General features: G+C 64.3%; 51 protein-coding genes, 2 tRNA genes, 2 rRNA genes and 1 riboswitch (2 of these 56 only partly in view). Of the genes, 32 read left to right on the top strand and 23 right to left on the bottom strand.

What is annotated here, in order from left to right; genetic code table 11:
- The 7 genes from C7G41_RS02255 to C7G41_RS02220 all read right to left on the bottom strand — a co-directional run.
- Positions 1-517 carry the 5' portion of a peptidyl-alpha-hydroxyglycine alpha-amidating lyase family protein gene (locus C7G41_RS02255; RefSeq protein WP_106941036.1) on the bottom strand. Its footprint begins 461 nt before the window's first position, so 517 of the gene's 978 nt are visible here — the first part of the coding sequence; it begins with the start codon at positions 515-517; the stop codon falls past the left edge of the window.
- A 131-nt stretch (positions 518-648) separates the two neighbouring features.
- Positions 649-2,424 carry an NAD(P)/FAD-dependent oxidoreductase gene (locus C7G41_RS02245; protein WP_106941034.1) on the bottom strand — a complete coding sequence of 592 codons (1,776 nt, stop codon included), beginning with the start codon at positions 2,422-2,424 and terminating at the stop codon, positions 649-651.
- Positions 2,425-2,660: 236 nt separating this feature from the next.
- Positions 2,661-3,290 carry a general stress protein gene (locus C7G41_RS02240; RefSeq protein ID WP_106941033.1) on the bottom strand — a complete coding sequence of 210 codons (630 nt, stop codon included), beginning with the start codon at positions 3,288-3,290 and terminating at the stop codon, positions 2,661-2,663.
- Between the two features lie 12 nt (positions 3,291-3,302).
- On the bottom strand, positions 3,303-3,623 hold the full coding sequence (locus C7G41_RS02235) for a PepSY domain-containing protein (RefSeq protein WP_106941032.1): 321 nt from the start codon (positions 3,621-3,623) through the stop codon (positions 3,303-3,305).
- Positions 3,624-3,801: 178 nt separating this feature from the next.
- Complete coding sequence (locus C7G41_RS02230) at positions 3,802-5,310, bottom strand: acyl-CoA synthetase (RefSeq protein WP_106941031.1); 1,509 nt, start codon at positions 5,308-5,310, stop codon at positions 3,802-3,804.
- A gap of 22 nt (positions 5,311-5,332) precedes the next feature.
- Entirely contained in the window at positions 5,333-6,517 is a 1,185-nt protein-coding gene (locus tag C7G41_RS02225; RefSeq protein ID WP_106941030.1) for an ABC transporter substrate-binding protein, read from the bottom strand.
- 33 nt (positions 6,518-6,550) lie between these two features.
- Positions 6,551-7,525 (bottom strand): nitronate monooxygenase family protein, encoded by a 975-nt coding sequence (locus tag C7G41_RS02220; protein WP_106941029.1) that lies wholly within the window; start codon positions 7,523-7,525, stop codon positions 6,551-6,553.
- Between the two features lie 177 nt (positions 7,526-7,702).
- Here C7G41_RS02220 and C7G41_RS02215 point away from each other — a divergent pair, with 177 nt between their 5' ends.
- A complete protein-coding gene (locus C7G41_RS02215; RefSeq protein ID WP_106941028.1) occupies positions 7,703-8,590 on the top strand; it encodes a LysR family transcriptional regulator in 888 nt (295 codons plus the stop codon).
- Here C7G41_RS02215 and C7G41_RS02210 read toward each other — a convergent pair.
- A complete protein-coding gene (locus C7G41_RS02210; RefSeq protein WP_106941027.1) occupies positions 8,587-9,240 on the bottom strand; it encodes a DNA-3-methyladenine glycosylase in 654 nt (217 codons plus the stop codon). The genes C7G41_RS02215 and C7G41_RS02210 overlap by 4 nt on opposite strands.
- Before the next feature lie 175 nt (positions 9,241-9,415).
- On the opposite strand from C7G41_RS02210, the gene gluQRS reads away from it, so the two are divergent.
- Together gluQRS and C7G41_RS02200 are read left to right on the top strand one after the other, a co-directional pair.
- A complete protein-coding gene (gluQRS, locus tag C7G41_RS02205) occupies positions 9,416-10,288 on the top strand; it encodes a tRNA glutamyl-Q(34) synthetase GluQRS (protein ID WP_106941463.1) in 873 nt (290 codons plus the stop codon).
- Positions 10,289-10,392: 104 nt separating this feature from the next.
- Positions 10,393-11,676, top strand: a complete 1,284-nt coding sequence (locus C7G41_RS02200; RefSeq protein WP_106941026.1) for an ATP-binding protein — start codon at positions 10,393-10,395, stop codon at positions 11,674-11,676.
- Here the strand turns inward: C7G41_RS02200 and C7G41_RS02195 are convergent.
- On the bottom strand, positions 11,603-12,496 hold the full coding sequence (locus C7G41_RS02195) for a YihY/virulence factor BrkB family protein (protein ID WP_106941025.1): 894 nt from the start codon (positions 12,494-12,496) through the stop codon (positions 11,603-11,605). The two genes, C7G41_RS02200 and C7G41_RS02195, sit on opposite strands and share 74 nt — an antisense overlap.
- A gap of 204 nt (positions 12,497-12,700) precedes the next feature.
- Here C7G41_RS02195 and C7G41_RS02190 point away from each other — a divergent pair, with 204 nt between their 5' ends.
- From C7G41_RS02190 to C7G41_RS02165, 6 genes are all read left to right on the top strand, one after another.
- Positions 12,701-12,895 carry a twin transmembrane helix small protein gene (locus C7G41_RS02190; RefSeq protein ID WP_106941024.1) on the top strand — a complete coding sequence of 65 codons (195 nt, stop codon included), beginning with the start codon at positions 12,701-12,703 and terminating at the stop codon, positions 12,893-12,895.
- Position 12,896: 1 nt separating this feature from the next.
- Positions 12,897-13,469 (top strand): cob(I)yrinic acid a,c-diamide adenosyltransferase, encoded by a 573-nt coding sequence (locus C7G41_RS02185; protein WP_106941023.1) that lies wholly within the window; start codon positions 12,897-12,899, stop codon positions 13,467-13,469.
- A gap of 125 nt (positions 13,470-13,594) precedes the next feature.
- Complete coding sequence (locus C7G41_RS02180; protein ID WP_106941022.1) at positions 13,595-14,344, top strand: electron transfer flavoprotein subunit beta/FixA family protein; 750 nt, start codon at positions 13,595-13,597, stop codon at positions 14,342-14,344.
- Positions 14,344-15,288 (top strand): electron transfer flavoprotein subunit alpha/FixB family protein, encoded by a 945-nt coding sequence (locus tag C7G41_RS02175; RefSeq protein ID WP_106941021.1) that lies wholly within the window; start codon positions 14,344-14,346, stop codon positions 15,286-15,288. The genes C7G41_RS02180 and C7G41_RS02175 overlap by 1 nt, the downstream gene beginning before the upstream one ends.
- A gap of 192 nt (positions 15,289-15,480) precedes the next feature.
- Positions 15,481-16,362, top strand: a complete 882-nt coding sequence (locus C7G41_RS02170) for a 3-hydroxybutyryl-CoA dehydrogenase (protein WP_106941020.1) — start codon at positions 15,481-15,483, stop codon at positions 16,360-16,362.
- A 213-nt stretch (positions 16,363-16,575) separates the two neighbouring features.
- Positions 16,576-16,770, top strand: coding sequence for a hypothetical protein (locus C7G41_RS02165; protein WP_007615312.1), 195 nt, complete (start codon positions 16,576-16,578; stop codon positions 16,768-16,770).
- An 11-nt stretch (positions 16,771-16,781) separates the two neighbouring features.
- Here the strand turns inward: C7G41_RS02165 and C7G41_RS02160 are convergent, their stop codons facing one another.
- Positions 16,782-17,471: a TlpA disulfide reductase family protein gene (locus C7G41_RS02160; protein ID WP_106941019.1), complete on the bottom strand. Its 690-nt coding sequence runs from the start codon at positions 17,469-17,471 to the stop codon at positions 16,782-16,784.
- Positions 17,472-17,577: 106 nt separating this feature from the next.
- Between C7G41_RS02160 and argH the strand changes: the two genes are divergently transcribed.
- The 3 genes from argH to lysA all read left to right on the top strand — a co-directional run bounded on the left by argH (position 17,578) and on the right by lysA (position 20,648).
- Positions 17,578-18,975, top strand: a complete 1,398-nt coding sequence (argH, locus tag C7G41_RS02155) for an argininosuccinate lyase (RefSeq protein ID WP_106941018.1) — start codon at positions 17,578-17,580, stop codon at positions 18,973-18,975.
- Between the two features lie 93 nt (positions 18,976-19,068).
- A complete protein-coding gene (locus C7G41_RS02150) occupies positions 19,069-19,359 on the top strand; it encodes a lipoprotein (RefSeq protein ID WP_106941017.1) in 291 nt (96 codons plus the stop codon).
- A gap of 23 nt (positions 19,360-19,382) precedes the next feature.
- On the top strand, positions 19,383-20,648 hold the full coding sequence (gene lysA, locus C7G41_RS02145) for a diaminopimelate decarboxylase (RefSeq protein ID WP_106941016.1): 1,266 nt from the start codon (positions 19,383-19,385) through the stop codon (positions 20,646-20,648).
- 57 nt (positions 20,649-20,705) lie between these two features.
- On the opposite strand, the gene C7G41_RS02140 is transcribed toward lysA, so the two are convergent.
- Positions 20,706-21,224 (bottom strand): SRPBCC family protein, encoded by a 519-nt coding sequence (locus C7G41_RS02140; RefSeq protein ID WP_106941462.1) that lies wholly within the window; start codon positions 21,222-21,224, stop codon positions 20,706-20,708.
- Between the two features lie 182 nt (positions 21,225-21,406).
- Between C7G41_RS02140 and C7G41_RS02135 the strand changes: the two genes are divergently transcribed.
- The 3 genes from C7G41_RS02135 (at position 21,407) to C7G41_RS02125 (ending at position 22,906) form a co-directional block, all read left to right on the top strand.
- Complete coding sequence (locus C7G41_RS02135) at positions 21,407-22,105, top strand: helix-turn-helix domain-containing protein (RefSeq protein WP_106941015.1); 699 nt, start codon at positions 21,407-21,409, stop codon at positions 22,103-22,105.
- 134 nt (positions 22,106-22,239) lie between these two features.
- A complete protein-coding gene (locus C7G41_RS02130) occupies positions 22,240-22,566 on the top strand; it encodes a DUF1330 domain-containing protein (RefSeq protein WP_106941014.1) in 327 nt (108 codons plus the stop codon).
- 64 nt (positions 22,567-22,630) lie between these two features.
- Positions 22,631-22,906, top strand: coding sequence for a hypothetical protein (locus tag C7G41_RS02125; protein ID WP_106941013.1), 276 nt, complete (start codon positions 22,631-22,633; stop codon positions 22,904-22,906).
- Positions 22,907-22,967: 61 nt separating this feature from the next.
- On the opposite strand, the gene C7G41_RS02120 is transcribed toward C7G41_RS02125, so the two are convergent.
- Both C7G41_RS02120 and C7G41_RS02115 read right to left on the bottom strand, forming a co-directional pair.
- Complete coding sequence (locus C7G41_RS02120; RefSeq protein ID WP_106941012.1) at positions 22,968-23,864, bottom strand: NAD(P)-dependent oxidoreductase; 897 nt, start codon at positions 23,862-23,864, stop codon at positions 22,968-22,970.
- Positions 23,865-24,084: 220 nt separating this feature from the next.
- A complete protein-coding gene (locus C7G41_RS02115; RefSeq protein WP_007597318.1) occupies positions 24,085-24,468 on the bottom strand; it encodes a carboxymuconolactone decarboxylase family protein in 384 nt (127 codons plus the stop codon).
- 166 nt (positions 24,469-24,634) lie between these two features.
- Here C7G41_RS02115 and C7G41_RS02110 point away from each other — a divergent pair, with 166 nt between their 5' ends.
- Both C7G41_RS02110 and C7G41_RS02105 read left to right on the top strand, forming a co-directional pair.
- Entirely contained in the window at positions 24,635-26,581 is a 1,947-nt protein-coding gene (locus tag C7G41_RS02110; protein WP_106941011.1) for a TIGR02302 family protein, read from the top strand.
- Entirely contained in the window at positions 26,569-27,729 is a 1,161-nt protein-coding gene (locus C7G41_RS02105; RefSeq protein WP_106941010.1) for a DUF4175 family protein, read from the top strand. The genes C7G41_RS02110 and C7G41_RS02105 overlap by 13 nt, the downstream gene beginning before the upstream one ends.
- Before the next feature lie 104 nt (positions 27,730-27,833).
- Here C7G41_RS02105 and C7G41_RS02100 read toward each other — a convergent pair whose 3' ends face one another.
- Positions 27,834-28,208 (bottom strand): response regulator, encoded by a 375-nt coding sequence (locus tag C7G41_RS02100; RefSeq protein WP_027565610.1) that lies wholly within the window; start codon positions 28,206-28,208, stop codon positions 27,834-27,836.
- A gap of 59 nt (positions 28,209-28,267) precedes the next feature.
- On the bottom strand, positions 28,268-29,146 hold the full coding sequence (locus C7G41_RS02095; protein WP_199198154.1) for an MJ0042-type zinc finger domain-containing protein: 879 nt from the start codon (positions 29,144-29,146) through the stop codon (positions 28,268-28,270).
- A gap of 191 nt (positions 29,147-29,337) precedes the next feature.
- On the opposite strand from C7G41_RS02095, the gene ftsE reads away from it, so the two are divergent.
- The 4 genes from ftsE (at position 29,338) to C7G41_RS02075 (ending at position 32,543) form a co-directional block, all read left to right on the top strand.
- Entirely contained in the window at positions 29,338-29,997 is a 660-nt protein-coding gene (gene ftsE, locus C7G41_RS02090) for a cell division ATP-binding protein FtsE (protein ID WP_008135325.1), read from the top strand.
- On the top strand, positions 29,990-30,958 hold the full coding sequence (locus C7G41_RS02085) for an ABC transporter permease (RefSeq protein ID WP_027514144.1): 969 nt from the start codon (positions 29,990-29,992) through the stop codon (positions 30,956-30,958). Before ftsE ends, C7G41_RS02085 begins: the two co-directional genes overlap by 8 nt.
- 73 nt (positions 30,959-31,031) lie before the next feature.
- Positions 31,032-31,736 (top strand): YdcF family protein, encoded by a 705-nt coding sequence (locus tag C7G41_RS02080; RefSeq protein WP_106941008.1) that lies wholly within the window; start codon positions 31,032-31,034, stop codon positions 31,734-31,736.
- 33 nt (positions 31,737-31,769) lie between these two features.
- Entirely contained in the window at positions 31,770-32,543 is a 774-nt protein-coding gene (locus tag C7G41_RS02075) for a 1-acyl-sn-glycerol-3-phosphate acyltransferase (protein ID WP_106941007.1), read from the top strand.
- Here the strand turns inward: C7G41_RS02075 and C7G41_RS02070 are convergent.
- A complete protein-coding gene (locus tag C7G41_RS02070; RefSeq protein ID WP_199198081.1) occupies positions 32,540-33,151 on the bottom strand; it encodes a gamma-glutamylcyclotransferase in 612 nt (203 codons plus the stop codon). The two genes, C7G41_RS02075 and C7G41_RS02070, sit on opposite strands and share 4 nt — an antisense overlap.
- Before the next feature lie 110 nt (positions 33,152-33,261).
- Here C7G41_RS02070 and C7G41_RS02065 point away from each other — a divergent pair, with 110 nt between their 5' ends.
- From C7G41_RS02065 to C7G41_RS02055, 3 genes are all read left to right on the top strand, one after another.
- Positions 33,262-34,446: a DUF2125 domain-containing protein gene (locus tag C7G41_RS02065; protein ID WP_106941005.1), complete on the top strand. Its 1,185-nt coding sequence runs from the start codon at positions 33,262-33,264 to the stop codon at positions 34,444-34,446.
- 239 nt (positions 34,447-34,685) lie between these two features.
- On the top strand, positions 34,686-36,029 hold the full coding sequence (locus C7G41_RS02060) for a GDSL-type esterase/lipase family protein (RefSeq protein WP_106941004.1): 1,344 nt from the start codon (positions 34,686-34,688) through the stop codon (positions 36,027-36,029).
- A gap of 190 nt (positions 36,030-36,219) precedes the next feature.
- Positions 36,220-36,447 (top strand): hypothetical protein, encoded by a 228-nt coding sequence (locus C7G41_RS02055; RefSeq protein ID WP_106941003.1) that lies wholly within the window; start codon positions 36,220-36,222, stop codon positions 36,445-36,447.
- Between the two features lie 248 nt (positions 36,448-36,695).
- Here the strand turns inward: C7G41_RS02055 and C7G41_RS02050 are convergent, their stop codons facing one another.
- From C7G41_RS02050 to C7G41_RS02040, 3 genes are read right to left on the bottom strand one after another with little or no spacing between them, the layout of a single operon-like run.
- Positions 36,696-37,634, bottom strand: coding sequence for a prephenate/arogenate dehydrogenase family protein (locus tag C7G41_RS02050; protein WP_106941002.1), 939 nt, complete (start codon positions 37,632-37,634; stop codon positions 36,696-36,698).
- A complete protein-coding gene (locus C7G41_RS02045) occupies positions 37,631-38,725 on the bottom strand; it encodes a histidinol-phosphate transaminase (RefSeq protein WP_106941461.1) in 1,095 nt (364 codons plus the stop codon). The genes C7G41_RS02050 and C7G41_RS02045 overlap by 4 nt, the downstream gene beginning before the upstream one ends.
- 34 nt (positions 38,726-38,759) lie before the next feature.
- Complete coding sequence (locus tag C7G41_RS02040; protein ID WP_106941001.1) at positions 38,760-39,608, bottom strand: chorismate mutase; 849 nt, start codon at positions 39,606-39,608, stop codon at positions 38,760-38,762.
- A gap of 204 nt (positions 39,609-39,812) precedes the next feature.
- Positions 39,813-39,892, top strand: a riboswitch (SAM riboswitch).
- A 90-nt stretch (positions 39,893-39,982) separates the two neighbouring features.
- Here C7G41_RS02040 and C7G41_RS02035 point away from each other — a divergent pair.
- The gene (locus C7G41_RS02035) at positions 39,983-41,185 is read left to right on the top strand and encodes a homoserine O-acetyltransferase (protein WP_106941000.1); all 1,203 of its coding nucleotides are present in this window, start codon (positions 39,983-39,985) and stop codon (positions 41,183-41,185) included.
- 12 nt (positions 41,186-41,197) lie between these two features.
- Positions 41,198-41,860: a methionine biosynthesis protein MetW gene (metW, locus tag C7G41_RS02030; RefSeq protein ID WP_007597293.1), complete on the top strand. Its 663-nt coding sequence runs from the start codon at positions 41,198-41,200 to the stop codon at positions 41,858-41,860.
- 43 nt (positions 41,861-41,903) lie between these two features.
- Here metW and C7G41_RS02025 read toward each other — a convergent pair whose 3' ends face one another.
- On the bottom strand, positions 41,904-42,767 hold the full coding sequence (locus C7G41_RS02025) for an alpha/beta fold hydrolase (protein WP_106940999.1): 864 nt from the start codon (positions 42,765-42,767) through the stop codon (positions 41,904-41,906).
- 199 nt (positions 42,768-42,966) lie between these two features.
- On the opposite strand from C7G41_RS02025, the gene C7G41_RS02020 reads away from it, so the two are divergent.
- Positions 42,967-43,770, top strand: coding sequence for a TIGR02594 family protein (locus C7G41_RS02020; RefSeq protein WP_106940998.1), 804 nt, complete (start codon positions 42,967-42,969; stop codon positions 43,768-43,770).
- A gap of 113 nt (positions 43,771-43,883) precedes the next feature.
- Here the strand turns inward: C7G41_RS02020 and C7G41_RS02010 are convergent, their stop codons facing one another.
- Positions 43,884-44,672 (bottom strand): MOSC domain-containing protein, encoded by a 789-nt coding sequence (locus C7G41_RS02010; RefSeq protein WP_106940996.1) that lies wholly within the window; start codon positions 44,670-44,672, stop codon positions 43,884-43,886.
- A gap of 257 nt (positions 44,673-44,929) precedes the next feature.
- Here C7G41_RS02010 and clpB point away from each other — a divergent pair, with 257 nt between their 5' ends.
- Positions 44,930-47,569: an ATP-dependent chaperone ClpB gene (gene clpB / locus C7G41_RS02005; protein ID WP_106940995.1), complete on the top strand. Its 2,640-nt coding sequence runs from the start codon at positions 44,930-44,932 to the stop codon at positions 47,567-47,569.
- A 63-nt stretch (positions 47,570-47,632) separates the two neighbouring features.
- On the opposite strand, the gene C7G41_RS02000 is transcribed toward clpB, so the two are convergent.
- Entirely contained in the window at positions 47,633-49,252 is a 1,620-nt protein-coding gene (locus C7G41_RS02000; protein ID WP_106940994.1) for a hypothetical protein, read from the bottom strand.
- Between the two features lie 156 nt (positions 49,253-49,408).
- Positions 49,409-51,472: a M23 family metallopeptidase gene (locus C7G41_RS01995; protein WP_106940993.1), complete on the bottom strand. Its 2,064-nt coding sequence runs from the start codon at positions 51,470-51,472 to the stop codon at positions 49,409-49,411.
- Positions 51,473-52,489: 1,017 nt separating this feature from the next.
- Here C7G41_RS01995 and C7G41_RS01990 point away from each other — a divergent pair.
- From C7G41_RS01990 to C7G41_RS01975, 4 genes are all read left to right on the top strand, one after another.
- Positions 52,490-53,978 (top strand): 16S ribosomal RNA (locus C7G41_RS01990).
- Positions 53,979-54,166: 188 nt separating this feature from the next.
- Positions 54,167-54,243 (top strand) — tRNA-Ile (locus C7G41_RS01985).
- 33 nt (positions 54,244-54,276) lie between these two features.
- Positions 54,277-54,352: transfer RNA gene (locus C7G41_RS01980), tRNA-Ala, on the top strand.
- 405 nt (positions 54,353-54,757) lie between these two features.
- A 23S ribosomal RNA gene (locus C7G41_RS01975) occupies positions 54,758-55,531 on the top strand (it continues 2,099 nt past the right edge of the window).
- The 16S and 23S rRNA genes sit together here with 2 tRNA genes alongside, the layout of an rRNA operon.

Here is a 55,531-nt window from a genome sequence, read left to right as displayed (position 1 = left end):
GCACGATGTTGAATTGGCCGGGATCGGTGCCGGGCTCGCCCCAACTCGTCATCAGTTTGCCATCGGGCGTGAATTTGTGCACGCGCGCATTGCCATAGCCGTCGGAGACGTAGATTTCGCCCTTCGGCGACAGCGCGGTGTGGGTGCAGCGGTGGAAGGGATCACCGCTCATGAACGGCGACGGCTTCTCGGGAATGCCGATCGTCAGCAGCACCTTGCCGTCGGTGGTGCACTTGCGCACGGTGTGGTCGCCGTCATCGGTGCAATAGAGATTGTCGTCGGCATCGATGTGCAGGCCGTGGGCGCGCGAGAACAGGCCTTCGCCCCAACTGCGGAGGAAATTACCCTCCCGGTCCAGCACGACCATTGGATGGGCCCCGCGGTTGAAGACGTAGACGCGGTCCCTGCTGTCGACCGCGACGGAGGCGACGTCGGTGAGCTGCCATCCGTCCGGCAGCTTTGCGAAGTTTTCAACGACGCGGTAGCGGTGCTCGCCGGTGCCGAGAATGGCTGGCATTGAATTCTCCTTTTATTCGTGTCGGCGATGCGCGATCGTCCCCACACTGTCATTGCGAGCGCAGCGAAGCAATCCAGACTGTCTCTGCGGAAAGATTCTGGATTGCTTCGCTGCGCTCGCAATGACGAGGCTTAAGCCGTGCCCGCCTCACGCCCCAGAATCCCTTCCTCGATCGCCTTGATCTGCAGCGCGAGATATTTCGAGTTGATCCGGCATTGCGCGAGGCTGCCGGCGATGAACCAGAGGCCGGGCTGCCTGGTGCGCGCATACATGTTGCGCAGCTCGAGGCCGTCGCCAAAACCCCAGATCGGGCCGACCCGGTCGGCGACGCCGTCGCCGAACAGTTTCCGCACCAGATATTCCTGCGTCTTGTAACCGGTCGACAGCACGACCAGGTCAGCCGGAAGGACCGTGCCGTCCTTCATCCGCGCGCCCTCGGTGACGAAGCCCTCGATGTCGGAAAACTGCCTGAGCTTGATCGCGCCCTCGACGAGGAGGTTGGAGCAGCCGACGTTGAAATAATAGCCGCCGCCGCGGGTGAGGTATTTGAACTGCCAACCGGTGCCGGCCTCGCCGAAGTCGAGCCTGAAGCCGACCCGCCGCAATCCGTCGAGCAGCTCCTTGTCGAGCTCCTTCGACTGCTCCGTCAGCATCATATGGGTTTTTTTAGCAAGCGGCGTCGGCATCGAGGTCGCGATCAGATCGTTGTCCTCGAGCGTGCCCTCATTGTAGGTCGCATATGCAAGTTGCGCCGACGGCTCGATATTGGTGACGAGCGTGGGTGAACGCTGCACCAGCGTCACTTCAGCGCCACTGGAGTGAAGATCCTGCGCGATGTCGTGGCCGCTATTGCCGGTGCCGATGACGATGGCGCGTTTGCCTGTCCAGGTCTCGCCGTCCTCGTAGCGGCTGGAATGCAGCAGCGTGCCCTTGAAGTGATCAAGGGTCGGAATAACGGGCACATTTGCGATGCCGCTGACGCCGGTTGCCATCACCACGTGGCGCGGGCGCATGGTGCGTTTGCCACCGTCGGCGCTTCGCAACGTGACGGTCCAATTGCCCTTGGCATCGTCGTAGGCGCCGCCCTCGAATTCGGTGCCGGTCCAGAAGTTCAGCTCCATCGCGTCGACGTAAGCTTCGAACCAGTTGGCGAGCTTGTCCTTGAGAATATAGGTCGGCCAGCTCGGCGGAAACGGCATGTAGGGCAAATGATTGACCTGCACCTGGTTGTGCAGGGTCAGCGCGTGGTAGCGCTTGCGCCAATTGTCCCCGATCCGTGCCTCGCGATCGACGATCAGGGTGTCGATGTTCAACTGCTTCAGCCGCGCGGCAATCGCGAGCCCGGCCTGGCCGCCGCCGACGACCAGCACGGCGGGATCGCGATCGGCGTAGTCGCGCGAGGCGTTGCGCAGGTCGAGCCAGTTCGGTCCACGGAAGTCGCGCGAATAGGCCTGGCCGCGCGGCCGCGAGGTGCCGAGCTGCTCCTCGAAGCCCTTGAGCTCGTCGAGCGCGGTGAGGAGCGTCCACGCTTTCAGGCGGTCGCCGTCGGCGGCGTCGGGCGCAAGCCTGACGATGCCGCTGCCGCGCCCCAGTGCGGTTTCGAAATTGAAGATCACCTCGATCGTGTTGGTGCCGGCACGCGTCACCCAGCGCGGTGGCGCTCGGTTCGGCGCGATCTTGAAATGGCTCGGCGCGACCTTTGCCGCGAGCGTTGTCAACTGCCCCTTGATCGAGTCGCCGCCGGCGATCGTTTGCAGGTTCCAGCTCAGCGCCAGCACATCGCGCCAATAGCTGTCGGCGAGGAAAAGACGATCCAGCCCAGCGCCATCGGGTGCGCCAAGCGTGCGCTCAAATTCGTCGAGCCAGGCCTGCGCGAATGCGGCAATATCCTTCGTCCGGTCCAGCATGCGCGGCCTCGTGCCGTCTTCGCGGCGTTTCCTTTGGGGTCGAAGGCTATACTGGAAGGAGGGGTATCGAAAGCGCTTTACCCGAGCCGTGAAAGCATGTGGCCCTGCTCAGGCGGAATACGCCCGCGAGCGCTGCGAGATGCCCGCCGCACGCTCGCGGAACGAGAGAGGTGTATGACGAAAAAGGCTCCACCTGAGTGGAGCCTCCTCGTGCTGTCGTTTTGGTTTGCGGACCCTTATCTGCCCCGCATCCCAGTGCCGTACAACTCGCGCTCACGGCCGACATCGTCAGGCGACAGCGGCGGGCTTGCGGCGTCGAAGCCGTTCCAGCCGGACTTTTGCCAGGCGGCGCTCCGTTCCTGCAGGTTCACGGCCTTCTCGTGCAGAAGGGCATCGAGACGCGCGCGGTCCTGGTCGGGGACCCGCGCCGATACCAGCGTTCCGCCGCGACGGACGCCCTCCGCGTAGCGCGACGCATCGTCCTTGGAGACGCCGGCTTCGGTCAGCGCGCCGACGATGCCGCCTGTCGCGGCGCCGGCTGCGGCACCAACTGCGGTCGAAGCCAGCCATCCGGCAGCAACGACCGGGCCAAGTCCCGGAATGGCCAGCAAGCCAAGTCCTGCAAGCAGGCCCGCCGCGGTTCCGAGGCCAGCGCCGATGCCGGCGCCGGTGCCGGCGCCTTCGGCGCGATCGTCGACGCCGTCGCGATCACGGTCGACCTTGCCGGTGGATGAGCCGTACCAGTTGTCGGAATTGTTCGCGACGATGCTGATGTCGGAGTGCGGCACGCCCGCGGCCTCCAGACGGCTGACCGCACGCTCCGCATCCGAATAGGTGTCATAGAGTCGAGAAATGGTGGTCGTCATGTTTCATCCTCCTTACTTGGCGGGGTTCACGTTGCCCTGGAAATCGACGCTCACGTCGGCTTTGGTCCCGGCCTTGTCGGCCTTGCCGCGCCAGACGCCGTTGTCGTCCTTTTGCAGCCCCGAAACATTGGAATAACCCGCGCCCTCGATCTTCGACTTCGCCTGGCCCTCGGTGAAGCTGTTGCGGCCTGCGACCGGTGCGTTGGAGTTGTTGTGATCAGAGCTGTTGACGGCGTTGTTGCCCGGGCCGCTTTGTGCAGGCTGTGACTGTGCGCTTACAGGCGCTGATCCGAGTAGCAGCAGAGCTGCGGCGAGTATGGTGAGACGAGACATTCTTTGTCCTCCGGCTGTTGATTGTGCCGGTCGACAACAGGCGAGATTCGAATTGGTTGCTCTTCCATTTGCGACGGAAGCGCGCGTTTTCAATCTGCTCGATATGGAAGAGGCATAGGAACGAATGCCACTCGTTCCCGTTTATGCGGTTTCGTACACTCGGACGCGTTGCCTGTTCTCACGTCGCCCAATAGGGCTCCCGCAGCTTGCGCTTGAAGATCTTTCCGGTCGCCTCGCGCGGCAGCGCGTCGCGGAATTCGACGTCCTTTGGCACCTTGAAATTGGCAAGCCGCTCGCGCAGGAACGATCGGACAGCGTCGGCCGAGAGCTCGGCATCCGATTCAGGCTCGACAAAGGCGCACAGCCGTTCGCCGAATTCCGCGTCGGGGATGCCGAACACGGCACAATCGCGCAAGCCGGGCATTCCGATCAGCACGTTCTCGATCTCGGCGGGATAGATGTTGACTCCGCCGGAGATCACCATGTCGCGCTTGCGGTCGCACAGGAACAGATAGCCGTCCTCGTCGAGGTAACCGACGTCGCCGACGCTGACGAGCCCGTCACGGCCGGCCTCGGCCCTTGCCTGCGACCTGCCGTGATAGTCGAAATCGGGCACCGCCGTCTGGCGCATATAGATTTCGCCGACTTCGTTGGCACCGCAGGAACTGCCATCGTCGCGGAAGATCCTGACGATGCCGCCTTCGATGGCGCGGCCGACCGTGCCGGGCTTCTTCATTGCTTCCTCGGCAGAGTGCCACACCGGGATTCCGGTCTCCGTGGAGCCGAAATACTCGTTGATGACCGGTCCCCACCAGTCGATCATGGCGCGCTTGACGTCCGGCGGGCAGGGGGCGGCGCCATGCACGACGAAACGCAACGACGACAGATCGTAACGCTGTCTGACCGCTTCGGGTAACCGCAGCAGCCGGACGAACATGGTCGGTACCATGTGAATGTGCGTGACGCGGTGGCGCTCGATCAGCGCCAGCAACTCCTCCGCATCGAACCGCGCCTGGAGAATGATGGTGCAGCCGCTGCGGAATGCCAGCATGCCGTAGGAATGCGGCGCCGAGTGATACATCGGCCCGTTGATCAGCACGATTTGGTCTTCCCGCGGCTTGATGCCATAGGCGATCGCGCCCACGCGTTCGGAGGCGGCCGCCTGTTCGGGCTGCATCGGCATGCGCCGCACGCCCTTCGGCATGCCCGTGGTGCCCGATGTATAGATCATCGCTGCGGCCCGCCGCGGCGGCTGCTGCGCTTGCGGATGGCTGTCGCGCCAGCGGTCCCAATCGGTCAGTCCCCCCGGGATCTCGGTCAGCTCCCGAGGGATCGAGAAGGTCGCTGCGAGTTCGGGCGGGGTCGCGACGACCAGGAAAAGCACATCCGCCGGTACGCCGTCGCGGATCTGCGGCAGCAAATCGGCATGGCAGACCAGGATCTTCGCTCCGCTGTCGGCCAGGATGTAACGGACCTCCTCGGCCTTCAGATGCCAATTGATCGGCACCACCGGACTGCCCAGCGCGGCCGAGGCCGCAACCACCTCGAACAGGGCGAAATCATTGCGCAGCATCATCGCGAGCGGCGCGGCCTCGGCAAGCCCCAGGGCGCGGAAGCCGCTCATCGCCCGCCTGATCCGGGCCCGGATCTCGTCATAGCTGATCTGGCGTTCGCCGCTGATGATCATGGCGTCTCCTCATCCCGCTCGTCTAGCGATCATCCAGCACGTCGCCGAAGCCGACCCAGCTCTTGCCGTTGAAGCGCCGGAGCTGAAGCTGCTGGAACGGCAGATAGTCGTCGGGGCCGGTCGTAACAGTCATTCCCGGCAGCAGCAGCGGCAGCTTCACATCTTTCAGCGAGGCCGCCTGGCGCATGATGTTGTCGCGGCTGACATCATCCCTGCACGCTTTCAGCACCGTCATCAGCAGCGTGGCATAGTGATAGCCCGCGGCGTAGTTGGAGTTGGAGAGGTCCGCGGTGGGCATGTAGCGCTTCATGAAGGCGAAGTATTCCTTCACGCCGGGATCGTCGGCCCATTGCGGGTCCATCGTGTCCTTCTGGTTGCTCGACGAGATCAGACCAACCGCGTTGTCGAGCCCTGCCGGTTCCAGGAAAGAGATCGACGAGGCGGAGGTCGGCACGAAAAACAGCTCCGGCTTCCAGCCGATCTCGGCCACGCCCTTGACCATCTGCGAGGTGAACTTGCCGAGCACGACGCCGAACAGCACGTTGGCGCCCGAGGCCTTCAAGGTCGAGAGCTGCGAGCTGATCGTCGGCGTGCTGGTCTCGTAGCTTGCTTCCGCGACGATCATGCCGGCCGCCTTGGTCCCGAGCGCGCGCTTGAACCCCGCGACATAGTCGCGGCCGAAATCGTCGTTCTGCGACAGGATCGCGATCCTGGCGTCGGGCTTGGTCTGCAAAATGTATTTGGCATAGACCACGCCCTCGGATTCGTAGGCCGCCATGCCCGGCATCGTCCACGGGTTCTTCTGTGGTTCGGCCCATTTGGTGGCGCCGGAGAGCACGAACAGCTGCGGCACTTTCTTGGCGTTGAGATAGCGCTGCACGGCGCTGTTGGTGGCGGTCCCGAGCGAGCCGAACATCATCAGCACCTCGTCCTGCTCTACCAGCTTGCGGGTCTGCTCGACGGTCTTGGGCGGTGAATAGGCGTCGTCCAGGGTGATGAACTTGACCTTGTGGCCGTTGATGCCGCCTTCGGCATTGACCTTCTCGAAGAACGCTTCCTGCGTCCGTCCGATCGCGCCGAAGCCGGAGGCGGGGCCGCTGTAGGGCAGGGTCTGCCCGATGCGGATTTCGTCGCTGCCTTCGGCATGGGCGCTGCCGCCAGCGAGCGTCAGCAACGACATGCCGATCAGTGCGGCTGCCAGCTTCATGGTGTCCTCCCGTTTTATTGTCGGTTCGAGCCGTCAGGCGCTGGCGCGAATCAGGAAATCCTGTCGGGCCTGGTCGAATTCCCGTTTCATCCGGTCGACGAGCTCGGCGACCGGCGGCGCGTCGGCGATCTGGCCGATACCCTGGCCCGAACCCCAGATGTCGCGCCACGCCTTGGACTTCATGTTGCCGCCGGAGCCGAAGTTCATCTTCGTCTTGTCGGCCGCCGGCAGATTGTCCGGATCGAGCCCGGCCGCGGCGATCGAAGGGCCGAGATAGTTGCCGTGCACGCCGGTGAAGAGGTTGGTGTAGACGATGTCGTGCGCGGCGTGCTGTGTCAGGGCGGATTTGTAGGCTTCGTCAGCGTTGGCTTCCTTCGTCGCGATGAAGCGCGTGCCCATATAGGCGAGGTCGGCGCCCAGCGTCAGCGCGGAGGCGATTGCGAAGCCGTCGCTGATGGCGCCCGACAGCAGGATCGCGCCGTCGAACCATTGCTTGACCTCGCGTACCAGTGCGAAAGGCGAGAGCGTTCCTGCATGTCCTCCAGCGCCGGCGCAGACCAGGATCAGGCCGTCGACGCCCTGCTCGGCGGCCTTGCGCGCGTGCTTGACGTTGATGACGTCGTGGAACACGAGACCGCCGTAGGAATGCGCGGCCTCGACGATCTCGGCGGGCGGCCGCAGCGAGGTGATGATGATGGGTGCCCTGTGCTTCACACAGGTCTCCATGTCCTTCATCAGCCGGTCGTTGGAAGCGTGGCAGATCTGGTTGACGGCGTAGGGCGCGACCTTCTTGCCGGGATTGCGTGACTTGTATTCGCCGAGTTCGTCCTCGATGCGGCTCAGCCACTCGTCGAGCTTCTCGACCGGACGGGCATTGAGCGCCGGAAACGAGCCGACGACACCGGCCTTGCACTGGGCGATCACCAGCTCAGGGCCGGAGACGAGGAAGAGCGGCGAGCCGACCACGGGCAGCTCGAGCGAATCCTTCAAGAGAGCGGGCAGCGCCATGATGTCCTCCCGAAAACGCAGCCCGCCGGCAGGCGGATGACGAGGCGTTTCCCTATTTGATTGTCGCGGGCGAGTTGCCGCCCAAGTTTCATTTCACGCCAGTATAGGGGTTGGAGTGCGGCCTCCCATCGTTCAATATTGAACGAACGACTATTCAGATTTGAACAGAGGCCGCTCATGGACTGGGACCTTTGCAAGACCTTCGTCGCGGTCGCCGATACCGGCAGCTTCACCGGCGCGGCGCGCCGGCTGCACAGCAGCCATCCCACCGTCAGCCGCAAGATTGCGGCGTTGGAAGCTCAGCTCGGCACCAGGCTGGTGGCGCGCGCCGCCGACGGCCTGGCGCTGACCGCGGATGGACGGACGCTGCGCGAGCACGCCGAGGCGATGGCGGCGGCCGCGCTGCGGGCGGAGACGGCAGTCTCGGCCGGAGGACATAAGGCGCGCGGTATCGTCAAGCTGTCGATCGGCGCGACGTTGGCCTCGCATTGGCTGATGCCGCGCCTGCCTGCTTTCCTGCACGCGCATGATCACGTCCAGCTCGAGATCATCACCCATCCGTTTCCCGCGAGCGTGCGCCGGCGCGAGGCGGACGTGGTGCTGCGGCCCTTCGACAGCGGGGAGGAAAATCTGGTCGGCCGCAAGATCGGCCGTCTCGGCACGGGATTCTACGCCTCGCGCGACTACGCCGGCGGGCGGTCCCTGCCGGAACGGCGCGGCGAGTGGAAGGGGCACAGCGTCATCGGTTTTGCCGACCAGACCTCGAATGCCCAGCTTGCGCGCTGGAGCGACGTCGTCACGCGTCAGGCCAGGGTGGTGATGCGCTGCTCGTCTCAGGGCGACATGCTGGCGGCGGTCCGCGCTGGACTCGGAATCTCCGCCCTGTCGTGCTTCGTCGCCGAGAGCTATCCCGATCTGGTGCGCGTCGCGCCGCAGAAGCTCGCCAGCGTGGCGGACCTGTGGCTACTGGCCCATCCCGACCTCGTCGAGCTCCCGGCAGTGCGCGCCGTCATCGACTTCGTCGCCGATTGCGCCCGGACCGATCGCGTCAGGCTGCGGGGCTAAGCTGATCCCGCGATGACGCCTTCGCGCTTTTTTACCGCGCGATAATAGCTCCACCACAGATGCGCCGCCGCACCGCGCAGGGGGCGCCAGGGTTCGGCGAGCGGCGCCATCTGCTTCTCCGTCGGCCGCGCCTGCAAGCCGAGCCCGGTGCGGATGCCTTCCTGCACGGCGAGGTCGCCGGCCGGCCAGGCGTCGCCGTGACCGAGGCAGAACAGCAGGTAGACGTCCGCCGTCCACGGTCCGATGCCGGGCAGTGCGATCAGCGTGTGATGCGCGGCATCGGCGTCTTCTTCGGCGAGCACGTCGAGGTTCAGCCGCTGTGCGATGATCTCGCGCGCGAGATGTTTCAGCGTCTTGATCTTGGCGGCGGACAGGCCGAGCCGCCCCAGCCGGTCGGTGCGGGCGCGGCGGACAGCCACGTGGTCGAACGGATCGAACGCGGTGGACAGCCGTCCCCAGATCGCCGCCGCGCTCGCTGTGGAGAGCTGCTGTCCGCAGACGATATGGGCAAGCCCCGCAAAGCCCGGCTCGCGCCGCCGCAATGCCGGCATGCCGGCAGTCGCCAGCACGGGCTTCAGGCGCGGATCGCACTTGACCAGCGCGTGGACGGCCTCTTCGAGATCGGATTGGGTTTCGAGGTGGATGGTCATTGCTTGCTCAACTCGTGATGCGCGGGCTTGACCGCGTACCGAATATCTTACTCCGTCATTCCGGGGCGGTGCGAAGCATCGAGCCCCGGAATCTCGAGATTCCGGGTTCGGTCCTGCGGACCGCCCCGTAATGACAACCGTGACGGTGAAGCCCGGCCATGACGAGTTCCGCAGCATGTCGCCACCCGTTTTCCGATTTGCCCCCAGTCCGAACGGCTACCTGCACCTCGGCCACGCCTATTCAGCGCTGTTGAATTCCGACCGCGCGCGCGAAACCGGCGGGCGGTTGCTGCTTCGCATTGAGGACATCGACGCGACGCGTTGCCGGCCGGAATATGAGACAGCGATCTACGATGACCTCGCCTGGCTCGGTATCGCCTGGGAGACGCCGGTGCGGCGGCAGTCGGAGCATCTCGATGCGTATCGCGCGGCGCTGGATAGACTCTCTGCGCTCGGCCTGGTCTATCCCGCCTTTGAAAGCCGCGCCGAGATCGCAAGGCTGGTTGCGGCGCGTGAAGCGGATGGGCCTTGGCCGCGCGATCCTGACGGCGCGCCGCTCTATCCCGGGGACGCCAGATCGCTGCCCGCCGACGAGCGCGACCGCCTCATCGACACCGGTGCGCCTTATGCGCTTCGGCTCGATATGGCGGCCGCCTGCCGCCGCGCGCTCGGCCTGACCTGGAACGAACTGGGCGAGGGGCCCGATGGTGAGCGCGGCATCGTCCCGGCGCGGCCAGGGGCCTGGGGCGACGTTATTCTAGCCCGCAAGGAGACGCCGACCAGCTACCATCTGTCCGTCGTTGTCGACGACGCGCTCCAGGACATCAGCGAGATCGTGCGGGGCCAGGACCTGTTTCACGCCACTTCGGTCCACCGTCTGCTCCAAGTTCTGCTCCGCCTGCCCGAACCCGTCTACCGCCACCATGGGCTTCTTCGTGACGAGGCCGGCCGGAAGCTGTCGAAATCAACCAGCTCGACCGGGCTTCGTGAACTGCGCGCTGCCGGCGCCACGCCGGCCGGTATCCGCCGGTTGGTGGGATTAGGTTAAGTTTCTCTGGGGGTTAGCCAAACGGCGCCGTGACTCCGGGTGATCCGCCGTGCCATGCTCGCCTGACAGCCGGGGGTTCGAAGGGGATACTTCGAAGGGGAGTTATGGCGGCGAAAACGCGCGCAGCGCGCACCACGCGGACGTCCAAGCGAGTGGCTCGGAAGCGCTCCGGGCCGACCGCCGGGTTGCGCGAGCGCAGCACCAAGCGGGTCGAGCCGGACGTCGTGCAGGCCGCGCTTGCCGCCTTTGCCCATGAGGTCCGCACCCCCCTGACTGGCATTCTCGCGATCAGCGACCTGCTTGCGACTTCGGATCTCGGTGAACGCGAAAGACGATGGGCCGACACGATCAAGGCCGGTGCCGAGCATCTGGCGAACCTTGCCACCCTGTTCGTCGATGCCGCCAGAACCGGCAAGGGGGCCGGGAAGGGGGCCGGGGGTGGAAGCATGCTACGGCAGGATTTGTTCGACCTGCGGACCCTCGCCCGCAACGCCGGCGATTCGCTGGCCGGTCGCGCCGCGGCCAAGGGTCTCCAGGCCGTGGTCGATATCTCCCAGAAGCTGCCGGGGCTGGTGGTCGGTGATCCCGTCCGCCTGCGCGCCGCGCTCGAGAACCTGATCGACAATGCCGTGAAATTCACCGAGCACGGCGGCGTGGCGCTCACGGTCGCGCCTTGGCGTTCCAGCAAGAGCAAAGGCAAAGCAAAGGCCAAAGGCCGGGTCGGGGTCGCCTTCGCGGTGTCCGACAGCGGCATCGGCCTCACCATGGCCGAGATCAAGCGACTGTTCCGGCCGTTTACCCAGGCCAATGTCACCATTGCCTCGCGCTTCGGCGGCGCTGGCCTCGGCCTGTCGTCGGTGAAGCAATTGGCGCGCGCGATGGGCGGCGACATCACGGTCGCGCCTCGACCCGGCGGCGGCGCCACCTTCACGTTGACGGTGTCGGTGGATGCCACGGGATCGGGCAAGTCCAGCAAGTCGAAGGGCGATGCCGGGATGGATGCGGTCCCGGCGCTGCGCTTGCTCAGCGTCGAGGACAATCCGTTCGGGCGCGTCGTGCTCAACACCATCCTCACCGAGCTCGGCCATCATGCCGAGTTCATCGGGCGCGGCGAGGACGCGGTGAACCGGCTCGCGCAGGGCGCCTTCGACGCGGTGCTGATGGATATGGTGCTGCCGGGCATCAATGGTGTCGAGGCGATCAGGCGGATCCGCACCATGGCGACGCCGCTGGCTCAGATCCCCATTATCGGGGTGTCCGGTCGCGGCGAGGACGAAGTCGCCTCACGCGAGGCCGGTGCCGACGCCTTTCTGGTCAAGCCTGTGTCTCCGCGGGCGCTAGCGACTGCGCTGCTTGCAGCGACACGCCGTGAGGAAGTCGCGACTTGATGATCGCGGCGTTGAGCTCGCCGCCGAAAACGAAGATCGCGGCGATGAAGTACAGGAACACCAGCGCGATGATCACCGAGGCGAGCCCCGCATACATCGTCACGTAATTGTTGGCGAAGCGCGCCAGATATTGCCCGAACACGATGCCTGATACCAGCGACGCCACGATGGTGAAGACGATGCCGGGCAGGATCTGGAGAAATCCACGCCGTCCCGCCGGCAACCAGGCATGCAGGATGATCAACGCCACCACCAGCGCGGCGACGGTGATGCCGTAGCGCAGCCAGGTGAGTATGCTCTCGTTGGATTCGACGAACAGCGGAATGTGGGCGCGCGCGGCCTCGATGAGCAGCGGTCCGAGCACGATCAGGAATGCCATGGCGAGCGCGGTGAAGGCCGCAATTAGTGTGTAGGCGATCGATTCCAGCCGTAGAAAGTACCAGGGCCGCATCTCCACAACCGCATAGGCGCGGTTGAGCGCGACCCGCAGCGCCTCGACGCCGTTGGAGGCGAAGTAGACCGACAGCACCGCACCGATGGTGAATAGGCCGGTGCGGGTCGTGGTCAGCACGTCGTGGACTTCCCCCGAGATCGAATCCGCGACCTGCTTGGGCCAGACCTGAAGCATCAGGCTGGCGGCCTGGTCCGCGAGTTCCTTGGAGCCGAAGAAGCCGGCGAGCGAGGTCAGCACGATCAGGAACGGGAACAGCGCCATCAACGTCGACAGCGCGATGTGGCTTGCGATCGCCCAGCCATCGTCGGCCAGGAATGTGTAGAACGCGTCCATCACGACGACGTAGATGGTGCGGATTGCCTTCACGCGGCACCCGCACTGCTGTTGCCGCTTCCGCTTCCCTCCAGCGGGGAGCGCATTTCGGCCTCTCCCCGCAGGCGGAGAGCGGTGAAGAGCATCGACAGTTCGCGCAAATCCAGATTCATCCAGCTAACTTCTGATATTATTGGCTTAAAAGCCAGATCGGGAACGCCATGGCGGACCGGCGCGGAGGGTGTTATTTACCCTCGAATGGCATCTCTCCTGAGTACTTTCATCCTGCCGATCGCGGTCGGCGCCGTGGCGTTGGTGCTGCTGCTCGGTCTCATCAACATGACGCGCGGCGGCTCGCCCAACACCTCGCAGAAGCTGATGCGTTGGCGCGTGCTGCTTCAGTTCGTGGCGATCGTCATCGCGATGCTCGCCGTGTGGGCGATGGGGCGTTAACATGGTCTTGCTCAACCGCATCTACACGAAAACCGGTGACGACGGCACGACAGCGCTCGGCTCGGGCGAGCGCCGGCCGAAATACGATCTGCGCATCGAGGCCTATGGCACGGTCGATGAGACCAATGCCGCGATCGGCGTGGTCCGTCTGTACACAAAGGATGCGCCGGAACTCGACGCAATGCTCGGGCGGATTCAGAACGATCTGTTCGACCTCGGCGCGGACCTTGCGGTGCCCGAACGTGAGGGTAAGGCGGAGCGGCTGCGAGTGGTCGCGAGCCAGGTCGAGCGGCTCGAGCGCGACATCGACGCGCTCAACGACAAGCTGGCACCCCTGACCTCCTTCGTGCTTCCGGGCGGAACGCCGGCCGCTGCCACCCTCCATGTCGCCCGTACGATTTGCCGCAGGGCGGAACGCGTGATGGTGGAACTGGCGGCCCGGCCGGAAGAGCCTGTTGGGGCCGCTGGCATCCAGTATATGAACCGCCTGTCAGACTTCCTGTTCGTGGCCAGCCGTGCTGCCAACGATGACGGAGCGGGCGACGTGCTCTGGGTTCCGGGCCAGAATCGCTGACCCATTAGGCCGCGCATTTCTGGACGCCAAAATTAGACCCCTTCGCGCGTTGACCGGGCCGGATCAGGCCTTTAGGTTCCGCGCCAGTTGATAACCCCCCTCCCAGATTGAGTGAAAGAGGATCGATGAAGGTCTTGGTGCCGGTAAAGCGGGTGGTCGATTACAACGTCAAGGTCCGCGTCAAGAGCGATGGATCGGGCGTTGAACTCGCCAACGTCAAAATGTCCATGAACCCGTTCGACGAAATTGCGGTCGAAGAAGCGCTGCGCCTGAAGGAAGCCGGCAAGGCGACCGAAGTCGTGGTGGTCTCGATCGGACCGGCGCAGGCGTCGGAAACGATCCGCACCGGTCTCGCCATGGGCGCCGATCGCGGCATCCTGGTGAAGGCCGAGGGCGCGGTAGAGCCGCTCGCGGTCGCCAAGATCCTGAAGAAGATCGCGGACGAAGAGCAGCCGGGCCTGATCATTCTCGGCAAGCAGGCGATCGACGACGACAGCAACCAAACCGGCCAGATGCTGGCGGCGCTGCTCGGCTGGTCGCAGGCGACCTTCGCCTCGAAGCTCGAGGTCGAAGGAAGCGACTTCAAGGTCACCCGCGAAGTCGATGGCGGCCTGCAGACCGTGAAGCTGAAGGGACCGGCGATCGTCACCACCGATCTCCGCCTCAACGAGCCGCGCTACGCCTCGCTGCCGAACATCATGAAGGCGAAGAAGAAGCCGATCGCGGACAAAACTGTGGCGGATTACGGCGTCGACGCCACCCCCCGTCTCGAGGTCCTCAAGACGACTGAGCCGGCGGGCCGTAAAGCGGGCGTCAAGGTCAAGGACGTCGCCGAGCTGGTGTCGAAACTCAAGAACGAAGCCGGGGTGCTCTGATGACGACGCTTCTGATTGCCGAACACGACAATGCGTCGCTCAAGGATGCGACCAACAAGGCCCTGACCGCCGCGGCCGCGCTCGGCGCGGACGTCGAGGTTCTGGTGGCCGGCGAGAACGCCAAGGCCGCGGCGGACGCCGCCGCAAAGCTTGCCGGTGTGAAGAAGGTGTTGCTCGCCGACGGCGCGCTTTACGCGCACGATCTGGCCGAACCGCTGGCCGCGCTGATCGTCTCGCTGGCGCCGTCCTATGACGCCATCGTCGCGCCCGCGACCTCGCGCTTCAAGAACGTGATGCCGCGCGTTGCAGCGTTGCTCGACGTCATGCAGGTCTCGGAAATCACCAAGGTGGTCGCCCCCGACACCTATGAGCGTCCGATCTACGCCGGCAACGCCATCCAGACGGTGAAGTCGAAGGACTCCAAGAAGGTCATCACGGTACGCACCTCCACCTTTGCCGCAGCGGGTGAAGGCGGCAGCGCGTCGGTCGAGAGCGTCGCGGCGGCTGCCGATCCGGGCCTGTCGTCCTTTGTCGGCGAGGAAGTCGCGAAGAGCGACCGTCCCGAGCTGACCTCGGCCAAGATCATCGTCTCCGGTGGGCGCGCCATGCAGAGCCGCGAGAACTTCGCAAAGTACATCGAGCCGCTTGCCGACAAGCTCGGCGCTGGCGTCGGCGCTTCGCGTGCGGCGGTGGATGCGGGCTATGCGCCGAACGACTGGCAGGTCGGCCAGACCGGCAAGGTCGTGGCCCCCGAGCTCTATGTCGCGGTCGGCATCTCCGGCGCGATCCAGCATCTGGCCGGCATGAAGGACTCCAAGGTGATCGTCGCGATCAACAAGGACGAGGACGCGCCGATCTTCCAGGTTGCCGATTACGGCCTGGTCGCCGACCTCTACCAGGCGGTTCCGGAATTGACGGCCGAACTCGGCAAGCTCGGCAAGTAAACGCGCTAAAACACCGGCCGGAGCCATAAACTCCGGCCGGTGTTGCTTTTTGAGGCGTTTTCTTTGGCGTGGGACACGCCTTCGAAGCGATCCAATCTAGGTTTCGAGGCCGGGTTCTGATTAAATCGGACCTCCCGGCTCAGGGGGATAGGCAGGCGCGGTTGATAGCGCGCCGTTCCGGTGGATGACATTATGGCGGCAGTAATCAAGAAGGTCGGCGTGATCGGCGCGGGGCAGATGGGCAATGGCATCGCGCATGTCGCTGCGCTGGCCGGCTTCGACGTGGTGCTCAACGACATTTCGACCGACCGCCTCAAGTCAGGCATGGCCACGATCAACGGCAATTTGGCGCGCCAGGTCTCCAAGAAGGCCGTGAGCGAGGACGACAAAGCCAAGGCGATGGCGCGTATCGTGGCCGGCGAGAAGCTGGACGATCTCGCTGACTGCGACCTCGTGATCGAGACCGCGGTCGAGAAGGAAGAGGTCAAGCGCAAGATTTTCCACGAGCTCTGCGCCGTGTTGAAGCCGGAGGCGATCGTCGCCTCCGATACTTCCTCGATCTCGATCACGCGGCTCGCCGCCGCCACCGACCGGCCCGAACGCTTCATCGGCATTCACTTCATGAATCCGGTGCCGCTGATGGAGCTGGTGGAGCTGATCCGCGGCATCGCCACCGACGACCAGACCTTCGAGGCGTCAAAGGAATTCGTCGGCAAGCTCGGCAAGCAGGTCGCGGTCTCCGAGGATTTCCCGGCCTTCATCGTCAACCGCATCCTGCTGCCGATGATCAACGAGGCGATCTACACGCTGTACGAAGGCGTGGGCAACGTCGAGGCGATCGACGCGGCGATGAAGCTCGGGGCGCACCATCCGATGGGCCCGCTGGAGCTCGCCGATTTCATCGGCCTCGATACCTGCCTGTCGATCATGCAGGTGCTGCATGAGGGCCTCGCCGACTCCAAGTACCGCCCGTGCCCGCTGCTGGTGAAATACGTCGAGGCAGGCTGGCTCGGTCGCAAGACCCAGCGCGGTTTTTACGACTACCGCGGCGCCAAGCCGGTTCCGACGAGATAAAGCTGTCTCGTGCCCCGGACGCAGCGCGAAGCGCTGCAGAGCCGGGGCCCAGAGGCCGCGCGCACGCTGAAGCATGGTCCCGGCTCTGCGGTGCGTCACTTCGTGACACGCCGCGTCCGGGACACGGACGAAGCCTATCCTGCGGCGCTTCGTGGCAATTCATGTCCCGTTAACCGCTCGCGTCTAGGTTACGCGCGTACGAGGGTTTGCGTAATGGACATGATGGCGATGGTCAGCAGCATGCTGGCCTCTCAGCAAGGCGCGCTGCAGTCGAATATCTCGGCGACGCTGATGAAGCAGAACGCGGATGCGGAGAAATCCACCGTCCTGACGCTGCTCGGCGCCGGACAGCCCTCGCTCGCCAATGTCGGCGCCGGCGTCGGCAGCAACCTCAACGTTACCGCCTAAAACATCCTCGCTTAGAACGACGCGGCGGCTTTGCCTGTCGCAGCCCGGATCAGCTTGAGCGCATCCTCGCTCGCCCATTCCGCCGGCCCCGCGATCGTCGCGATCTCGCAGCCTTGGGGATCGACCAGCACCGAGGTGGGCATGCCCAAAGCCCTGCCTATCACCTTAAGATCCTGAAAAACCTTGGCTTTCTGATCATTGAAATAGCCGAGCCGGGTCAGATTGGCCTCTTTCAGAAACGTCTTGGGCTTCTCGGGGTCGCGGGTGTCGATATTGATCGCCACCACCTCGAAATTCGGGCCCGAAAGCTTGCCCTGGAGCTCGTCCAGTGCCGGCATCTCCTTGCGGCAGGGCACGCACCAGGTGGCCCAGAGGTTCACCAGCAGCGTCTTGCCGCGGAAATCCGACAGCTTCCTCGGCTTGCCGTCGGCGTCCTCGAAGGCCAGGTCCGGCAGCTTCAGCGGCGCGGTCGCCATGGTCAACGCCGCCACCTCGCCATGGGCGAGCGGGGCGATCTTCTGTGCGGTGTTCACCGCCGCCCGGCAGGCGGGATCGCCGGAGGGGGCCCGGCTCAGGCCCAGCCCGTACAGCGCGGCAAAGCCAGCCAGGCCCCCGACCACCACGGTGGCGATGACGACGGGGATCCGGCGCGTGGCCGACCGCGCTTTCCTTCGGTCGAGGCGATCGTTGGGGTCGAGCATATCGTTTGTCATCCGGTCGCAGATATGGCTATCAGAGGCCTCTTAATACGGCGAGCCGCAGCCAGCAAACATGCGGTGACGGCAAGCAAGGCGTGAGCAGGGGATCATGAGCAACAAGATGTGGGGCGGCCGGTTCTCGGAACGTCCCGACGAGATCATGGAAGAGATCAACGTCTCCATCGACGTCGATCGGCACCTCTTTGCCCAGGACATTGCCGCGTCCAAGGCCCACGCCGCGATGCTGGCCGCACAGGGCATCATCACGGCCTCTGATGCGAAAAATATCGGCAAGGGTCTAGACACGATTTTGTCAGAGATCGGCAAGGGCACCTTCGAATTCAAGCGCGCGCTCGAGGACATTCACATGAATGTCGAGAGCCGCCTGTCCGAGCTGATCGGCCCTGCCGCCGGCCGTTTGCACACCGCGCGCTCGCGCAACGACCAGGTCGCGACTGATTTCCGTCTCTATGTCCGCGATGTCCTCGATGAGACCGACGCCGCGCTCGCCGCGTTCCAGCAGGCGCTGGTGGAGCGCGCGCTCGAGCATGCCGGAACGGTCATGCCCGGCTTCACGCATCTGCAGACCGCGCAGCCGGTGACCTTCGGCCACCATCTGCTCGCCTATGTCGAGATGGCCGCGCGCGATCGCGGCCGTTTCCAGGACGCGCGCAAGCGGCTGAACGAATCCCCGCTCGGAGCTGCAGCGCTCGCCGGGACCTCGTTTCCGATCGACCGTCACGGCACGGCGAAGGCGCTGGGATTTGATCGTCCGATGGCGAACTCGCTCGATGCGGTCTCCGATCGCGACTTCGTGCTGGAGACGCTGTCGGCGGCCTCGATCTGCGCCGTGCACATGTCGCGCTTTGCCGAGGAGATCGTGATCTGGACCTCGCCGCTGGTCGCCATGATCCGCCTCAGCGACAAGTTCACCTCGGGATCCTCGATCATGCCGCAGAAGCGCAATCCCGACGCCGCCGAGCTGGTGCGCGCCAAGACCGGCCGCGTCATTGGCGCGCTCAACGGCCTGCTGATCGTGATGAAGGGCCTGCCGCTCGCCTATCAAAAGGACATGCAGGAGGACAAGCAGGGCGCCATGGAAGGCTTCGCCGCGCTGTCGCTCGCGATCCGCGCCATGACCGGCATGGTCCGGGATCTCGTGCCTGATCAAGCGAAGATGAAGCTTGCTGCCGGCGAGGGCTACGCCACCGCGACAGATCTTGCCGACTGGCTGGTGCGGACGCTGAAGATGCCGTTCCGCGAGGCCCATCACGTCACCGGCCGCATCGTCGCGAAAGCCGCCGAGAGCGGCGTGGCGCTGCACGAGCTCCCGCTCAAGGAGATGCAGGCGATCGAGCCGAAGGTCACGAAAGACGTGCTCGGCGTGCTCTCGGTCGAATCGTCGGTCAAGAGCCGGACCAGCTTCGGCGGCACCGCGCCGAAGAACGTGGCGGCGCAGGCCAAGGCCTGGTTGAGGCGGCTGGAAAAAGAGCGAAAATTGGGCTGAGGGCAAAATTTCGCTTATGTTTCATGGTCATCCGGGTCTCGCCAGAGCGCGCCAATCTCTGTATGGTGCGCCGCGCGTAGTGGGGATTTCGTCGTGACGTCAAAGTTTCGCCCGGCCGGCTCGGGGTGGGCCATCATTGTCTTGAGCCTGACGGCGCTCGCGCTTGCCGGCTGTGGCCGCAAGGGCCCGCTGGATCTGCCGCCGACCGCCTCGAGCGCGTCTACGGCCAATATCGCGCCGCCGACCGATACCGAGACCGAAGCCCAGAGGACGCCGAGCGTGTTCAATCCTACCTATGGTGCGGACGCCGCACCGGCGGCGGCCAAGGGCAAAAAGAGACCGTTCATCCTCGACCCGCTCCTGGACGAAAGACCCAGCCGATAGGCTGGGGCAACTGAGCCAACGCCATGAACCATTTTGACTATCGCAACGGCGTGCTGCACGCCGAGGCGGTGAACCTGTCCGAGCTGGCTGCAACCGTCGGCACGCCGTTCTATTGCTATTCGACCGCAACGCTCGAGCGGCACTATCGCGTTTTCACCGACGCCTTCGCCGGCGAGAAGGTGCTGGTCTGCTACGCCATGAAGGCGAATTCCAACCAGTCGGTGCTGCGCACGCTGGCCAGGCTCGGCGCCGGCGCGGACGTGGTCTCCGGCGGCGAATTGAAGCGCGCGCTGGCCGCCGGCATTCCCGCAAACAAGATCCTGTTCTCCGGCGTGGGCAAGACGGAAGCCGAGCTGCGCGCCGCGCTGGCCGCCGACATCCTCTGCCTCAACGTCGAATCCGAGCCCGAGCTCGAGCTGCTGTCGCGCCTTGCGAGCGAGACGGGCAAGACCGCGCGGATTTCGATCCGTGTCAATCCGGACGTCGATGCCGGCACGCACGCAAAGATCTCGACCGGCAAGTCCGAGAACAAGTTCGGCATCCCGATCGCGCATGCCCGCGAGGTCTATGCCCGCGCGGCGAAGCTGCCGGGCATCGAGGTCACAGGCACCGACGTGCATATCGGCAGCCAGATCACCGATCTCTCGAAGATGGAGATCGCGTTCCGCATCCTCTCCGAATTCGTGCAGATGCTGCGCGCCGACGGCCACAACATCTCGCATGTCGATTTCGGCGGCGGCCTCGGCATTCCCTATTACATGGACCGCGAGGCGCCGCCGGCGCCCGACGCCTATGCCGCCATGGTCAAGCGCGTCAGCCACAATCTCGGCTGCACGCTGATGTTCGAGCCCGGGCGCATGATCGTCGGCAATGCCGGCATCCTGGTCGCCAAGGTGATCTATGTGAAGCACGGCGACGGCAAGAATTTCGTCATCATCGACGCCGCCATGAACGATCTGATCCGTCCGACGCTGTATGAGGCTCATCACGACATTCTGCCGGTGACGCAGCCTGCGAAGGGGGTCGCGACCATCATGGCCGATGTCGTCGGCCCGGTCTGCGAGACCGGCGACTACCTCGCACTGGATCGCACGCTACCGACGCCAAAGCCCGGCGACCTCATCGCCATCATGACCGCCGGCGCCTATGGCGCAGTGCAGGCCGGCACCTACAATACGAGGCCGCTGGTGCCCGAGGTGCTGGTGAAGGGCGATCAGTACGCCGTCGTGCGTCCGCGCATCGAGGTCGAGCAACTGATCGCGATGGATACGCCCGCGCCCTGGCTGTGAGTGTGTGATCGTCCACGATGAGCGCAGCTACCGCTGCGCCCATCGTTGCATTGACTCCTACTTCTTGAACCGGTCCCTGATCGCGGCGAGGCCGGAATCATAGACGCCGCCGAGGGCATCGGCCGCTTCCTTCTCCCGCCCCGGGTCGGGCGTGTAGATGCCGGTCCATGTCACCACCGACGCGCCTTCACCCTTTGCCGTGACCTTGATGGTCGACTTGTACTGGCTCACCGGCAGTGGGCTCGACAGAAACGCGTAGGAATAGCTGTAGTCTTTGTCGCTCCGCGCAGTCTGCGTCTCCACGAACGAGGCCCTGCTGTCCCTGGTGACGAGCGTCCGGGTTGGCGGCGACTTGCCGTCCGCAATGCACTGTCCCACCGGCGGCAGCCAATCCTTGATCGCGCAGAACGGCCCGATGACGGACCACACCTCGGCCGCAGCACTGCTGACCTCGATGCTCCTCGTCAGATTGGCTGCGGACGCCGGCATGACGCCGACGCCCAGGCTGAGGGCGCAAATCGCGGCACTGCGAACCGAAACGAGCAATCTTGAAGCCGTTGAATCGTGTTTCTTCATGGTAATCTCCTGTGTCCGGCGGGCCGCGATTGAGGCGGCCGGCTTGCCAATGCCGGTCGAATAGACGCTCACCACGGTCCGCGGCCAGTTCAGAGAATGAATCGCTGCTGATACAGAAACTGAACTAGGAAGCCGCGCGCCGCGCGCCTAAGTTTGAGCCTTCCCTTGTCACGGAGGCCCGCATGACCATCGGCAGCTACAGGCAGTTTTGTCCGGTCGCGATGGCGGCCGAGATATTATGCACGCGCTGGACCGTCGTGCTCCTCCGCGAACTCATTGCCGGCTCGACGCGCTTCAACGAGCTGCGCCGCGGCGTTCCGCGGATGTCGCCTGCCTTGCTCTCGCAACGTCTCAAGGAGCTCGAAGCCGCCGGCATCGTAACGCGCCGGGCGTCGGCTTCCGAGCGCGGCATCACAGAATATCTGCTGACCACGGCCGGACGCGAACTCGGCCCAATCGTGGAGGCGTTCGGCATCTGGGGCCAGCGCCGCATCGAGTCGGATCTGTCGCTTCAGCATCTCGATGTCCAGCTGCTGATGTGGGACATGCGACGGAATTTGAACACGACGCCGATGCCGACCCGCCGCAGCGTGCTGCAGTTCGCGTATCCGGAATTACCTTCAACGCAGCGATTGTGGTGGCTGATCGTCGATCCCGACGACAGTGTCGACCTCTGCTCGATTGATCCCGGTTTCGACGTTGACCTTTACGTGTCGGTTGATCTGCGCTCCATGACAGCGATCTGGATGGGACTCGATACCGTGCGCGCGGCCGTCGCAAGCCGGCGGATGCTGCTCACGGGCGACCGGCAGCTTGCCGCGGCCATGCAAAGCTGGCTGGGCCTCAGCCCGTTCGCCAAGGAACGCAAGTTGGCGAGCTGATGCCAGGCGGCGCAATTCAGTATTTGTATCGCCCCGCTACAGTTCCCGTACTGGCGAGCCCGCGCCGTGTTCTGGCACCCAAGTGATGCCCGCCTGTATCAACGCGGAGCTGAACTCGAGCCAGGAGACACGACATGACAGCGTATCTGATCGCGGACATCAAAGTGACTGACGGAAAGTGGGTGCCGGACTACGCAGCGTCCGTCCACGAGCTGGTGCACAAGCATGGCGGCAAGTATCTTTCCCGCAGTGGCAATGTGAAAACCCTTGAAGGTGCCCCTCTCGACACATCGCTGATCGCGATCATGTCGTTTCCAACGGCGAAGGCAGCGGAGTCCTTCGTCACTGATCCCGCCTACGTCCGCTTCGCGGCAGCGCGCAGGGGCGGCAGCGAGAGCCGCTTCCAGTTGATCGACGATACCGACTTGGCCGGCACGATCCCCTATCTCGCCAAGGCTTGAACTGCGTCTTTGTCAAAAACTCGGCCGCAGGCGCAGACGTGCCCGGCCAACACAGGAGGTTGGAATGAACGATTCACTTGCCGGCGCTGGCCTGCTTCGCATGCTTTTCGTAGCTTGCAGCGTGGCCTTCCTGCTCGGACTTTCCGGCGCCGCGTCGGCCCGGGTCACGCGGTGCGACATTACGTGGGTCAGCTGCAACAACACCTCTGCGAAATGCTCGAGCGAGAGACGGTGCATGCGCAGGTGCGACGAGAAGTACATCAAATGCAGCGGGGGCTCGGCCTCCCTGCAACTGGAGCAGCCGATCGACCTTCTGGAACTTGGCAGACGCCGCTCGTAGCAGATCGATCCAAGAACGATAGCGCAGCGCCGGTCGTCGGCGCTGCGTCCTCGTGTTGGCGCTAGCTGGGTGGCCTGCCGCCCACCACAACGCCCGCCTTCTTTTCGATCGGCTTGATCGCCGCGGTGAAATCGGACTCGGCGCCTTCCGCGCTGATGACTGTCTCCCACAACCGGCCGACCGCATCCGCGACCTCCATCGACAGGCCGAGCTGCTTCATCTCCTCCAGCGCCAGCCGCACGTCCTTCACCATCAGTCCGGTGGCAAAGCCGAAGTCAAACGTCCGCGGCAGCACCGAGCGCGGAAACTTGTCGCGGCTCGCGGTGTTCATGCCGGAGCCGGCATTGATGACGTCGATCATCACGGCGGGATCGAGCCCGGCCTTGACGCCCATCACCACCGCTTCCGAGGTCGCCACGATCGCGGTGGCCGACAAGAAATTGTTGGCGAGCTTCATGGTCTGCGCCGCGCCGGGTTTCTCGCCGATGAAGAACACTTTTCCGATGACGTCGAGCGCGGGCTTGAGCAGCTCGAACTCGGTCTTCGGCCCCGAGACCATCACCGCCAGCGTGCCCTTCTCGGCGCCGCCGACGCCGCCGGAGACGGGGCAGTCGATCTGCACGATGTCATGCTCGGCGAGCAGGCCGTGAATCTTCACCGCCATCGCCGAGCCGACGGTGGAGAGATCGATGAAGCGTTTGACGCGGCTCCCCTCGATCACGCCGTTCGGCCCCGTCGCAACCGCGAGCGAAGCCTGCAGCGAGGGCAGGCTCGCCATGACGGTCTCGACCTGGTCGGCGACGTCCTTCGGCGACGTCGCCGCGGTGGCGCCGCGCGCCACCAGCTTGTCGACGACCTCCTGGCGCGTGTCGAACACGACGAGCCGGTTGCCGGCCTCGATCAGCCGCCGCGCCATCGGGAAACCCATGTTTCCGAGGCCGATGAATCCGATGTCCATGGTGTTTCCTTGTGTTGATTATAGGTTGTTGTTGATCGGCGCGGACCCACCGGTGTCGTCCTGGCGAAAGCCAGGACCCATTACCCCAGGGAGAGGTTGTGGCGCGAAGTGGCAACTCCGAGTCGCCGTAACCACAGCTGCCGGTGGCTATGGGTCCTGGCTTTCGCCAGGACGACGCGGGAGAGGGACGTGGCGTTCCCGTCCCTCACACCGGCGCGCCTCACGCCTTGCCGTCGATTTCCGCGAACACCTCGCGCGCGATCCGAAAACTGTCGACCGCAGCCGGCATGCCGCCATAGATTGCGACCTGCATCAGGATCTCGCGGATCTCGTCGCGGCTAACGCCATTGGTGAGTGCGCCTTTCAGATGCGCGCGGAATTCGTGCTGACGATTGAGGATCGCGATCATCGCGATGTTGAGCATGCTGCGGGTCTTGCGCGGCAGCTCCTCGCGGCCCCACACCGTGCCCCAGCAATATTCGTTGAGCATCTCCTGGAACGGACGGTTGAAGTCGTCGACGGTCTTCAGGGCGTTGTTGACATAGGCCTCGCCCAGCACCGCTTTGCGGACTTCCAGGCCCTTGTCGTGCATCTTCTTGTCCATGGCGTTTCCTTTGTTTCCCCAGGCTGTCGGCGCGGAAATTACGGGGTTGCGGCGGGCCAGTCACGTCCTCGTGTTATGCGGGAAAAGGGGTGTCTCCCGTACAGGAACGGATGCCTCAGTGCTGCCGTTGTGGTACGCTTCTCTACCGGGCAACCTGGAGAGTTGATTGAACGGCGTCACCCCCGACCCGTCAGACCCGATCCGCGATGGCGACGCTCTGTCGCGGCTGAAGCTGGCGCAAGCCCTGCAGCGGGCCACTTATGCCATCGCGTGGGAGCGTGCCTGGCCAAATTTGGCGCGGCTTCTAACCGTCGTCGGCCTGTTCCTGGTGGTGTCCTGGGCCGGCCTCTGGCTGGCGCTGCCGTCTATTGCCCGCGCCATCGGTCTCGTGGTTTTCGCTGGCGTTGCGATTGCCGTCCTGTTCCCATTGAGTCGCTTCCGCTGGCCGACCCGCGAGGAGGCGCTGGCCCGGCTCGACCGCGGCTCCGGCATCCGTCATCGGCCGGCCACCACGCTGACGGACACGCTGAGCTCGCAGGACCCGGTTGCGCAGGCCTTGTGGCGGGCGCAGCGCGAGCGCACGCTGGCTTCGATCAAGCGCATCCGCGCCGGTATGCCGAAGCCCCGGCTCGCTCTGCATGATCCCTGGGCGCTGCGCGCGCTGGTCATGGTGATGCTGGTTGCGACCTTCTTCGCCGCCGGCGACGAGCGTGCGATGCGGCTCGGGGCCGCCTTCCACTGGAACGGTGTCCTGGCCCCGACGAATGTTCGCGTCGATGCCTGGGTCACGCCGCCGCTCTACACCGGCAAACCGCCGGTCATACTGTCGGCCGCGAACAAGGAGGCCGCGGCGCTGCCGGCCAGCGGCCCGCTGGCGGTTCCCGCAGGCTCAACCCTGATCGTTCGCTCCTCCGGCGGCAGCCTTGATGTTGTCGTCTCCGGCGGCCTCAAGGAAGTCGCGCCCACCGAAGCCGCGCCCAAGGGCACCAACGAGAAGCATTTCGCCATCAGCGGCGACGGCACCGCGCATGTCCGCGCGCCCTCCGGCCAGCCGCAATGGTCGTTTGCGGCAACGCCAGACCGCGCGCCGACGATCGCGCTGGCCAAGGATCCCGAGCGCCAGGCCCGTGGCGGACTCCAGCTCACCTACAAGATCGAGGACGATTACGGCGTCACCGGCGCCGACGCGCAAATCGGCCTGCGCCCCGCCGATGCCAAGGATGGGGGCAAGGATGGCAGCAAGGAGGCCGACACCAAGGCCGCCGCGCGGCCGCTATTCCAGCCTCCGCAATTCCCGCTCGTGCTGCCGAATGCGCGCACCCGCAACGGCGTCGGCCAGACGGTGAAGGACCTCAGCGAGGATCCCTATGCCGGCGCCGACGTCACGCTGACCCTCACCGCCAAGGACGAGGCCGGCAACGAGGCCAGGAGCGAGCCCTTCAACATGCGCCTGCCCGAGCGGCTGTTCACCAACTCGCTCGCGCGCGCGCTGGTCGAACAGCGCCGCATCCTCGCGCTCGACGCCAACAAGAACTCGGATGTCTACGCCGCGCTCGACGCGCTGATGATCGCACCCGAATTGTTCACGCCGGATGCGGGCTGCTATCTCGGCCTGCGCAGCCTGGCGCTGCAGCTCGAAGCCGCCCGCACCGACGACGCGATGCGCGATGTGGTGAAAAGCATGTGGGCGTTCGCGGTCACCATCGAGGACGACGGTGTCGCCGGCAGCGTCAACGCCGCGCTGCGGTCGGCGCAGGATGCGCTCAAGCGGGCGCTGGAACGCGGCGCCAGCGAGGACGAGATCAAGGCGCTGACGCAAAAACTTCGCGAGGCGATGGCCGGCAAGGTGCGCGATCTCGCCCGGCGCGCCGAGCAGAATCCGCTTGGACCCCGCCAGCCATTCCCGGCAGAGGTTCAGCTCATCCTCGACAAGTCCGTCGAGCTGAAACAAAAGACCCAGAACGCCACGCCCGAGCAGCTCGAAGAGCTCGCGAAGCAGCAGGACGCGTTGCGCGAGCAGCTTCAGGCCTATCGCAAGTCGGCGAACAACCGGGCGAAGGCGGGCAACGACGGGGCCAACCAGTCGACGCGAGACCGTAAATGCGGAAGCTAGCACGCGTGCCAGTCTTGAAGGCGATCTCGATCGCCTGCCTCGCCTTCCTGTTGGGAGGCGTCTTGCCCGTGGCTGCCCAGCAGGATCAGGATGTCGATGCCCTGCTCGATGGCGCTGAAAAGGCGATGCAGGATTCCGGCGACAGCCTCAGGCAGAAGGAATCCGGCAAGAGCCTGAACAATCAATCCGATGCGATTCAGAAGCTCGAGGAGTACAAGCGGGCGACGGAAAAGAGCCAATCCTCCAATCGCGATCGTTCCGTCATCACGCAGCGCGACCTCGACGAATTGCTGAAGCAAATCGAGAAGGCGGCGCGCGAAGGCAATAAAGAAGCGGCCCAGCGCATGCTCGAGCAGCTCGCGCAGATCATGGAAAACCTCCAGATGGCGCAGCCCGGGCAATCCGGCGACAGCGACATGGAGCAGGCGCTCAACGAGCTCAGCGACATGATCCGCAAGCAGCAGCAATTGCGCGACAAGACTTTCAAGCAGGGGCAGGATTCCCGGCGTGAGCGCTCGCGCGGCAAGCAGCAGGGCGACCAGTCGATGTCGGACCTCCAGCAGGATCAGCAGTCGCTGCGGGATCGCCTGAAGAAGCTGCAGGACGAGCTCGCCAAGCGCGGCCTCGCGCAGAAGGGGCAAAAGGGCCAGAAGAGCCAGGGCCAGAAAGGGCAGAAGGGTCAGCAGGGCGAGCAGGGACAACCGGGCCAGGATGGCGATCAGGACGGTGACCAGGGCGATGACGACGGCAGTCTGGACGCCGCCGACGGGGCCATGGGCGATGCCGGCTCGCAGCTCGGCGAAGGCAATTCGGACGGCGCCGTGGACGCGCAGGGGAAAGCGCTCGAAGCCTTGCGCAAGGGCGCGCAGAAGATGGCCGAGGCGATGCAGCAGGGCGATGGCGACGGGCAGGGCGATGGTCCCGGCAACCGGCCCGGCCGCCAGCAGAGCGGCGGCAATCAGACCGACCCGCTCGGCCGCCCCCTTCACGGCCGCGATCTGAGCGACGACTACACGGTCAAGATCCCCGGCGAGATCGACGCCCAGCGCGTCCGCCGCATCCTCGAGGAGCTCCGTCGCCGCTTGGGGGATAGCTCGCGCCCGCAGATCGAGCTCGACTACATCGAGCGGCTGCTGAAGGATTTTTGAGGCTGTCGCAGCTCTCGTAGCCCGGATGAGCGAAGCGATATCCGGGGCCGCCGGTCCCGCATGTCGCTGCGCTCATGCGGGCTACAAGCTACGAACCCGATTCGCTACCCCTTCTTCGCCGCCAGCGCATCCGCCACCGCCGTGCGGATGTCGGCGACCGAGAACGGCTTGGTCACGACGTCATGCACCAGCGCATTGAGGTTCGAGGCGCGTTCGCGCTGGTCGGCAAAGCCGGTCATCAGCAGAATGGTCAAATCGGGGAAATCGCGTGCAACAGAAAGCGCCAGCGCGATGCCGTCCATCACCGGCATCTGGATGTCGGTGAGCAGCAGGTCGAACCCGCCGTCCGCGCGGGTCAGGATCTCCAGCGCCTCGGCGCCGTCTTGCGCGGTGACGGTCTCGTGACCGTCCATGGCGATGGCGCGCGCCACCAGCTGGCGCATCGAATCCTCGTCGTCGGCGATCAGGATTTTGGACATGAGACAAACCTTGGGATCAATCTCGCCACCAACTTTGCCTGCGAGACCTGCGAAATCGATTATACGCTGCCGCCGGCGATGTCGCGCCGGTTGAAGAAGCGAACGTCGATATTGCGGCCCTCCGGCGGCGGCGAGGCCAGGCGCGAGCGGAAGAAGGCGCGCTCGCCGGGCTGTAGCACGGTCTGTTCCAGAACGGCGTTCCAGGCGTAGATTTCCGCGCCCTGCGCGTCGCGCACCGCAAAGCGCAATCGAGGAATGTCGAGCGGCTTCTTGCCCTGACCCACGATCACGCCCTCGATGACGAGCACCTGCTTACCGTCCACGGTCTCGCTGGAGAGCTTGACGTCCTTGAAGGCCAGTGCGCGCAGGTTAACTTCGAGGCCGACCATCCTGTAGAAGGCGGCCGTCTGCGGCAGCAGCCGCACCATGTCGCCGCGCCAGATCACCAGCGCCAGCACCAGCGCGCCCATGGCGGCGCAGGCTGTTGGCAGGCCGAAATGCGATTTTCGCGGGACCGCCGTGGCGACCGGACGGCGCACCCGGGCGCCGCGGCGGCCGAACAGGCCTCGGAACCAGGACTGGTGCTGCTCGCCGACGACTTCCTCCTCGACGGACCGGGCGGCCGCCGACCATTCGTCCTCGGTGTCGGTGGCCTCCTGGTCCGGCCAGTCGCTGGCGATCGAGGGGCTGTCGACGACAGGTGCGTCAGCGGCGCCGTCGTCCTGGGCATAGGAGTTCCACTGCTCGGCGAGATCGGACTGGTCGTCGGCCCGGCTGGCTGCGGCCATGGCCGGGACAGATGCCTCCTCGATGGCATCCTCGGCATGGGCGACCCAGGTTTCCTTGCAACGGGAACAGCGCACGGTCCGCCCGTTCGCCCCAAGGCTCGCGGGCTTGACGGCGTAGGATGTCGTACAATGAGGGCAGACGATATGCATGGACGAGCCTTGATGCATGGCCAAGTCTTGACGGTGACACGGTCGCGGAGAACCGAGCGGGAAAGATGCTACCAATTATGCTACAGGACGACCGTTAACGAACCGGAAACCATAACGGCCGCAAAACCCGCTGATCGCGTGTGGCGGAGCACAGCCGCGCGGCCCGCGGCCTCTCTCGAACGGAGCTGAGCTTGGTTCGGTTCGAAAATGTCGGATTGCGTTACGGCCTGGGGCCCGAGGTCTTGCGCGACCTCAACTTCCAGATTCCGGCGCATTCCTTCCAGTTTCTCACCGGGCCGTCCGGCGCCGGCAAGACCTCATTGCTGCGCCTGTTGTTCCTCTCGCATCGCCCGACGCGGGGCCTCGTCAATTTGTTCGGTCACGACATTTCGCAGCTCGGCAAGGATGAGATCGCAGACTTGCGCAAGCGCATTGGCATCGTGCTCCAGGATTTCCGCCTGCTCGACCACATGACGACCTATGAGAACGTCGCGCTGCCGTTCCGCGTGATGGGCCGCAGCGAATCGAGCTATCGCAAGGAGGTCATCGACCTCCTGAAATGGGTCGGGCTCGGCGAGCGCATGGACGCGCTGCCGCCGATCCTGTCCGGCGGCGAGAAGCAGCGCGCGGCGATCGCGCGCGCCGTGATCTCCCGGCCGCAGCTGCTGCTGGCCGACGAGCCGACCGGCAGCGTCGATCCGACGCTCGGCCGCCGCCTGCTGCGGCTGTTCATCGAGCTCAACAAGTCTGGCACCGCCGTCATCATCGCCACCCACGATATCGCCCTGATGGACCAGTACGAGGCGCGACGCTTCGTGCTGCACCAGGGACGGCTGCACGTCTATGAGTAGGCCCGACGAGCGCGGCGTGCTGGTCGATCTCGGACAGGAGGGGCCGCCGCTTCCGGCCAGGGCGCGCAACATGTCGCCGATCGTGCCGCGCGCCTCGATCCATGGCCGCGCGCTGGTCGCCGTCGTCGCCATCATGACCTTCCTGGCGTCGATGACGACCGGCACGGTGCTGCTGGTGAGCGCCTCCGCCGCCGAATGGCAGTCGGATGTCGCGAGCGAGATCACCATCCAGGTCCGCCCGCAGACCGGCCGCGATCTCGAACGCGACACCGCAGCGGTGACCGAGGCCATGCGCGCGCAAGCCGGCATTGTCGAGGTCAAGCCGTTCACCAAGGACGAGAGCGGCAAGCTGCTCGAGCCCTGGCTCGGCACCGGGCTGTCGATGGACGATCTGCCGGTGCCGCGCATGATCATCGCGCGCGTGCAGCCCGGCACGGCGCTCGATCTTGGCGCTCTGCGCGCCCGCGTGACCCAGGTGGCGCCGAGCGCCAGCGTCGACGATCACCGCGCCTGGATCGAGCGCATGCGCTCGATGACCAACGCCACCGTGCTCGCCGGCCTCGGCATCCTCGCGCTCGTCATCGTCGCCACCATCATCTCGGTGTCGTTCGCGACCCGAGGCGCCATGGCGGCGAACCGTCCGATCGTCGAGGTGCTGCATTTCGTCGGCGCCGGCGACCGCTATATCGCCAACCGCTTCCTGCGTCACTTTCTCAGGCTGGGGCTGGAGGGGGGCGTGATCGGCGGCGGCGCCGCCATGCTGGTGTTCGGCTTCTCCGAGTCGATTGCAGGCTGGTTTTCCGGCACACCCGTCGGCGACCAGTTCGCCGCACTGCTCGGCACCTTCTCGTTGCGGCCGTCCGGCTACATCGTGCTCGCGGTGCAGGCCGTGCTGATCGGCGCCATCACCGCGGTCGCCTCGCGCCAGACTCTGTTCGCGACGCTGAATGATGTTGATTGAGGCCGACAAACCGGACTCCACTTCGCCTCAAAACGTCCTAAAATCACCTCTGGGAAGGGATCACCGACATCGCATGACCGCGCCGACCGACGATCGATCGCCGAAACTGCCGCGTGGCTGGCTGCGCGCGGCCGTGATGTCGACGATTGCGCTCGCCTTCGTCGGCGCCGCGGCGGGCTTCATCGCGTTTCTGTCGCAATTGCGCGGCGCCGAGATCGCGCCGGACCGCAAGGCGGACGGCATCGTGGTTCTGACCGGCGGCTCCTCGCGGGTGTCGGATGCGATGGAGCTGCTCGCTGCCGGCTACGGCAGGAGGCTCCTGATCTCCGGCGTGCACCCGACCTCGACGGCGAGCGACATCTCCCGGACGTTGCCGGAGAACCAGTCCTTCATGCGTTGCTGCGTCGATCTCGACCGCACCGCGGTCTCGACCCGCGGCAATGCCGCGGAAGCGCGGCGCTGGGCCGCGGGACGCGGCTTCAAATCGCTGATCGTGGTTACCTCGAACTATCACATGCCGCGCGCGCTGGTGGAATTCTCGCATGCGATGCCGGAGACGACACTGATCCCGTTCGCGGTGGTCGGCGACAAATGGCGCGAGGAGCCGTGGTGGACCTCGGCGTCCACCTTGCGGCTGCTGTTGTCGGAATATGTCAAGTACATCGCGGCCGAGCTCAGGGTGCGGCTGGAGGATTTCGGGATTGACCTTTCGCCCGAGATGTCGGAGCAGCCTCCCGGGCTGCAGCCGAAGCGGCCCGCCACCGCACAGGCCAATTGATCGGCAACTGATCGGCAATTGATCGGATCCTCGATGTTCTTGATTTTCCTGCGATCGCTCGTGTTCAACTTGCTGTTCTACACCGTGCTGGTGTGCCTCGCGATCGTGGCGCTGCCGACCTTCGCATTGCCGCCGCGCGCCATGCTCACGGTCGCGCAATGGTGGGCAAAGGCGACGCTGTTCCTGATGCGGGCCGTCTGCAACATCAAGGTGGAATTCCGCGGCCTCGACAAGATTCCGACGGGACCATTGGTCGTCGTGGCGAAGCACCAGTCGTTCTTGGAGACGTTCGTCTTGCCGGGTTTTTTCAACCGTCCGATTTTCATCCTCAAGCGTCAGCTCATGCAGATCCCGGTGTTCGGTCAGTTCCTGGTCAAGACCGGGATGATCGCGATCGACCGCAACGCCGGCGTCAAGGCGCTGCTGGACATGACGCGGCGGGCGCGCGAGGCGGTACGCAGCGGCGGGCAGCTCGTGATCTTTCCCGAAGGCACGCGCCGCGCTCCGGGCGCGCCACCGGACTACAAGAGCGGCTTCGCGCAGATCTATTCGTCCTGCGGCGCGCAGTGCCTGCCGATCGCGCTCAATTCCGGCCTGTTCTGGCCGCGCCGCACCTTCATGCGTTATCCCGGTACGCTGGTGGTGGAGTTCCTCGATCCGCTGCCGCCGGGCTTGCCCAAGGACGAGTTTCTCTCCCGTGTGCAAACGGCGATCGAAGACGCGACCGGCCGCCTCGTCGAAGCGGGCCGCAAGGAGCAGGAGCAGCTGATCGGCTCGGCGCCGAGCTATGCGCCGTCGGAGAGCTAGCGGTTTTCCCGATCGTTCGCGGGAGCCGGCGCGTGCGGAGAATGCGCATCACCATGCAGCATCGTGGCAAGCTGATGCAGCGGCGCATCGCGAAAACCTTCGGCCTCGATCGCCTTCACCGTCGCGGTCACGTAGTCGCGGTTGGCGCCGGACTGGCCGTGGCCCTGGAGCACGTGGCGATGCTGGTCGGTGAGCGACAGCCGGCCGGCATATTGCACATGGCCGCGGTCGACGACATAGGCGAGCGCGGAGACGCGCTGCCGCGCATCGTTCTCCAGCCACACCGAGCGCATGACTTCGCGATAGACCGACGTCACCTGCTCGCGCGCGCGCAAATAGGCGACGACGTCGGCACGGTTCTTTTCGGCGACGCGGAACGCGATGCCGCGGCAGGCGCCACCGCGGTCGAGGCCGAGCACCAGACCCGGCTTCTCCGGTGTGCCACGGTGGACGAAGGAATAGACACAGAGCGCGCGATGCTCGCCGACCAGCCGCGCCGGGACACGCTCCTCGAATTCGAAGCCCGGCCGCCACATCAGCGAGCCGTAGCCGAACACCCAGAGGTCGCCTTTGGCAGTGGTGACGGAGGGGAGGGTGATTTCCGACATTTCGGGCACGGCTACCAGAACCGCGCCCCCAAGCGAAGCGAATTCTCCGCCTTTCGGAGCAAGCCAACCTCGCTTACATTTGCCATCATCAGGGGTCAAAGGGTCGCCACATGTCCGATATGACCATTGCCGCGCGCCGGCGCTCCCGTTGGCGCCTTTTCATCGCCCCTGTCATCCTCCTGATCCTCGCGGTGGCGTGGAGCTGTTTCTGGTTCTATGCGGCGTCGCAGGCCGAAATCGCCGCCGACGCCTGGCGCGCGCAGGAGGCCAAATCCGGCCGCATCTATGATTGCGCCAAGCGCTCGATCGCGGGCTTCCCGTTCCGCTTCGAGGTCCAGTGTTCCGGCGCCAGCGTCGCCCTGGTGTCGCAGAACGCCAGCAAGACGCCGTTCACGGCGAAGCTCGACAACATCCTGGTCCTCGCCCAGGTCTACGACCCCAAGCGCGTCATCGCCGAATTCACCGCACCCGCGACGCTCACTGACGGCGTCACGCAAAACACCTTCGTCGTGAACTGGAGCAAGGGGCGCAGCAGCGTGGTCGGCCTGCCCGCCGTGCCGGAGCGCGCCTCCATCGTGTTCGAGGAGCCGACCGTCAACCGGGTCGACGGCAGCGTGCAGGTGCCGCTCGCGCGCGCGAAACAAGTCGAGCTGCATGGACGCCTCGCGGAGGGATCGCCGTCCGATCATCCCGTGATCGAGACCGTGTTCCAGATCGCGCAGGGCAGCATTCAGGGCGTTCATCCGCTGCTCGCCGAGCCGTTCGAGGCCGACACGCGGGCGAAGATCTCCGGACTCTCCGACCTTACGCCAAAGCCGTGGCCCCAGCGCTTCCGCGAGATCCAGGCGGCCGGCGGCCATATCGAGATCGTGCAGTCCCGGATCCAGCAGGGCGAGATGATCGCGGTTTCGGCCGGCACGCTCGGGATCTCGGCTAACGGCCGTCTCGACGGCGAATTGCAGATGACGGTGACGGGCCTCGAGCGCGTGATCCCCGCGCTCGGCATCGAGAAGATGCTGGAGGAGGGGGTGCCGCAGGCAACCCTCGATCGCGTCGCGCCCGGCGTGAAGTCGCAGGACCTCAACAATCTGTTCGGTGCGCTCGACCGCGCCGTTCCCGGGCTCGGCAAGGTCATCAAGCAGAACGCCAATGCCGGCGTTGCCGCCGGCATCAATTCGATCGGCACCGAGAGCACGCTGGAAGGCAAGAAGGCTCGCAGCTTCCCGCTGAAGTTCGTCGACGGCGCTGTGCTGCTCGGCCCGGTCAAGGTCGGCCAGATCCCGCCGCTGTATTAGGTCGTGAATTCATAAATTTGCCGGGCGGACGGCTTGGTCCGCCTGACGTGCTCGAAGCTGTGAACAGATCCTTCCGAAGAGCTTCTTGTGGCGCCGGTGATGCAACCTGCGAGGTCCTCTCCGGCGTCAGGCCTAGAGTGCGTCAGTGGCGTCTGGACAGGTAGCGTTCCGCCAGCCTATTGAAGGCCAACTGACGGCTCTAAGGTCGCGCCCAAATTATCTGGGGTTCGGGGGAAACAATGCACGCGTTGAATTGTCTCGTCGCAGCATCGTTGCTCGTCGCCTCGCTTCAGACCGCTACCGCTAAGGATGGCGAACATTGGGTGGTGTCCTGGACGGGCGCGGTCCAGGGCCCATACCCCGTCGGCAATCCGTCTGCCCAGCCCGAACAGAAATTCGCGTTTCCCGAGCCTGCGGCCGGTGCGCGGGACCAGACCTTTCGCCTGATCGTGCGGCCGGATATCTGGGGCCGTCAGGCCCGCATCCGGCTCAGCAACGCCTTCGGCACCAAGCCCGTCACGTTTGACGGCGTTTACGTCGGCCTGCAATCGGGCAGTGCCGCGTTGATCCGCGGCTCCAACACTCCGGTTACGTTCGCCGGGACGGCTTCCGTTACGGTGTCGCCGGGGAATTCGGTCTGGAGCGACGCGATCGCGCTGCCGTTTGCAAAGCGGCCCGATGACCTCGGCGGCCGCCGGCTTGCGGTCAGTTTTCATGTTGCCGGCCAGAGTGGTCCGATGACCTGGCACGCCAAAGCGCTGACCACCTCCTATGTCAGTGCGCCCGGCGCCGGCGCGAAGGGCGCCCTCGAAGACGAGGCTTCCTTCCCCTATGCGACTGCGTCGTGGTTCTTTCTCGATGCGATCGAAATGACTGCGCCTGCCGATGCCTTCGCCATCATGGCGTTTGGGGATTCGATTACCGACGGGACCGCCTCGACCATGAATGGCGACGATCGCTGGCCCAACGTGCTGTCGCGTCGGCTGAAGGCGGTCTACGGCAACAAGGTCGCCGTCGTGAATGGCGGCATCGGTGGCAACCAAATCGCAGGCCCCGCCGAATATGGTCCCGACAAACCGTACGCGGGCGGCCCCGCTTCGGGCCAGCGGCTCGATCGCGACGTGCTGTCGCTCTCCGGCATATCGAGCCTGATCTGGCTAGAAGGCATCAACGATTTCAGCAAGAACGGTAATTTTACAGCCGACCAGGTCATCGCCGCGATGAAGGACGGCGTCGCGAGGCTACGTGCGAAATGGCCGCAAGCCCGGATCATCGGCGCCACCGTCGTTTCGGCATTGGGCAGCACCAGCGCGGCACATGGTTTTCCCGAGCAGGATGACAAGCGCAAGGCGCTCAACGCATTCATCCGTGACTCGGGGACGTTCGACGGTGTGATAGATTTTGATCGCGCGACGCTCGATCCGGCGTCGGGTGGTCTCAAGCCGGAGTTCGTTCCCGAAAGCACGACTGGCGGCGCCGGCGACAAGCTTCATCCCAACCGCACCGGATATCTGGCGATGGGACAGGCCATCGACCTCGATCTGTTCAAGCCGGGAAAGTTTGGTCGCAGCGCGAAGCAGTAGGATGAATTCAGAGTCGCCTCGCTCCATTCATCGCCCTCAGCTGTCGTAACTCCCTGCATGCGGATTACGAGCTGAACTCACGGCCGCTTCGCCGGATCGTGATGACCCGCCGGGAATGCGCAGCCGGAAAATCCGCTCTCTCTCCATGTCGGCCGCACGTTGAGGCGGTCGCCCAGGCAGGAGAGATACCATGACCAAGTCCAAACTGTTCGTTGCCGCCATCGCCATCTCGACCACGCTCGTGACGCCCGCGTTCGCGCAGTGGCAATGGCAGTCGCAGGAGCCGGCCGCATACGCCTCAATGTATCCGAACGGCGATCGCACCCTCGCGAGCCCCGCAACACGGGAGACGATGGCGTTCGTCCCCACGTCGAAATCGCCGCGTCCCATGGTGATGCGCGCGACCAAGGGCAAATAGCCGCTGTCCCACTACGTGCCCGTCGCAAACTGGGCCCAGTCATGTCCCGGCCGGGCCCATTGCGCGTGGCCTTGAACATGGCCTTGGACAATCGCGACAATCGTCATGACTAGATCGGCTACTATCCGTTCTAGTCACAGAGCCACGCGGGCTCGTAGCCTGGATGGAGCGAAGCGCAATCCGGGAATCTTGCCTCAAGCGACGGAGGTCCCGGATTACGCTTGCGCTCCATCCGGGCTACTTCAGTGCTACGGCTTGTTGCCGAGCTGCGCATGCGGCCGGCCGAAGTCGGGCGCCGCCGAGTCCTGGCCGATTTCGACAATGCCACGGCGGATGGCGCGGGTGCGGGTGAAGTGGTCGAACAGCGCCTCGCCGTCGCCGCGGCGGATCGCGCGGGTGAGCTTGGCCAGATCCTCGGTGAAGGTGCCGAGCATCTCCAGCACGGCTTCCTTGTTGGCTAGGAAGACGTCGCGCCACATCGTCGGATCGGAGGCGGCGATGCGCGTGAAGTCGCGAAAGCCGCCGGCGGAGAACTTGATGACCTCGGACTCCGTCACCTGCGCCAGCTCGTCGGCGGTGCCGACGATGGTGTAGGCGATCAGATGCGGCAGATGGCTGGTGATCGCGAGCACGAGATCATGATGATCCGGCGTCATGATCTCGACCTTGGCGCCCATCGCCGCCCAGAACGCGCGCAGGCGATCGGTGGCAGCGGCATCAACGCCCTCCGGCGGGGTGAGGATGCACCAGCGGTTGATGAAGAGCTCGGCGAAGCCGGAATCGGGGCCCGAATGCTCGGTGCCTGCGACGGGATGCGCCGGCACGAAATGGATGCCTTCCGGCAGATGCGGCGCCATATCCTTGACGATGGCGCCCTTGACCGAGCCGACGTCGGAGATGATTGCGCCGGGCTTGAGATGCGCGGCGATCTCCTGCGCCACCGGCCCGCAGGCGCCGACGGGAATGCAGAGGATGACGAGATCGGCGTCCTTCACGGCTTCCGCATTGGTCGCCACGACCTGATCGACGATGCCGAGCTCCATCACGCGTGCGCGCGTCTTCTCCGAGCGTGCGGTGGTGACGATCTCGCCAGCCAGGCCCTGGAGCTTCGCAGCGCGTGCGATCGAGCCGCCGATCAGGCCGAAGCCGATCAGCGCGACGCGCTGGAAGTGCGGGGTCGCGCTCATCGTCCGGCCATGAAGTCGCGCAGGCCCTCGACGACGAGGCGGTTGGCCTCCTCGGTGCCGATGGTCATGCGCAGCGAATGCGGCAGGCCGTAGTTCTTCAAGCCGCGCAGCACCAGCCCGCGCTTGGTGAGGAAGGCGTCGGCTGCGTCCGAGGTCTTGCCCTCGGTCGGGAAGTGGATCAGCACGAAATTGGCGACGCTCGGCGTCACCTTCAGCCCGAGCTTGCCGATCTCCTCGGCGAGCCAGTTGCGCCAGGTCTCGGTGAACTGCTTCGACATGGCCTGATGCGCGGTGTCCTCGATCGCGGCAACGGCGGCGTACATCGCCGGCGTCGACACGTTGAAGGGACCGCGGATGCGGTTGACCGCGTCGATGATGTGCTCGGGGCCGAACATCCAGCCGATGCGCAGCGCCGCAAGACCATGGATCTTGGAGAAGGTGTGGGTCACGACCGTGTTCTCGGTGGTGGCGACGAGTTCGATCCCCATCTCGTAATCGTTGCGCGAGACGTAGTCGCAATAGGCTGCGTCCAGCACCAGCAGCACGTGCGAGGGCAGGCCGGCGCGCAGGCGCTTGACCTCGTCGAACGGCACATAGGTGCCGGTCGGATTGTTGGGGTTGGCGAGCCAGACCAGCTTTGTCTTCGGCGTCACCGCCTTGAGGATGGCGTCGACATCGCAGGTGAGGTTCTTCTCGGCCGCGATGACATTCTTCGCGCCGACCGCCATGGTCGCGATCGGATAGACCAGAAAGCCGTGCGTGGTCGAGATCGCCTCGTCACCGTGGCTGAGATAGGTGTGGGCGAGCAGGTTGAGGATCTCGTCCGAGCCGGCGCCGCAGATGATGCGGTTGGGATCGAGCCCGAAGGTGCGCCCGATCGCTTCGCGCAGCACGCGCGAGGTTCCTTCCGGATAGTCTTCCAGATGATCCGCCACATGCTTGAACGCCTCGATCGCCTTCGGCGAGGCCCCGAACGGCGTCTCGTTGGCCGAGAGCTTGAACACCTTGCGGCCGGGCTCCGCCATCGGAGTCTTGCCGGGCGTGTAGGGCGCAATATCGAGAATGCCGGGATTCGGCACGGGGCGGGACATCTTCAACTCCGGAGTGGCTTAAGCGGTTCGCGACTTACGATTTCGACCCGGTCGGGGGCACCGTATAGCGCGTTGCGTGGCTGCCGACGAGGGCCGTGGAGCGCACCGAGGCCCCCGCTTCGATCAGGGCTGCCTTGATTTTGTCGAGGCTGCTCGTCGCGGTGACCGAGACCAGCAGCGCGGCGCCGTCGAAGGCGGTGTCGGGCACCGCCACGATCTCGGCGAGCGGCGACAGGGCGCGCGCGACCTCGGCATTCCACCCCGACACGCGTACGCTGAAGGTCTCGACCTCCGTCACCAGGGCGCTGTCGGCGACGCGCGAGACCGCAAACACGGGCAGCGCCGCCGGATGGTCGGCGCGCTCGACGAAGGGCAGCCGCGCGATGATCTTTGGCGCGCCGGCTTCTTCCAGCGACAGCCACCACGGCGTGCGGCTCGAGGTCGCCGAGACCAGCGCCAGATCGCCCTTGGACTTCGCGACCGCCTCGACCGCCGCCTGCGCGCTGAAATGCGCGACGTAAGGCACGGTGAAGCCGAAATGGAATCGCGCGGAATCGCGCATGGCCGGCTCGCTCGCCGAGATGTCGGCGTGGACCGAGAACGGCGCCTGGACATAGGTGAAAGTCGCGATGATGACGCGCCAGATGCTCTCGACCGTGTCGAGCGGCAGGATACCGCGATGGCGCTGGACGAGGTCACGCATCATGGCGGCCTCGCGCGCCGGGCGGAACGCCGAGCCGACCTCCTGGGTCTGCTTCACCTGGATCAGGCGGTCGATGATGTCGCCGCGCTGCATCAGCAGGCGATGCATGCCCTCGTCGATCGCGTCGATCTCCTTGCGCAATTCCTGGAGCGATGGTGGCGCGGGCGGACGTTGGGACATGTCTGTGAGGTGCTGTTGAGAGGCGTTCCAATGCGGATCAGTCGAGCCGTCACCGCGGCGATGGATGTCCTGATTAGGCAGTCGGGGCTGCGAAAGCAAAGAGAAATACAGAGGGAAATCGGGCCCTTTCCGCCCGCGGCGCGAGAGGCGAATTGGGTTGATCCGGGCCGTGACTTGACGAAAACCGTCCAAGACGGTAGTTTTTACCCGTTCCGTGGTCATTTGAGCCGGCCGGCTTGCAGCCACGTTAAAAAACTCGCTAAACAGGCCGGGGACCCTTTCGATCCCGGCCGAACCTATCGTTCAGGCCGGGTTTTTCATGGCCTGATGTCAATGCGGTCACCACGACGATCGCAAACGAGGTCGATGGCCAGATGGTTGGCGTCCAGTCAATTCCGAGTCCTGCGATCACTGCCGACGAGCGGTCGCACGAGGTGGATCATCCGAGCTCGCAAGTCGCGCAGTTCGGCGCGGAGCAGCCGCTGCGGCTCGATTGCGGTGTCGATCTCAGCCCGTTCCAGATCGCCTACCAGACTTACGGCGAGCTGAATGCCGATCGCTCCAACGCGATCCTGATCTGCCATGCGCTGACCGGCGACCAGCACGTCGCCAATGTGCACCCCGTCACCGGCAAGCCCGGCTGGTGGGAGACGCTGGTCGGCCCCGGCCGGCCGATTGATCCCCAACACTACTTCATCATCTGCTCGAACGTGATCGGCGGCTGCATGGGCTCGACCGGTCCGGCTTCGATCAATCCCGCGACCGGCAAGGTCTGGGGCCTCGATTTTCCCGTCATCACCATCCCCGACATGGTGCGGGCGCAGGCGATGCTGATCGACCGGCTCTGCATCGACACGCTGTTCGCGGTCGTCGGCGGCTCGATGGGCGGCATGCAGGTACTGCAATGGACTGCGGCGTATCCGGGCCGCGTATTCTCCGCGCTGGCGATTGCCTGCTCGACGCGGCACTCGGCGCAGAACATCGCGTTCCACGAGCTCGGCCGGCAGGCCGTGATGGCCGATCCCGACTGGCACCATGGTGGCTATGCCGATCACGGCCTCCATCCGCATCGCGGACTCGGTGTCGCCCGGATGGCGGCGCACATCACCTATCTTTCGGACGCCGCGCTGCATCGAAAATTCGGCCGGCGCATGCAGGACCGCGAGCTGCCGACCTTCTCGTTCGACGCCGACTTCCAGGTCGAGTCGTATCTGCGCTACCAGGGCTCGTCCTTTGTCGAACGCTTCGACGCCAACTCCTATCTCTATCTCACCCGCGCGATGGACTATTTCGACATCGCCGGCGACCATGGCGGCGTGCTGGCGAAGGCGTTCGCGGGAATCCAGACGCGGTTCTGCGTGGTCTCCTTCACCAGTGACTGGCTGTTCCCCACTTCGGAATCGCGCGCCCTGGTGCACGCGCTGAACGCGTCGAGCGCGCGGGTGTCGTTCGCCGAGATCGAGACCGATCGCGGTCACGACGCGTTCCTGCTCGACGTACCCGAGTTCCTTGATATCTCCCGCGCCTTCCTGCAATCGGCCGGCAAGGCGCGCGGGCTCACCGCCAATAATGCTTAAGGACGGCTAGTCATGTCTGTACAGGAAGCGCTGCCGCTGGGCGGCCTTGCGACCGGGCAGCCCGGTGATTTTCGCGCCGACCATGTGCTGGTGGCCGAGATGGTCAAGCCGGGCTCGAAGGTGCTCGACGTCGGCTGTGGCGAGGGCGACCTGCTCCAGCTGCTGGAAACTCGCGGCATCGACGGCCGCGGCATCGAGTTGTCGCGCGAGGGCGTCAACCGCTGCGTCGCCAAGGGACTTGCGGTGGTGCAGGGCGATGCCGACACCGACCTCGTGAATTACCCGGATGACGCCTTCGACTACGTGATCCTGTCGCAAACGTTGCAGGCGACGCGGCAGCCGAAAGTGGTGCTGGAGAATTTGCTGCGCATCGGCCGCCGCGCCATCGTGTCGTTCCCGAATTTCGGCTTCTGGAAGATGCGGCTCCAGCTCCTGATCGGCGGCCACATGCCGCGCACGGAGAATCTGCCGGCAAGCTGGTATGACACCGCCAACATCCATTTTTGCACCATCAAGGATTTCGTCGAGCTTTGTGACGCGATCGACGTCAAGATGGAACGTGCCGAGGCGCTCGACCTCTACGGCCGTCCGCTGCGGCTGCGGATGCCCTGGTGGGTGTGGAATCTGTTCGGCGAGCAGGGCGTGTTCTTGCTGACGCGGGGCGGCAGGAAGTAGGCCTGCCCGTAGCCCGGACGGAGCGTGTGGGGACGCCTTCGCGCTAATGCGCCGCCAGCGACCTCGGATCGCGCACCGGCCATGTTCCCGCTTCCACCAGCGTGACGAACCGTTCCACCGTTTCGTTGAACAGCGCTGGCTCCTCGAGATTCAGCACGTGGCCGGACTTCGGAAACATGGCGAGCCCAGCCGCAGGCAGATGCTTCTTCAGGAACAGGCTTGCGCCCACGCACGGATCGTCCTCGTCGCCGCAGATGATGAGTGCCGGCGTCGTGGCGGCTCTGATCGCGTCCGTCATCGTAAAGATCGAGGGACGGCCGGCCTGGAAGCCGCGCATCGTCCGCGCCGAACCCTTGGCGTCGTGCCGCGCCAGGGCGGCGTAGAAATCGGCGTGGCCGCGCGGGTCCTTCACCAGGAAGGGAATCCGGCTCGGCGCCTCGCGCGTGACTTTTGCGACTTCGGCTGAGCCGAGCATCTCGAACTGCTCCGCGTTGATGCGGCACTGCTGGCGCCAGGCGTCGAGGTTGTCGATCTCCGAGCCCGAGCCGACGCCGGCGAGAGTCATCGACAGTGCACGTTGGGACGCGTTGAGCCCGATCTGGAGCGACGAATAGGCGCCCATCGAGAGACCGACGAAGTGCGCGCGATCGATCTTCAAATGATCGAGCACCGCGAGCGCATCGGTGTAGAAATGCGTGTAGCTGTAGACCTCGCCATCAGGCACGTCCGATGGCGTGTAGCCGCGCGCGGAATAGGTGATGCAGCGATGCCCGCGCGAAAAGGAGCGCATCTGCGGCTCCCAATTGGTGTAGTCGGCCGCGAATTCGTGCAGAAAAATAATCGGCGTGCCCGCGCCTGCTTCTTCGAAATAGAGGCGGCAATTGTCTTTCGTGAGGGCGTGAGGCATCCAGTTTTCTCCCTGAGGTGGCTGCGGCATTGGAATGCCGTCCTGCGGTCAGCGCATACGATCCTAACACTTGTTAATCATCGTCCAAAATCTCCGCGGCCGCGTCTTTTTCTCGCCACATCAAGATACTGATACAGCCCGCGGATGTCGGCCACCGCACGGGCCGATTGGGAAGTGGGGTGTCAACGAAGGATGAAGAATGTTCGAGTTGTTTGCGTCTCGCCTGTCGCGTTGTGTCGTCGCGCTGGCTGTTTTCTTCGCGGCGGTCGCCGCGCTCACCTCTCCGGCGTCAGCACGATCTCATCGTCATAGCGCAGAGCGGCACGCTTACGCGCATCACGCCAGCAGACATCATCATTTCCGGTATCATGCACGCAGCTCGCGCTTCGAGCGCGGCGCAGCGCAATTGCAGGCGAGCGGCTTCGGCAACACCTTCGCCAGCTATGACCCGAACGCCAATAGCGGCGGCATCGCCATGAGCGGCAGCGGTGGAATGGCCATGAGCGGCGGTGGTGGAATGGTTACCAGCGATAGCGGCGGGATGACCACGCGCGCCAGCCGTCGCATCGCCATGAGGCGCGGAGGTGGAATGGCCACTAACGCGAATGACGGCGGCGTGGCCAATAGCGCGACGAGCAGCAGCGGCTTCGGTGGTGGGTCGGGTCTCGTGTCCGAAGCACGCCGCTATGTCGGCGGCAATCCGACCGGCCGCGGCAGTCTGTGGTGCGCGCGGTTCATGAACATGGTGCTTGAGAAGACCGGTCACCGTGGCACCGGCTCCGATATGGCGAATTCGTTCGCGCATTATGGCACGCGCGTCTCCGGTCCGCAGGTCGGCGCCATCGCAGTGATGTCGCGCGGTGGTCGGGGTGGGCATGTCGGCATCATCACCGGCATCGATGCGCAGGGTAATCCGATCATGATCTCCGGCAACAACGGCAACCGCGTCCGCGAAGCACCGATCTCGCGCGGCCGGATCTATGCGTATGTGATGCCGAATTGACGCTTGTCATTGCGAGCGAAGCGAAGCAATCCAGAATCCCTCCGCGGGTGCACTCTGGATTGCTTCGTCGCTTCGCGCCTCGCAATGACGGAGTACGTGGAGCCGGCGCCGCGTCACACCAGCTTCGGCTCTTCCAACGCAACCGCGTCGCCCACGCCGATGTCGCCGTCGGCGATCACCTCGGCATAGATGCCGCAATCCATGTGGCCGAGATTGCTCGAGAGCGCGGCCGGGATTTCGAGATCGCGCCTGGCGGTATCAGGATCGACATTGGTGGCCGGGCAGCGCTTGATGCGCTTGACCACTTGCAGCCGGGCCTGTCCGATCGCCAGCGTCTGGCCGACAAGGTCGAGCTCGGACCAGGCCGGCCAGCCCTTCACGTAGAGATTGGCGCGGAAGCGCAGCGGGTGGACGGCGGCGCCGCCGAGCATGGTCTCGAGCGCGCGAACGCTGTCGAGATTGATGATGGATATGACCTTGCGGGCGACGTCGGAAAAGCTGTGGTCGCGGCCGGACAGGATCTTGGGCGGGCCCTTCAGCTCCGGCTGAAAGTTCTGGCTGAAATAGTCCTCGATGGCGGCGCGCCCGGCGGCGGTGCCGAGATCGCCGCTGGCGACGATCTGGCCGTCCTTGCGGATGGTCAGGCGGTTGGTCGCGTCCTCGAACCGGCTGTCGAGCGATGCCAGCCGCTCATTGCGCGCCAGCATCAGGAACTGGATCTTCGGCTTCCACTGCGGCTGTTCCGGATCGAAGCCGCTCGGGCCGTTCTCGACGGCGTAGCGGCGGTCGGCGGGCAGGGTCTGGCCGGTCCGCAGGGAGACGCGGGGCAGGGGCTCCGGCGTCAGGCCCTTGATCGGGTAGCGGTAGAGGCCGGTGATCTCGGCGGTCTGGCTGGCTGTCATTGCGCTAGGGGTCATGCCGCTACTTAGGGGATTCGGCCCACCGTCGCCAAGCGCACGGGTCTGCGCACGAAATTGTGAACTCGCCTCTTCCGGTCCGAGGCCTCGCTTCCCACATCTGGGTCAGGCCGGCGCCAGCGCTGGCTGATAACGACCGTTGCCGGTTGAGAAACGTCAATGCGGTCATCGGAAACCCAATGAAGATGCCGTTTGGAGTGCCTTTGAGGGCTCCAGGGGCAGGCCGAGGGAAAGACCACGATATGAACATCGAAAAATATACCGAACGCTCAAGGGGCTTCGTCCAGTCCGCGCAGTCGCTTGCGGTGCGCGAAGGGCACCAGCAGTTTTCGACCCTGCACCTGCTGAAGGTCCTGCTTGATGACAGCGAGGGTCTCGCTGGCGGTCTGATCGACCGCGCCGGCGGCAATTCCCGCGCAATTCTGAAGGCCACCGAGGACGCCTTGAACAAGGTGCCGAAGGTCTCTGGCGGCGGCGCCGGCCAGATCTACCTGGCGCCCGAACTCGCCCGCACCTTCGACGCCGCCGAAAAGGCCGGCGAGAAGGCCGGCGACAGCTTTGTCACGGTCGAGCGGCTGCTGCTCGGGCTCGCGCTGGAGAAGACCAGCGAGGCGGGCGTGATCCTGGCCAAGGGCGGCGTCACCCCGCAGAACCTCAACTCGGCGATCGAAGCGCTGCGCAAGGGCCGGACCGCGGACTCCGCAACGGCCGAGAACGCGTACGACGCGCTGAAGAAATATGCCCGCGACCTCACCCAGGCTGCGCGCGACGGCAAGCTCGACCCGGTCATCGGCCGCGACGAGGAGATCCGCCGCACGATCCAGGTGCTGTCGCGCCGGACCAAGAACAATCCCGTCCTGATCGGCGAGCCCGGCGTCGGCAAGACCGCCATCGCCGAGGGCTTGGCGCTGCGCATCGTCAACGGCGACGTGCCGGAGAGCCTGAAGGACAAGAAGCTGCTGTCGCTCGACCTCGGTGCGCTGATTGCGGGTGCAAAATATCGCGGTGAGTTCGAGGAGCGGCTGAAGGCCGTGCTCCAGGAAGTGACCGGGAGCGAGGGCAATTTCATCCTGTTCATCGACGAGATGCACACGCTGATCGGCGCCGGCAAGGGCGATGGCGCGATGGACGCGTCCAACCTGCTCAAGCCTGCGCTCGCCCGAGGGGAGCTGCACTGCATCGGCGCCACCACGCTCGACGAGTACCGGAAGCACGTCGAAAAGGACGCGGCGCTGGCGCGGCGTTTCCAGCCGATCTTCGTCAGCGAGCCCTCGGTCGAGGACACGATCTCGATTCTGCGCGGGCTGAAGGACAAGTACGAGCAGCACCACGGCGTGCGGATCACCGATTCCGCGCTGGTCGCCGCAACGACGCTGTCCAACCGCTACATCACCGACCGCTTCCTGCCGGACAAGGCGATCGACCTCATGGACGAGGCCGCCGCGCGGCTCAAGATGCAGGTCGATTCCAAGCCGGAAGAGCTGGATTCGATGGATCGGGAAATCATCCGGCTGAAGATCGAACAGGAAGCATTGAAGAAAGAGAGCGATGCCGGTTCGAAGAGCCGCCTGCAGACGCTGGAGAAGGAGCTGGCCGATCTCGAGGAGAAGTCCGCGGCGTTGACGGCACGCTGGAGCGCGGAGAAGAACAAGCTCTCCGACGCCCAGAAGCTGAAGGCCGAGCTCGACGGCTTGCGGGTCGAACTTGCCAACGCGCAGCGCCGCGGTGAATTCCAGAAGGCCGGCGAGCTGGCCTATGGCCGGATCCCCGAGCTCGAAAAGCAGCTTGCAGACATCGAGGCCAAGGAGAACTCCGGCGAGATGATGGAGGAGGCGGTCACCGCCAACCACATCGCGCAGGTGGTCTCGCGCTGGACCGGCGTGCCCGTCGACAAGATGCTCGAGGGCGAGAAGGACAAGCTCTTGAGGATGGAGGACTCGCTCGGCAAGCGCGTCGTCGGCCAGGCCGAAGCCGTGCATGCGGTCGCGACCGCCGTGCGCCGTTCGCGCGCAGGGCTGCAGGACCCGAACCGGCCGACCGGCTCGTTCATGTTCCTGGGGCCCACCGGCGTCGGCAAGACCGAGCTGACGAAAGCGCTCGCCGAATATCTGTTCAACGACGAGACCGCGATGGTCCGCCTCGACATGTCCGAGTACATGGAGAAGCACTCGGTCTCGCGGCTGATCGGCGCGCCTCCGGGCTATGTCGGTTATGACGAGGGCGGTGCCCTGACCGAGGCGGTGCGACGCCGGCCCTACCAGGTGGTGCTGTTCGACGAGATCGAGAAGGCGCATCCCGACGTCTTCAACGTCCTGTTGCAGGTGCTCGACGACGGCCGCCTCACCGACGGCCAGGGCCGCACCGTCGACTTCCGCAACACGCTGATCATCATGACCTCGAACCTCGGTTCGGAGTATCTGGTGAACCAGCCGGAGGGCGAGGACACTTCGGCCGTGCGCGACCAGGTGATGGGAATGGTGCGGGGGCATTTCCGCCCCGAATTCCTCAACCGCGTCGACGAGATCATCCTGTTCCACCGTTTGCAGCGGAGCGAGATAGGCCGGATCGTCGAGATCCAGTTCGCGCGGCTGCAGAAGCTTCTGACCGATCGCAAGATCGTGCTGACGCTCGACGCTGCGGGACGCGACTGGCTTGCCGCCAAGGGCTGGGATCCCGCCTACGGCGCAAGGCCGCTGAAGCGCGTGATCCAGCGTCACGTCCAGGATCCGCTCGCCGAAATGATCCTGGCCGGCGACGTCAAGGACGGCGACAGCGTTGCGATCTCGTCCGAAGGCAACGTGCTGACCTTCAACGGCAAGGCGCCGCAGACCGCGGAGATCGCCCAGTTCGAGACTCCGGTGACGAAGCGGAAGTTGAACTGATCGCAGGCCCAAACAAACGCTCCGGAGAGGTTCGTCCTCTCCGGTTTTTTTTCGGCGCTGGCGCTACTTCCTGGTGACCTTGTAGATCGCGTTCTCCACGTCCGACGAGAAGTAGATCACTCCCGTCGCCCCAATCGCCACGCCCGTCGGAATATGCGTCGGCAGTCCTCCGGGTGCCCCGATCAGGCCGATCGGGAGATTGGCCGCGATCTCGGTGATCGTGCCGCTCTCCGGTGCGATCTCGATCAACCGCTTCGCGCCGACCTCCGCCACGATCAGCTTGCCGTCGCTGCCGCGTGCGATCCCTTCAGGCATTTTTAGGTCCTTGGCGATGACGGTCTTTTCGCCGCCGCTCTCGATCATCGAAATGACGCCGGAAAAGGCTTCGGTGACATAGACCTCGCCGCGCGATCCCGCGACGAGCCCGACCGGGCCCTCGAGGCCGCCGATCAGCGGGGTGCGGTCCTTGCCGTGCTCGCCGCTGACACGGACCAGCGATTTGGTGCCGAGCTCGGCCACCAAAATGCTGCCGTCCGCGAGCACGAGCGCGTCGTGCGGCGCCTTGAAGCCGTGCAGCATGTCGCGGGTAGCGCCGGTCTTGCCGTCGATCACCTGCACCGTGCCGGTGAACCAGCTCGACAGGACCACATCGTTGCCCTTGGCCGTCGCGCTCATCGGATATTCGAGCGTGACGCCGGCGGCGTGCATGCGGGCCTTCTCGGTGACCTCGCCGGTCGCGCCGTCCACCGTGCGATAGGCGAACACGTCGGCGACGTGGATCGTATCCTTGCCGTTCTCCGACGTGACGCCGATGCCGCCGGGCAAAGCGAGCTTGCCGACAATGACCTGCCGCGCCTGGCCGGTCGCGGGATCGACCTCCTGGATGCCGTTGTCGGCCATGTTGGAGACGTAGATCCGGTCCTTGTCGTCGATCGCGAGATTGTCCAGCGACGGCTTCAATTGCGCGACCATGGTCTTGGCGCCCGAGTTCGGATCGACCCGAACAAGCTGGCCGAGCGCGGTGTCGACCACCCAGAGATTGCCCTTGGAATCGAAGTTCACCGCGGCCGGAACCTTGAAGCCGTCGGCAACGACGGTCAGCTCGGCCTTGTCGACGTCGACCTTGGCGACCTGTCCCTTGAACCAGAGCGGACCGTAGAGCTTGTCGTCAGGGCCGAACTCGAAGCCGTTGAGGCCGCCCATCTTCTCCATGATCTGGCGCGGCGGTTTGACGCCCTCGACATCGATCTCATAGAGCGTGTCGCCGAGGAAGACGGTGGTGGCGTAGAGTCTGCCATCCTTGCGGAAGGCGAGAGAATTGATGCCGGAAAGGCCGGAAGCGAGCTTCTTGATGGGCCCGTCGCCCTTGCGCGAATAGAGATCGCCGGCCAGGAAACCGGTCCAGGCCATGGTTCCGTCGGGCGCGAACGCGATGTCGTCGGCCATTCCGACCGGAGCGGGGATTGCAACCTTGGCGGTACCGCCGGCGATGTCGACCTCGTAGAGCGCCGCTCCCGCGACGCTGCCGGCAAACAGATGGCCGGCCTTGTCGATCGCAAGCCCGTGCACGCCGTGGAACGCCGAGCCGGGGACGAGCTTGGTGACCTCCCAGTTTTCGGCCGAAACACTGGTGGCGGAGACAATCGCAGCGACGAAGGCTGCGCAGGCGAGCCTGTTCTTCATGGCGAGACCTCCCGTTTTTTGGAAAGTATTCGCTCCTCATGCGGCTTTGGCAAACGAAACTTGACGTTGTGATGGCGCCAAGCGGGCCTCGCGGGACGAGGTCTAATCCAGGTCGTGGTTGAAGATATCCGGCCGATCTCGGCCGGTTCGCCGGCTCTACCGGTTGGTGACCTGCAACGGACCACCGGTGGCGTCGGACATCCGGGCGATGGCGCCGGCGCGGCCGCTCATCATGCCGTCGAGCCGGTCGCGCTCCTTCTCGAAGCCGGCCAGCATCGGGCCTTCCAGCGAGCGGCCGCGCGGCAGTTTCACGCGCAGCGGATCGACGAAGCGGCCGTTGACCAGGATTTCGTAGTGGACGTGCGGGCCGGTCGACGCGCCGGTCGAACCGACGAAGCCGATCACCTGGCCCTGCCGCACCTTCTTGCCGGGCTCCATGCCCTTGGCGAAGGCCGACATATGGCCATAGGCGGTCTCGTAGCCGTTGTTATGCTTGATGCGGATGTATTTGCCGTAGCCGCCCTCGGGGCCGGCCTTCTCGATCACGCCGTTGCCGGAGGCGAAGATCGGCGTGCCGTAGGAGGTGGCCCAGTCGACGCCGGTATGCATCTTCACATAGCCGAGGATGGGGTGACGGCGGCCGCCGAAGCCGGAGCGCATGATGGCGTTGTTGACGGGCTTGCGTACCAGGAACTTCTTTGCGCTCTTGCCGGTCTCGTCATAGTAGTCGACGACGCCGTCGTCGGGGCTCTGGTAGCGGTAGTATTTCTTGGTTTCGCCGCCGAGCGTGAGCGAAGCGAACAGCACGTCGTTCTTTTCGCTTGCGGTCACGCCTTCGTCTTCGCCGGCGTAGAACACGTCGAATGAATCGCCCGGCGCCACCTTGCGCTGGAAATCGACGTCGTAGGAGTAGATCTTGATCATGTCGTCGATGACGGGCATCGGCACTTTGTTGCGCATCGCGGTCTCGTAGATGCTCTGGTAGAGCCGCACGCCCGTGCCGTCATCGTCGTCATCGTCGTCGCTGTTGGCGTTCGCCGCGGCATCGGCGACGGTGTTCATGCTGGAGACGTCGACCGCGACGTATTTGCCGAGATCGGACAGCGCCGCGATCGCCTCGACCATGGTCTCGTTGGCGATGACGACGCGGTAGGGCTGCAGACGGGCGCCGGGGCTTGCGGGCGCCATCAGGATGCGCAGCTTCTCGCCTTCCTTCAGGCCGCCGTCGCGGCCGCGCGGCCCGAGCGTTGCGGTGATCGCCTTGATCTCGTCTGCCGTGGCGCCGAGATCGCGCAGCACGCCGGCGACGCTGTCGCCCTTCTTGACGACGTGGACGCGTTCGCCGTTGGGATTGCCGCCGGTGATCTGCTCCTTGGTCTTCGGCAGCAGCGTGACGTTTTCCGGCACCACGCGTGTCTCGAAGCCGGCATAGGGATCGGACGGCGACACTTCGGTGGCGTAGGCGCTTCTCATGTCGGACGGGCCAGTCGCGCCGGAGACGTCGGCCGTAGCATTGGAGAGCGCGGCGTAGCGCACCCCGCCATTGCCGCGCCAATTGGCGGCATCGCGGACCCGCATCAGGATGTCGTCGAGCGCCACCACTGCGGAAATCTTGGCTTTCGGCAGCACCTGGGAGAGGTCCCTGGTGACGAACGAGACCTCGGCGTCGGGTTCGACGGCTTCCGGATTATTGGGATCCTCGGATGCCGTCTTCGGATCGGAGCCGACATCGGTGAGAAGGCGCTGGGCGTTGAATGGCGGGATCTTCGCCGACAGGTCGCTCGTCGTCATCGACAGATTGCCGGCAATCCGGATGAAGGGACGCACCCGCATCACGTCGCGGTTGCCGACGCGGGCGACGGTCGAGACGCGCACGATGTTGCGCGAGGCCGTGGATTCGTTCGGCGGCGGCAGGCGGTCGCTCTTGTGCAGCGTGGCGGCCCGGTCGGCGGCGCCGAATGCGCCGCGCAGCGCGCCTTCGACGCGCTCCGGCACCTTGGCGAAGGTCATCTCGCCGTCGAGCGAAGCGAAAACGGCGCCGCCGATCAGGGCTGCGCCGCAAAGTCCGGTTAGAATCGTCCCGCTGAACCATTGCACCGAGACGCGGCGGCGATCGATGACGGCGGCTTCGGAACCATCGACGGACAGCGGCGGCTCGTGGCCGAGATCGATGATCCCGGTCTCACGCCCGTAAGCGCCGCGTGACGTCCTGTGGTTCAACCCAAGTCCCCCAATCAACGACCCGAGAGCCCGATGTCGAGCAGCCCGTTCCGAGCAGCCCAGTTTCGAGCCCCTCCTTACGCCGCCCTCTTCGGGGGCGTCTGGAAAAGCCAAGCCGCATAGGCGTCCGCAGTCAGAAGGCCCAGATGACGGACCGGCCGAAATTACGAACAGCTAAGCGGAAAAAGATCTCTCGATGTGTCTCGAATGTCTGAAGAAGGCCGCTTCATCGGATGATCGCCTTCCTCTGACCCCACACAAACCGCCGGCAGCCCCCACTGGCATCCCTGCGATTCAAGCTTTGTCTGTACCAGAACGCCGGGGGATTGTGGCTCAAGTACGGCGCCTAATATGGAAAAGTTTCCGGAAACGGCCAGGCGCCAGGGGCCTTCCAGGGGCGGGCGCTCCAAGCCCCGTTCAAGGCGCCTCCGGAGCCCCCTCGGGCCCAAACTTTTTTTGGGTTTTTTCTCCGCGCCGCCCCGATCCAGCCGCTCGGCGCCTTTCTAACCCACTGTAATCGCGTTGATTTTTCAAACAATCCACCGTGCGACGATTTTCTGACAATGGTCGTTGACAACCCCGATGGGTGGGGCCTATAACCCGACCACTGAGCGCGGCGCCGCCGGGTCACTGACCAAGGCGAGCGAACGCGCCACTGATGCTCCTCACCTTGTTGAGTGACACAACAGTCGACGTAAGTCGATTGGAGTTCATCCATCGTCGGTAAGGGTGTCGGAACCCTTCCTCTCTGGAAGGTTGGGGCCTCCTGGTCCCGGGCTGTTTGACAAGTGAAGATGAAGAAAGAGAAACGTGGACGGCGGAGTCCTTGCGGGTCTCGCATTTAAAGAGCTTCGGCTTTTTGGATCGGGACCGGACGAAAGACTTCGGCGGTACACGTTTTAAGGTTACACCATCGTTGCCAGCGATGTGAATCGCGGGCAGCTCATCGACTTCGGTCGATGAAAAATGGTGGGACCTCGTCAAAACGTTGTGATCAGCCGGTTCAAAGTTCAAGTCCAACTTGAGAGTTTGATCCTGGCTCAGAGCGAACGCTGGCGGCAGGCTTAACACATGCAAGTCGAGCGGGCGTAGCAATACGTCAGCGGCAGACGGGTGAGTAACGCGTGGGAACATACCTTTTGGTTCGGAACAACACAGGGAAACTTGTGCTAATACCGGATAAGCCCTTACGGGGAAAGATTTATCGCCGAAAGATTGGCCCGCGTCTGATTAGCTAGTTGGTGAGGTAATGGCTCACCAAGGCGACGATCAGTAGCTGGTCTGAGAGGATGATCAGCCACATTGGGACTGAGACACGGCCCAAACTCCTACGGGAGGCAGCAGTGGGGAATATTGGACAATGGGCGCAAGCCTGATCCAGCCATGCCGCGTGAGTGATGAAGGCCCTAGGGTTGTAAAGCTCTTTTGTGCGGGAAGATAATGACGGTACCGCAAGAATAAGCCCCGGCTAACTTCGTGCCAGCAGCCGCGGTAATACGAAGGGGGCTAGCGTTGCTCGGAATCACTGGGCGTAAAGGGTGCGTAGGCGGGTCTTTAAGTCAGGGGTGAAATCCTGGAGCTCAACTCCAGAACTGCCTTTGATACTGAGGATCTTGAGTTCGGGAGAGGTGAGTGGAACTGCGAGTGTAGAGGTGAAATTCGTAGATATTCGCAAGAACACCAGTGGCGAAGGCGGCTCACTGGCCCGATACTGACGCTGAGGCACGAAAGCGTGGGGAGCAAACAGGATTAGATACCCTGGTAGTCCACGCCGTAAACGATGAATGCCAGCCGTTAGTGGGTTTACTCACTAGTGGCGCAGCTAACGCTTTAAGCATTCCGCCTGGGGAGTACGGTCGCAAGATTAAAACTCAAAGGAATTGACGGGGGCCCGCACAAGCGGTGGAGCATGTGGTTTAATTCGACGCAACGCGCAGAACCTTACCAGCCCTTGACATGTCCAGGACCGGTCGCAGAGATGTGACCTTCTCTTCGGAGCCTGGAACACAGGTGCTGCATGGCTGTCGTCAGCTCGTGTCGTGAGATGTTGGGTTAAGTCCCGCAACGAGCGCAACCCCCGTCCTTAGTTGCTACCATTTAGTTGAGCACTCTAAGGAGACTGCCGGTGATAAGCCGCGAGGAAGGTGGGGATGACGTCAAGTCCTCATGGCCCTTACGGGCTGGGCTACACACGTGCTACAATGGCGGTGACAATGGGACGCTAAGGGGCAACCCTTCGCAAATCTCAAAAAGCCGTCTCAGTTCGGATTGGGCTCTGCAACTCGAGCCCATGAAGTTGGAATCGCTAGTAATCGTGGATCAGCACGCCACGGTGAATACGTTCCCGGGCCTTGTACACACCGCCCGTCACACCATGGGAGTTGGTTTTACCTGAAGACGGTGCGCTAACCAGCAATGGAGGCAGCCGGCCACGGTAGGGTCAGCGACTGGGGTGAAGTCGTAACAAGGTAGCCGTAGGGGAACCTGCGGCTGGATCACCTCCTTTCTAAGGATGGTTCTTCAGAAGCTTGCTTCTATCGAACCGTTTTAGAAACATCAGTGGCCAACGGTCGTCAGGATCGTTGAGCTGCATTGGCGGGATTTCGCCGTCTTCGTTTCTCTTTCTTCGCGGACGAACACGCGCTGGGGCTGCAACCTTGCAGAATCCCTGGTCCTTGACTGGATATGCGTTAGGGGCTTGTAGCTCAGTTGGTTAGAGCGCGCGCTTGATAAGCGTGAGGTCGGAAGTTCAAGTCTTCCCAGGCCCACCACACTCATCGAGTGAGCATTCGTCTTCTGGTTACGGGGCCATAGCTCAGCTGGGAGAGCGCGTGCTTTGCAAGCATGAGGTCGTCGGTTCGATCCCGTCTGGCTCCACCAGATGGTTTGATCACCGACTGCCCATACCGTCGTCCGCGAAACATCACTTCGCACTTACTAGTCCGGATGGACAGTAAGCTGCGTGATTTCTGACATCGTAAAGAGGAGATCGATCCGAGTTGGATCGTGCGGCAAGCAATTGCCACGCGATACTTCATTATCTCCGGATCATTTCGGCGCTCGTGCGTCTTCCAGGGTAGCTCACAAGGCTGCATTGAAAGACGAACGAGTTGTAAATGATCCTTTTAGCGAAGCTTGACCGCCTCGCTATCGGAACGATCTTACGAAGCAAGCTGGTCTTTCTAATCATTGTCCGGCTGCAGATAGCGTTCATCGAGGGCGCGTACCGCAAGGTAATTCTGCAGACAACATTCTGCCGAGTGTGTGGACATTGATAATGAGAGCAATCAAGTGCCTTAAGGGTGTTCGGTGGATGCCTTGGCGCTGAGAGGCGATGAAGGACGTGCTACGCTGCGATAAGCCGTGGGGAGCTGCGAAGAAGCTTTGATCCATGGATTTCCGAATGGGGAAACCCACCTTCGATAGCCGGAACTCCAAGACCTCAGTCGAAAGACTGTGGTGTGGGGTTCGAACAGAAATGTGAGAAGCCTAAGCCTTTAGATTTCGATCGAAGAGGTTTTGGATTTCCGGTTATCAAAAGAAGGTATGAGACTTCTGAATACATAGGAGGTTTCAAGCAAACCCAGGGAACTGAAACATCTAAGTACCTGGAGGAAAGGACATCAACAGAGACTCCGTTAGTAGTGGCGAGCGAACGCGGACCAGGCCAGTGATACATCAAAGACAATCGGAACCAGTCAGGAAAGCTGGGCCTTAGAGGGTGATAGCCCCGTACGAGTAATGCGATGATGTATCCACGAGTAAGGCGGGACACGTGAAATCCTGTCTGAACGCGGGGGGACCACCCTCCAAGCCTAAGTACTCCTCAGCGACCGATAGTGAACCAGTACCGTGAGGGAAAGGTGAAAAGCACCCCGACGAGGGGAGTGAAATAGACCTGAAACCGGACACCTACAAACAGATGGAGCCCAAGATACGTTCTGGGTGACATCGTACCTTTTGTATTATGGGCCAGCGACTTAATTTAACGAGCAAGCTTAAGCCGATAGGCGAAGGCGTAGCGAAAGCGAGTCTGAATAGGGCGTCAAGTTCGTTGTA

Origin of the sequence: Bradyrhizobium sp. MOS002, from assembly GCF_003020115.1 — a bacterium.
Taxonomy (GTDB): domain Bacteria; phylum Pseudomonadota; class Alphaproteobacteria; order Rhizobiales; family Xanthobacteraceae; genus Bradyrhizobium.
The sequence above is the reverse complement of the archived record's forward strand: the minus strand, read 5'-3'. Positions and strand labels throughout refer to the sequence as shown.

Bases quoted from the DNA above. Each gene is read 5' to 3' on its own strand.
- C7G41_RS02230 (WP_106941031.1), bottom strand. From the start codon at position 5,310: ATGATCATCAGCGGCGAACGCCAGATCAGCTATGACGAGATCCGGGCC.
- C7G41_RS02070 (WP_199198081.1), bottom strand. From the start codon at position 33,151: ATGTCGGAAATCACCCTCCCCTCCGTCACCACTGCCAAAGGCGACCTC.
- C7G41_RS02000 (WP_106940994.1), bottom strand. From the start codon at position 49,252: ATGAAGAACAGGCTCGCCTGCGCAGCCTTCGTCGCTGCGATTGTCTCC.
- C7G41_RS02085 (WP_027514144.1), top strand. From the start codon at position 29,990: ATGAGTAGGCCCGACGAGCGCGGCGTGCTGGTCGATCTCGGACAGGAG.
- C7G41_RS02075 (WP_106941007.1), top strand. From the start codon at position 31,770: ATGTTCTTGATTTTCCTGCGATCGCTCGTGTTCAACTTGCTGTTCTAC.
- C7G41_RS02130 (WP_106941014.1), top strand. From the start codon at position 22,240: ATGACAGCGTATCTGATCGCGGACATCAAAGTGACTGACGGAAAGTGG.
- C7G41_RS02115 (WP_007597318.1), bottom strand. From the start codon at position 24,468: ATGGACAAGAAGATGCACGACAAGGGCCTGGAAGTCCGCAAAGCGGTG.
- C7G41_RS02050 (WP_106941002.1), bottom strand. From the start codon at position 37,634: ATGAGCGCGACCCCGCACTTCCAGCGCGTCGCGCTGATCGGCTTCGGC.
- C7G41_RS02080 (WP_106941008.1), top strand. From the start codon at position 31,032: ATGACCGCGCCGACCGACGATCGATCGCCGAAACTGCCGCGTGGCTGG.
- lysA (WP_106941016.1), top strand. From the start codon at position 19,383: ATGAACCATTTTGACTATCGCAACGGCGTGCTGCACGCCGAGGCGGTG.
- C7G41_RS02045 (WP_106941461.1), bottom strand. From the start codon at position 38,725: ATGTCCCGCCCCGTGCCGAATCCCGGCATTCTCGATATTGCGCCCTAC.
- C7G41_RS02010 (WP_106940996.1), bottom strand. From the start codon at position 44,672: ATGACAGCCAGCCAGACCGCCGAGATCACCGGCCTCTACCGCTACCCG.
- C7G41_RS02020 (WP_106940998.1), top strand. From the start codon at position 42,967: ATGTTCGAGTTGTTTGCGTCTCGCCTGTCGCGTTGTGTCGTCGCGCTG.
- C7G41_RS02175 (WP_106941021.1), top strand. From the start codon at position 14,344: ATGACGACGCTTCTGATTGCCGAACACGACAATGCGTCGCTCAAGGAT.
- C7G41_RS02240 (WP_106941033.1), bottom strand. From the start codon at position 3,290: ATGACGACCACCATTTCTCGACTCTATGACACCTATTCGGATGCGGAG.
- C7G41_RS02105 (WP_106941010.1), top strand. From the start codon at position 26,569: ATGCGGAAGCTAGCACGCGTGCCAGTCTTGAAGGCGATCTCGATCGCC.
- clpB (WP_106940995.1), top strand. From the start codon at position 44,930: ATGAACATCGAAAAATATACCGAACGCTCAAGGGGCTTCGTCCAGTCC.
- C7G41_RS02035 (WP_106941000.1), top strand. From the start codon at position 39,983: ATGGTTGGCGTCCAGTCAATTCCGAGTCCTGCGATCACTGCCGACGAG.
- C7G41_RS02245 (WP_106941034.1), bottom strand. From the start codon at position 2,424: ATGCTGGACCGGACGAAGGATATTGCCGCATTCGCGCAGGCCTGGCTC.
- C7G41_RS02135 (WP_106941015.1), top strand. From the start codon at position 21,407: ATGACCATCGGCAGCTACAGGCAGTTTTGTCCGGTCGCGATGGCGGCC.
- C7G41_RS02040 (WP_106941001.1), bottom strand. From the start codon at position 39,608: ATGTCCCAACGTCCGCCCGCGCCACCATCGCTCCAGGAATTGCGCAAG.
- C7G41_RS02190 (WP_106941024.1), top strand. From the start codon at position 12,701: ATGGCATCTCTCCTGAGTACTTTCATCCTGCCGATCGCGGTCGGCGCC.
- C7G41_RS02170 (WP_106941020.1), top strand. From the start codon at position 15,481: ATGGCGGCAGTAATCAAGAAGGTCGGCGTGATCGGCGCGGGGCAGATG.
- C7G41_RS02215 (WP_106941028.1), top strand. From the start codon at position 7,703: ATGGACTGGGACCTTTGCAAGACCTTCGTCGCGGTCGCCGATACCGGC.
- gluQRS (WP_106941463.1), top strand. From the start codon at position 9,416: ATGTCGCCACCCGTTTTCCGATTTGCCCCCAGTCCGAACGGCTACCTG.
- C7G41_RS02180 (WP_106941022.1), top strand. From the start codon at position 13,595: ATGAAGGTCTTGGTGCCGGTAAAGCGGGTGGTCGATTACAACGTCAAG.
- C7G41_RS02160 (WP_106941019.1), bottom strand. From the start codon at position 17,471: ATGCTCGACCCCAACGATCGCCTCGACCGAAGGAAAGCGCGGTCGGCC.
- C7G41_RS02235 (WP_106941032.1), bottom strand. From the start codon at position 3,623: ATGTCTCGTCTCACCATACTCGCCGCAGCTCTGCTGCTACTCGGATCA.
- C7G41_RS02025 (WP_106940999.1), bottom strand. From the start codon at position 42,767: ATGCCTCACGCCCTCACGAAAGACAATTGCCGCCTCTATTTCGAAGAA.
- C7G41_RS02220 (WP_106941029.1), bottom strand. From the start codon at position 7,525: ATGGCGCTGCCCGCTCTCTTGAAGGATTCGCTCGAGCTGCCCGTGGTC.
- C7G41_RS02055 (WP_106941003.1), top strand. From the start codon at position 36,220: ATGACCAAGTCCAAACTGTTCGTTGCCGCCATCGCCATCTCGACCACG.
- C7G41_RS02095 (WP_199198154.1), bottom strand. From the start codon at position 29,146: ATGCATATCGTCTGCCCTCATTGTACGACATCCTACGCCGTCAAGCCC.
- C7G41_RS02185 (WP_106941023.1), top strand. From the start codon at position 12,897: ATGGTCTTGCTCAACCGCATCTACACGAAAACCGGTGACGACGGCACG.
- C7G41_RS02065 (WP_106941005.1), top strand. From the start codon at position 33,262: ATGTCCGATATGACCATTGCCGCGCGCCGGCGCTCCCGTTGGCGCCTT.
- C7G41_RS02140 (WP_106941462.1), bottom strand. From the start codon at position 21,224: ATGAAGAAACACGATTCAACGGCTTCAAGATTGCTCGTTTCGGTTCGC.
- C7G41_RS02060 (WP_106941004.1), top strand. From the start codon at position 34,686: ATGCACGCGTTGAATTGTCTCGTCGCAGCATCGTTGCTCGTCGCCTCG.
- C7G41_RS02100 (WP_027565610.1), bottom strand. From the start codon at position 28,208: ATGTCCAAAATCCTGATCGCCGACGACGAGGATTCGATGCGCCAGCTG.
- C7G41_RS02210 (WP_106941027.1), bottom strand. From the start codon at position 9,240: ATGACCATCCACCTCGAAACCCAATCCGATCTCGAAGAGGCCGTCCAC.
- C7G41_RS02125 (WP_106941013.1), top strand. From the start codon at position 22,631: ATGAACGATTCACTTGCCGGCGCTGGCCTGCTTCGCATGCTTTTCGTA.
- C7G41_RS02120 (WP_106941012.1), bottom strand. From the start codon at position 23,864: ATGGACATCGGATTCATCGGCCTCGGAAACATGGGTTTCCCGATGGCG.
- argH (WP_106941018.1), top strand. From the start codon at position 17,578: ATGAGCAACAAGATGTGGGGCGGCCGGTTCTCGGAACGTCCCGACGAG.
- C7G41_RS02165 (WP_007615312.1), top strand. From the start codon at position 16,576: ATGGACATGATGGCGATGGTCAGCAGCATGCTGGCCTCTCAGCAAGGC.
- C7G41_RS02200 (WP_106941026.1), top strand. From the start codon at position 10,393: ATGGCGGCGAAAACGCGCGCAGCGCGCACCACGCGGACGTCCAAGCGA.
- C7G41_RS02225 (WP_106941030.1), bottom strand. From the start codon at position 6,517: ATGAAGCTGGCAGCCGCACTGATCGGCATGTCGTTGCTGACGCTCGCT.
- metW (WP_007597293.1), top strand. From the start codon at position 41,198: ATGTCTGTACAGGAAGCGCTGCCGCTGGGCGGCCTTGCGACCGGGCAG.